Here is a 56097-nt window from a genome sequence, read left to right as displayed (position 1 = left end):
GCATCGGCCCGGCTGCTGTAGAAAAGCGACCGGGACGCGCCCTGGCTGGAATAGCGAAACGCCCAGACCCGCTCCCCGTCGCTCACCGCCACCGTCATCTGGAGCGGTTCCGGCACGCCGTGTTCCTTGCCGAGCCGCTCCACCAGCCCCGCCATCCTGGCCACCGCACCCGGGACGTCCTGGTCGAGGCCGAACGTGACCGCCAGGTAGAACATCACCTCGGAGTCGGTGGAACCCTCGATGGACGAGAAGAGGGACGGGTCGACGGCCATGCACAGGTCCCGCTGCAGTCGCGGGAATTCGGCGATGGCCCCGTTGTGCATCCACAGCCAGCGTCCGTGACGGAAGGGGTGGCAGTTGGTCTCCTGGACGGCCGACCCCGTCGAGGCGCGCACGTGCGCGAAGAACAGCGGCGAGCGGACGTGCGCGGCGAGTTCGCGCAGGTTGCGGTTGTTCCAGGCCGGTGCGATGTCACGGAAGACCGCCGGTGTGCCGTCGCCGCCGTCCGGGCTGTACCAGCCGAGGCCGAAACCGTCACCGTTGGTCGCCTCGACGCCCATGCGGGCATGGAGGCTCTGGTTGATCAGCGAGTGCTCCGGACGGTAGAGCACGGCGTCCAACAGCATGGGCGAACCCGAGTAGGCGAGCCAGCGGCACATGCGCACCATCCCTTTCGCGCGGTGGTGGTTTGCTCCGAGCCTAACCCCGCGGCCGAAGACCTTCCCGCGCGCGACGCATGCGCGGGCCGTGGGCCCCCGTGCCATGCTCAAGGAGTGAAGGGCGATGCCGGGCCCGCGGGAGAGGGCGCCGCACCGGAGGTGCTGGCGCTCGCCAAGGTGGTGGCCAGGCTGCGCGCGGAGATCGTCGACCTGGAGGGCGTCGCCGCGACCACGGCCGTGGTCGAGCGGGCCAAGGGCGTCCTGATGGCCCGGGCGGCGGTCCCCGCCGACACGGCGTACGAGATGCTCCTCGCCCGCGCCGGCGAGCGGGGCCACACCCTGCTGGAGGAGTGCTGGATCACCCTGGGTCGGCTCGCCTCCCGACCCGCCGCCCCGTTCGCCCCGACGCCCACCGCCGCCGACCCCACGGCCACCCACCCCACCGCCGCCGACCCCACGGCCACCCACCCCACCGGCGCACCGCCGAGGCCGGAGGCCGCCTCCGCCCGCCGCCCCGACCGCCCCGACGGCGGGACCGCGTCGCGCGCGCTGCCGGCCCGGCTCGCCGACGGCCTGGCGACGGCGCACGGGGGCGACGACATCGCGGAGCTCCTGCTGAGGGTGCTCGGCGCCGCCACCGGCGTGGACGCGGTGATGATCTACGCCCTGACCCCCGCCGGAAGCCTGGAGCTGATCGGCCGCGCCGGCATCGAAGAGGCGCTGGCCGCGCGGTGGCGCCACGTCCCCCCGCTCAGCGGCATCGCCGCCCACGAGGCGATCGCCGGACGGCGGGCTCTGTGGCTGGAGGATCCCGCGCGGGACGCCCACCGCTACCTGCTGATCGGGGACCCGCCCGAGCGCTGGCCGTCCCGCGCCTGGCTCCCCGTGCCCGCCGACGGCCCCGCGACCGCCGCCATCGGCCTCCTGCGGACCCGGCCGGGTCCGTTCGCGGCCGAGACCCGCGCGCTGCTGCGCCGGGCGGTCCGGCTGTGCGCGGGCCCGCTCGGCCCGCCGGAGCGGCCCCCGGACGCCGGTGCCGCGGTGGCCCGGGAGAGCGCCGACGTGACGGCCGTCCAGCGGGTCCTGGAGGCGGTGGCCGGACCCGCGGCCCTGCTCACGCCCCTGCGTTCGACCGCGGGGGAGCTGGAGGACTACCGCATCGACGCGGCGGCCCCCGAGTCCGTGGACGTGGCGGGGCGGCGCGGCAAGGAACTCGTCGGCCTCCGGATCCTGGAGACGTACCCGACGGTCGCGGGCACCGCGCTGTGGGAGGGCTACCAGGAGACCCTGACCACGGGAACCACGTACGAGGGCGAGCCGTTCACCTACGAGGAGGTGAACGCCGGCGTCCCGCGGCGGTCCGTCTACTCGGTCCGGGCCTCCAGACTCGGCGACCGCCTGGTGGTGTCCTGGACCCGGCACGACACCGGCGAGCGCGAGGCGCGCCGGCTCGCCGACATGCAGCGGCTGGGCAACCTCGGTTGGGCGGGCTGGAACCTGGCGACGGACACGGTGACCTGGTCCGACCAGGTGTACGCCATCTTCGACCGCGATCCCGGCGACGGGCCGGTCACCCTGGAGGAACTCCCCGGGCACCTGATCCCCGACGACGTGCCGAAACTGGCCTCCGCCGTACGGAGACTGCTGAGCGAGGGGCAGGCCGTCGACCGGCAGTTCCGGATCGGCACCGCCCACGGGGTGCGCCACCTGCGGATCGTCGCCGAGGCCCAGACGGACGCCGACGGCACCCCCGTGGAGGTGCACGGCTTCTTCCAGGACCTCAGCGCGCAGCGCGGCGCCGAGTTGGCACTGCGCGAGAGCGAGCGCGCCGTCCTCCTCCAGCGCGGCATGCTCCAGGCCGAACGGGCGCTCGCCGCCACCCTCCAGGACACGCTGCTGCCGATCCCCCAGCAGTCCCTGGAACTGGCCGGCCTCTGCGTCGACGTCGCCTATGTCCCCGCCGACCGGGGGGTCAACGTCGGAGGGGACTGGTACAGCGCCATCGGGCTGCCCGACGACAGCGCCCTGTTCGTGGTCGGGGACGTCGCCGGTCACGGGCTGGCCGCCGTCGGGACCATGGCCCAGCTGCGGTTCACGACGAAGGGGATGACGGTCACCGGCTCTGCGCTGCCCGACGTACTGCGCCGGCTGAACGCCCTCCTGCTGCACACCGCTTCGGACCCGGCCGGCAGCGCCACCGCCACCATGGTCATGGGCCGCTACCAGCCCTGGGACCGGCGCCTGGTCTGGGTACGGGCCGGGCACCTGCCTCCCCTGCTGATCCGCGACGGCCGGGCCGCCTTCCTCGAACAGCCGCGCGGGCCCCTCCTCGGAGCCGCCTTCGAGGCCTCGTACGAGCAGGCCGTCATCGACCTGCTCCCGGGCGACCACCTGTTGCTCTACACCGACGGGCTGGTGGAGGAGCCGGGCGAGGACATCCGGGCCGGACTCGAACGGCTCGCCGCGTCCGCGCTCCGCCTCCTGCGCGAGGGCCGGTACGAGACCCTCGCCCGGACGCTGGCCGCGCAGTGCCCGGGCAACCGCGACGACATCTGCGTCCTGGACATCCACGTACCGGAGGGCCTCCCACCGGACGCCCGCGCACCGGACGACGTCTGATGGGCGCGGATTGGGCGGCAGGGAGCGGGGTAGGCGCGAGGCACCCGAATGTTCCCCGGAACGGAGGAGGGGGTGCGCGAACGATGTCCAAGGCGATCGGAGAACGCTTCGTCGTCGAGGTGGAGGCCCTTCCGGCGGCCACGCTCCTGGTCCTCGCGGGCGAACTCGACCACGACACCGCCGACCCCCTGCGTCAGGCCCTCGACGGCGCGTGGCAGGGTGGCGGGCGCCTGTTGGTGGATGTGAGCCGCCTCGACTTCTGTGACTCCACGGGGCTGAACGTCCTGTTGCGCGGTCGGCTCGCGGCCGGGGAGGGCGGCGGCAGCCTGGAGCTGGTCGGCCTGCGACAGCCCGTCGAACGAATGTTCCACATCACCGGCGCGGACCGGCTCTTCCCGCTCCACGCCGATGTGGAATCCGCGTTGGCAACGCCCCAGCGCGCGTAGCGGAGGAGCGCACATGGACGAGCGCCGGTCATCCGAGCTGACCCGGCGACTGGTGATCGACGGCGTCAAGGACGTGGTCACCCGGTGCCGCGACTTCACCCGCCAGGCACTGGCCGAGTGGCACTGGCCGCCGAGCGCCGACGGCGCCGGGCCGGAGGTCCTCGAAGACGCCCTGCTGCTGGTTTCCGAGGTCGTGGCCAACGCGTGCCTGCACGCGGGCGGCCCCACGTCCCTGGTGCTGCGGCGTTCGGGGGACCGGCTCCGGATCGAGGTGACGGACGGGAGCCCTGCCGCACCGAAGCCCCGGCAGCGGCCGGACCCCTCCAGGCCCGGCGGCCACGGACTGCTCATCGTGGAGCGACTGGGACGGACCTGGGGCTGGGAGGTCGTGGACGGGGGCCCGGGCAAGTGCGTGTGGGTGGAAGTGGAATCCCCCGTCTGACCGCCTTCAGGCTTCGTCCGACAGCCCTCAGGCTTCGCGGACCTCGGCTTCGACCCGGTCGCCCGGGTGGTCTTCGGGGTCCTCGGCGTCGTCCTCGGCCAGCAGCCCGGCCCGTAGCGTGCGCATCATCCGGCTCAGCAGGCGGGATACCTGCATCTGGGAGATGCCCAGCCGCTCGCCGATCGCCACCTGGGTGAGTTCGTCCCCGTACCGCAGGGACAGGATCAGCCGGTCGCGCTCGCCGAGCCCGGCCAGCAGCGGTTTGAGCGTCTCCAGGCACTCGATGCGGTCGTACGCCTCTTCCTCCACGCCCAGCGAGCGGGTCAACGGGGCCGCTTCCTCGCCCTGGCCCGACGGGACGTCGAGCGAACCCGCCGTGTAGCCGCTCGCGGCCCGGCGGCCCTCGGCCAGCTCGGCGTCGGTGATCCCGAGGCACTCGGCGAGTTCCCGCTCGGTGGGCCGACGTCCCAACCGTTGCTCCAGGACGTCCCCGGTCTTCGCGATGTCGAGCCGCAGTTCCTGGAGCCGCCGGGGGACCCGCACGGCCCAGCTGGTGTCACGGAGGAAGCGCTTGATCTCGCCGGTGATGGTGGGCAGCGCGAAGGTGGCGAACTCGACGCCGCGCTCCACGTCGTAACGGTTGATGGCCTTGATCAGGCCCACCGTGCCGACCTGGACGATGTCCTGCTGGGGTTCGCTCCGCCCCCGGAAGCGGCGGGCGGCGTACTTCACCAGGCTGAGGTTGAGCTCGACGAGGGTGTTGCGCACGTACGAGTACTCCGGCGTGCCCTCCCGCAGCCCGTCCAGGCGGCGGAAGAGCGCGCTGGACAGGGTGCGCGCCTCGTCGGTTCCTACGGCGAGCAGGTCCTCGGGAACGTCGAGGCCGTCCACAAGGACCGCGCCGTGGCGGGGGAGTACCGGTTCGCTGCGGGTGGGTGACATGAGTGCCCTCCGACGGGTGAGGGCCGGCCCGGGAGGGCGCGGCGGAGGCCGTCGCGATGTCTCCAGGGGTACATACCCACTGCAAACGGACTTTTACCCACCTATGTGGTCGTGCGGGCGCTCTACCTCAGGTAACCGGCTCCGGAGCCGGTACGGGGCCCGGCAGCGGCCCCGGCTGCGGCTGCGGGCCGGGCCCCGGCGCGGGCGAGGGGCGCGGGTCGGGACCCGGCCGCGGCGGGGTCGGAGGCACGGGATCGGGGCCGCCGGGAGCCGGTACCGGGCCGGGCAGCGGGCCCGGCTGCGGGCCGGGGCCGGGGCCGGGCGCCGGGGTCGGGTTCGGAGGAACGGGATCGTTGGGAGGGGTACCCATGCTTGCTCCCTGTCGTCGGGGCGCCGGTGCGGTCCGGCGCGCACAGGGTCGCGCCTGCCCACCGGAGCCCGCCCGAACCCGGTGGCACGCGGACGTGGCCCGGACGGGCCGGCTCAGGCGCCCGATGACGGCTCCGGGCGGTCGGCATCGGGGGAACCGCGGCGCTCCCGTTTCAGCCCCGCCTCGTGGAGGTGGTCGCGGCCGTCGGCCAGGGAGTCGACGAGGCTCCGTTCCAGGTCGGCGAAGGGTCGGTAGTAGGTGTCGTTGTAGGCCTCGACGATCTGGAAGGTCCAGTGCCCGGGGATGACGTTGCGGCCGACGATCTCGCGCTCCACCCGGGACGCCGCCTCCTCGTGGCCCGCCTCCCGCAGCAGCCTGACGGCGTCGTCGAGCTGGAAGTCGGCCGTGCCGGTCAGCTGGTGGAAGCCGTAGAGGTGGCCGCGGGCCCGCTCGGTCGTCTCCAGGGCCTTCGACAGGGCTCCCAGTGCGGCCACCGTCCGGTCGTCGACACCCTCCGGCACCCGGTGGGACGGGTCTGTTTCCTCGTCGCTCTGCTCCATGCGGATTCTCTACCCCGCCGCGGGCGTCTTCCACGGGACATTCGCGCGGACACGCCTGTTGGGAGGCCCGGGAGGCCTCGTCAGAGCATCTCGCCGGCGCACGAGTCGTGGGGCTCGCACGCGTAGCACGCGTACCGCATGCGTCCGGTGCACGCCCGATGTTCTCCAGCAGGTAGCGGTCCCCACAGCCCTCGCAGGCGACCCGCCCGCGCAGCACGCTCTCCCAGCCGACGCCCCCGCCGAGGGCGTCCTAGGAGGCGGTGACGAACGCGGCTCGGGAGGGGGCGTGCCCCTCGGGCCGGTGCCTGAGGTACCAGCAGTACACGGCGTGGAACGCCGTGCCGGTCACCAGGTGGTCCCGCGCGCGACCGTCCTCGACCCACGCCCGGGCGAGCCGGTCGATCCGCTCTTCGATGGGCCGCCCGCCGTCGAGTACCGCCTCGTTGCTCGTCACCGCCGCCTTGTGCGTGCGCACGCGCCCGCTGTCACCGGCCGCCGGCGCGGCCGCTCGCGAGCGGCCACTCGCGGTGGAGGGTGCCCAGCGGGACGCGGTGTTCGATGGCCGGCGTGCCGAACAGGGAGAGTCCGAGCTGGAGGCGACCGCTCAGGTCGAAGCCGCCGTGCAGCGCCCAGGAGGCGGTCGCCGTCGCCTTGCCGTCGGTGGACGCGGTGGCCCCGGCGCCGGTCTCGCCGCGCAGGTACGGGGCGAAGTCGGCGGTGACGCCCACGGCCCCGTACAGGCCCACGGAGGCCTCGGCGCCGAGCGCGGCCTTGACCCGACCGGCCGCGGTGACCTCGGCCTTCACGGGGGAACTCCGCACCGTCGAAGTGCTGACCGGGGTCCAGCCCCGGCCCGACGCGTAGCCGCCGCCGACACGGAAGTCGCCCTTGACGTCCTGGCGGACGTCGAGGGTGACGCGGCCGTCCGCCTCCACCTGGACGTAGCACGTCAGGTCGAGGGTGACGACGACGGGCACCGGGCCGACCTGGATGACGGGGGAGCTGTGCAGTTTGGCGAACGGGATCCGCCTCGGCGCCCCGGTGCTCGCGGCGGCGCGGCCCTTCAGCTCCCACTGCGAGGACCAGTCGCCGCTCATGCCGAGGAAGCCCGAGTGCGGTCCCGAGGCGCCGCCCCGGCCGCCGTCGTAGGAGAACTCCACCTCGGGGGCGAGCTGTACGAAGCCGGAGACCGAGGCCCCGGCCGAGGCGGGCGCGCCCTCGGCGGTGTCCACCGCGGCGTTCACGTCCAACCGCAGGTTGCCGAGGGGCAACCGCGCGCCGTTCGGGCCGAACCGGACGTCCCCGCTCTTCGCCCAGGAGACGGTGACGCCCTTCATCAGGGGCTCGACCGTGACGGCGGACGGGTCCACCGGGACCTTGCCCTCGGCCCGATCGTCCTTGAGGGCGGAGGCCAGCGTCGTGGGCACGGTCTTGACCTCGGTGCCGCGGTCGGTCCTCCCCACGACCTCGGCGACGCTCGCGAGCAGGCCGTCCGGTGCGCCGGGCGCCGGGGCACTGGCTATCACGTCCCCGACCGCCACCGGCTCGTCCGGCGCGTCGGACGAACCGGGCGCGGGGGAGCGGTCCGGCGGACCGGTCGGCCCGGAGGGGGCCCCGGATATGACGGCCCGTCCGGCGGCCTTGTCGTAGGACGCGAGCCGGAGCCGGGACTTCTCGGGCCCGTCCCGGCCGGTACGGGTGCGGGCGATGGCGCTCGGGGCGGAGGACCCCTGCGGCGCGGGGTCGACGTCCAGGCGTCGCGGGCCGTCGGCCGCCGGGGCCGCCGTGGCGGATCCGTCGGCCCCTCCCGTCCCCGTAGCGGCGGTGTGCCCGGGGGAGGAGCAGCCGGTGGCGGCGAGCGCCAGGGTGGTGAGGCCGGGGAGCAGGAGACGTCTGGCGAGCGTGCGCACGTGGGTGTGACCTTCGGAGGGGAGAACAGGGTTATTACCGACTGGTAACGGGAAGGTCGATCATGCCATGCGGGCGGCCGGCCGCTCGCCACGGGTGGGCGTCAACTCGATTGCGGCGCATGACAGTTGAAGATTCATTCACGTGGGATGCCGCCCCCCGTGCGAGGTCGCCGCGTCCGAATCCGCCGGGACGGCGGGCCCCGGCGCGGGTGAGCCGCGTCTCACCCGGGCGCCGCCGCTTGTTTATGCAACAAGGTGCATAGCAGGATCGGAGCATGGCGCTCGAACACGCGATCCTCGTCTCGCTGCTGGAGAAGCCGGGCTCCGGCTATGAGCTGGCCCGGCGCTTCGAGCGGTCCATCGGCTACTTCTGGACCGCCACCCACCAGCAGATCTACCGCGTGCTCAAGCGCATGGAGGGCGACGGCCTGCTCGTCGTCCGCGAGGTGGCGCAGCAGGGCAGGCCGGACAAGAAGGAGTACTCCGTCGTCGGCCCCGGTCGTGAGGCCCTCGCCGAGTGGCTCCACGAGCCGATCGAACCCGAGAGCCTGCGCCACGACCTCGCGGTGAAGATCCGGGGCGCCGCCTTCGACCGGCCGGCCGCGCTGATCCGCGAGGTCGAGCGGCACCACCGTGTCCACGGCGACCGCCTCGCGCACTACCTCGCCGGGGAACTGCGCGACTTCACCGGGCCCGAAGCGACCGCCACGCCGCTGGACGCCGGCCGGGAACTGCAACACGTCGTGCTGCGCGGCGGCATCGCGTACGAACGGATGACGATCGCCTGGCTCGACGACGTCCTCGCCACCCTCCACCGGATCGGCCCGGATCTCCACCGGATCGGCGCGGACCTCCCGCCCGCCTGAAACCCACCGATCGCACCTGTCACACCAGACCCACCCGTCATACCCGACCCCTCGACCCGCACCCACCCCGGAAGGCGGACCTCCATGGCCGACGCCCTGCTGTTCAACCCGCGCACCTACGACCCGGCGCACTTCGACCCCGAGACCCGCAGGCTGCTGCGCGCCACCGTCGATTGGTTCGAGGACCGCGGCAAGCGCAGGCTCATCGAGGACTACCGCTCCCGCGCCTGGCTGGGCGACTTCCTCGCGTTCGCGGCCAAGGAGGAGCTGTTCGCCACCTTCCTGACGCCCGCCTCCGCCGCCGGCGGCCGGGAGGCCCGGCGCTGGGACACCGCCCGGATCGCCGCGCTCAACGAGGTCTTCGGCTTCTACGGCCTCGACTACTGGTACGCGTGGCAGGTGACCGTCCTCGGCCTCGGGCCGGTCTGGCAGAGCGACAACGCCGCCGCGCGCGACCGCGCCGCCGGGCTCCTCGCCCAGGGCGAGGTCTTCGCCTTCGGCCTGTCCGAGCGCACCCACGGCGCCGACATCTACTCCACCGACATGCTGCTGGAGCCCGACGGCGACGGAGGTTTCCGGGCCACCGGCTCCAAGTACTACATCGGCAACGGCAACGCCGCCGGACTCGTGTCGGTCTTCGGGCGCCGCGGCGACGTCGAGGGTCCGGACGGATACGTGTTCTTCGCGGCCGACAGCCGCCACCCCGCGTACCACCTGGTGCAGAACGTCGTCGACTCCTCCAAGTACGTCAGCGAGTTCCGCCTGGACGGCTACCCGGTGTCCGCCGAGGACGTCCTGCACACCGGCCGCGCCGCCTTCGACGCGGCCCTCAACACCGTCAACGTCGGCAAGTTCAACCTCTGCACCGCCTCGATCGGCATCTGCGAGCACGCGATGTACGAGGCCGTCACCCACGCGCACGGCCGTGTCCTGTACGGCCGTCCCGTGACCGCCTTCCCGCACGTGCGCCGGGAGCTGTCCGACGCGTACGTCCGTCTCGTCGGCATGAAGCTGTTCAGCGACCGCGCCGTCGACTACTTCCGTTCGGCCGGTCCCGACGACCGCCGCTACCTGCTCTTCAACCCGATGACGAAGATGAAGGTGACCACGGAGGGCGAGAAGGTCATCGACCTGATGTGGGACGTCATCGCGGCCAAGGGCTTCGAGAAGGACACCTACTTCGCCCAGGCGGCCGTCGAGATCCGCGGACTGCCCAAGCTGGAGGGCACGGTCCACGTCAACCTCGCGCTGATCCTCAAGTTCATGCGCAACCACCTGCTCGAACCGGTCGAGTACGCCCCCGTACCCACCCGTCACGACGCGACCGACGACTCCTTCCTCTTCAGGCAGGGGCCGGCCCGCGGCCTGGGGTCCGTGCGCTTCCACGACTGGCGCCCCGCCTATGACGGGTACGCCGCCCTGGCGAACGTCGCCCGCTTCCGGGAGCAGGCGGACGCCCTGTGCGAGTTCGTGGCCACCGCGGCCCCGGACGAGGCGCAGAGCCGCGACCTCGACCTCCTCCTCGCCGTCGGGCAGCTGTTCGCGCTCGTCGTGCACGGTCAGCTCATCCTGGAGCAGGCCCGCCTGACCGGCCTCGACGAGGACGTGCTGGACGAGCTGTTCGCCGTCCTGGTGCGCGACTTCTCCGCTCACGCGGTCGAACTGCACGGCAAGGACTCCGCCACCGAGCCGCAGCAGGCCTGGGCCCTCGGCGCGGTCCGGCGTCCGGTCGCCGACGAAGCCCGTTCCGCCCGGGTCTGGGAGCGCGTCGAGGCGCTGGCCGGCGCGTACGAGATGGCGCCGTAGGCACACCGGCCCGCGGGTCGGACCGGCCGGCCGACCGCACGGGCGGCCGGCCGGTCGGTCGGTAGGGCGGCGGTCCGGCGGTCGGTCAGTCGGTCCGGCGCGAGGCGCCGGCCAGCCGGCCGCCGGCCGGGAAGTGCAGGCGGTCCAGTCGGGCCGAGTACGGCCACCCCCGCGCCCGGTGGAAGCACAGGTCGCTCGGGATCGGTACGTCCCGCAGGTCGGCCGCGTACGCGCCGTCCGGGAGCTGCGCCGCCGCCCGCGCCAACAGCGGGTCCCGGGACGCCGCCCACTCGGAGACGGGCGCGGGCCGGGGCCACGGCTCGCCGGTGTTCGGAACCATCCACGGCCCATCGGCGTGGCCGGCGCCAGCGGGGGTGGCGGCGAGAAGCCGTTCGGCCCGGCGCGCGTAGGACAGCAGCAGCGCCGGCAGCGATTCCGCGACCAGGGTCACCTCGGGGTACTTGCGCAGCCCCGCCGGATCGGCCGGCACCGAGACGACGTAGCCCCACTGCCCGGTCGTCGCTTCGATCCGGACCTGCGCGAGCGCGCGGGTGCGGCCGTAGCGGACGAGGGAGAGGGGCCAGTACGTCCCGTCGCCGCCCAGCATCCGGTGCAGCTCGGGGTCGACGGCGAGTTCGGGCGCGCTCGGCAGCAGGCTCAGCCGGGGCAGGCCCGCCACCGCGACCCCGCCGATCTCGCGGAGCACGACCCGGACGTCCTCGGGCACCGGGACGGGCCAGGCGTCCATGTCCCCGTCGGAGCCGCCCCCGTCGAGCCCGACCCGTCCGGGGAACCGCGCGGCCAGCTCCCGCAGTTCGACCACCGCCCGGTGCGGGGCGTCCTCGGGCTGCGCGTGCCGCCGCACCGGCCGGCCCAGGAAGTCGCCGCTCACCACGCTGCGCAGCAGCAGCACCCGGCCGTCGCCGACGAAGCGGAACCGGACCTCGCTGCTGCCGGTGTCGGCGGTGGCGTACGCGGTGGAGAAGTAGGGCTCCCAGCCCACCCCGCAGGGGTAGCCGGGCAGCTCCCGCAGGTCGACCAGGTCGGTGAGCGGGTCACCGCGCCCGATGAGGGCCGCCAGTTCGGCGTCCGGGCCCTCGGCGGCGGCCACGCTCGGCACGGCCGGGACGAACAGCTCCGGCGCCGGCGCCCGCCCGTCCGCCTCCTCGGCCGGGCGCGCCGCGAACCCGGCCAGCCACCCGAGGAACTCCGGCGCCTCGACGGTGACCCGGGGGTCGTCGCCGTACGGGTACACGGCGACGACCGGCCCCCAGTCGCCCCGTCCGGCGGCGACGAGCAGCGAGCCCTCGCCGAACTCCAGCCCGCCCACCGTCCAGCAGCCGTCCTCGAACCCCTGCCGGCCGCGCGGCCCGAAGGAGTACTCCCCCTCCTCGGTCTCCACCCCGCCGACCTCCCGCAGCACCCGTCGCAGTGCTTCCGGCACCTCGACCGGCCAGGCGTCCAGCTCCGCGTCGGTGAACCCGTCGAGCAGGACGACCTCTTCCGGCCGCTCCGCCGCCCGGGCCCGCAACGCGGAGACCACCGCTGCCGGGTCGTTCATCGCCCACACCCCTCGTACCGTCGCCTTCGACCGGACCGCCTCCGGCCGATCACGCACGGTACCTCCCGGGCCGGCGGGGGATGACTCGTGCCCCTTCGGGGAACCGAAGGAGCACCGGGACGCGTTCCAGGTGTGCAGGACGAAAGAGGCGCCAGGCACACTCGTGTGTGTCGCATTCAGGTCACCAGGAGGATGATCCACGCATGATCACGCTTAAGAAGGAAGACGGCCCGGCGGACCTGGGCGGAGTGACGCACCTGTCCATCGGGGTGTCCTGGGACCCCACCGCCGGGAGCAGCGGCGGGGTGATGGGCGTGCTTCGGCGCAAGACCGGCACCGACCTCGATCTGCTCGCCATCGCGATGCAGGGCACGGACCCGGTGCGCCTCGCGGGGCTCGACTCCCTGGACCCGATGGGCAACGGCTCGTTGATCCACAGCGGCGACAACCAGACCGGGCGCGGGGATGGCGACGACGAGACGGTGACGGTCGAGTTCGCGCGGGTACCGCAGCAGATCACGTCGATCGTCTTCGTCGCCGCCGCATACAAGAAGGGCAGTTCCTTCCAGAAGGCCCGCAACATCAGCTTCAAGGTGTACGACGCCACCGGGGGCAGCGCCCAGCAGGTCGCCGACATCTGGCCGAGCCTGCTCAGCACGGACAACGGCTGCGCGGTGGCCAAGGCCATACGCGTCGGCGCCGGTTGGAAGCTGGAAGTGATCAACGAGACGGGGAAGATCAAGCAGGGTGACGAGCTGGCGATCATGCGCTTCGCCATGAGCAAGTAGGTCATCGGCGGCCCCCGGCGGCCCGAGGTGCCTTGGCCGAACCTTCCGACAGGGGGAGGGGGCGTGCACGGTGTGGGACCGGTGCGCGCGTCCGGGCACGGGCGCCCGGACGCACCGCCACCCGCGACGCGGTCGTCGTCGCCGGACTTCCCCGGCAGCGGCGAGAGCGCCCTCGACGTGGGCTTCCGGGAGGTGCTGTCGGCAGCGCCGCCCGCCGACGGGAGACCTCGCGCCGCGCCTTCGCCACGCACCGCGGGGGGCCCGGCGTGCCTCTGCCGCGGACCGCGCCTGCGGGGACCGCTCCCCGAGGGTGCGGTGCACTCCCGGGCCGCTCCCCGCCGCCTCCCGGCGCCCCTCCACACGGCGTCCGCACCCCCTCCGGCCAGGGATTCCTCTTGATCGAGTCGCCGGGTCGCGGCGGCCGCCGCTAGCATCGGAGCGGTTTCAGCCGTGGGGGAATCCGTCGAGACGGGAGTCCAACGTGAGGGCCACACCACGACACATCGCCCGCATGGCCGCCGCCGGCCTGCTGTCCGCCGCACTGCTGACCGCCGGAGGCCTGGCGACCACCGCGTCCGCCGCGGCCACGCCCAGCCCGTCGGCCTCGAAGTCCGCTTCGAAGTCCGCGACCGGCGAAATCACCTTCAAGGCGACCCCGACCGAGGTCAAGGCCGGCGAGAAGGTCACCTTCACGGGCCGCACCAAGGGCCTGCCGATCGGCACCAAGGTCGTCCTGCAGCACAAGAACGGCAGCAAGTGGACGACCCTGCATGCGAACACCCTGATCAAGCAGGGCTCCAGCTACTCCCTCGACAACGCCTTCAAGACCAAGGGCAAGGAAGAACTCCGCGTCACCGCCGGCGAAGCCACCTCGCCCACCGTGACCGTCACCGTGAAGTGATCCCGGATCCCGGATCCTCGCCCGACGTCGGCCGACCGACCGGACCTATCGGTCGGCCGACGAGGTGACCGTGCGGAGCCGGGAGCGGAGCGCCGCCAGCCGGACGCGCAGGAGTTGTGACGGCGTGGGCGGCAGGCTGCGGGAGGCGCCGCGCGCGTAGTACCGCTCGACGTGGTACTGACCGGCGGACAGGACCGTGGTGACCGCGATGTACCAGACGGTGGCGACCAGCAGCAGCGGGATGACCTGGTAGTTCTGGTTGTAGACCAGCTGAACCGAATACAGCAGGTCGTGCACGGCCAGCACGCTGACGATGCTGGTGCCCTTGAGCGTGCCGATCAGCATGTTCCCGGCCGTCGGCACGATCGACCGCATCGCCTGCGGGACGACGATCTTGCGCAGGGTGCGACGCCTGCTCAGGCCGAGCGCCTGCGCCGCCTCCGTTTGCCCGGGGTCCACCGAGAGGATCCCGCCGCGCACCACCTCGGCCGCGTACGCCGTCTCGTGCAGGGTCATGCCGATGACCGCGGTCAGTGTCGGGCCGAGGAGGTTCACCGTCTGGAGGGTGAAGAGTTGCGGGCCGTACGGGATGCCGAGCCCGAGCGTGGGGTACAGGGCGCCGATGTTGAACCAGAACAGCAACTGCACCAGCAGCGGTGTGGACCGGAAGATCCACACGTAGCCCCAACTCAGCGTCCGCAGCACCGGGTTCGAGGACAGTCGCATCACGGCCAGCACGGTGCCGAAGAGGAAACCGAGCACCATCACCACACCGGTCAGCCACAGGGTCAGCAGCAGTCCGTGGAGCACGGCGGAGGTGCTGAAGTACGCGCCCACGACGCCCCATTGGAAGGCGTCGTTGCGGATCACGGACGCCACCACCATCGCGAACAACGCCAGGGCGACGGCGGCGGACATCCGGCGGCCGACGTGCCGGCGCGGGACGATCGGTGGCAGGTCGGGAGCGGGATCAGGGGGTCCGACGCGGGGCGCGGCCGGGGATTCGGCGACCGGTTCGGTCGCTTCGGAGACGTCGGAAGGCGTGGCCATGAGGGGGCTCTCCAGGCAAGGGATCGCGGGCGGGGATGACCGCCCGGCGGCGCACGCGCCGCCGGGTTCGTGGAGCTGTCGTCACGCGCGCCGCGTCCCTCAACGCGACCGGAGGGCTCCGCACGGGGCGGAGCCGGACCTGAGCCGATCGTATGCGCCCACGGCGTCGCCGTGTCAACCGCGAGAGCCCCGAAAGCCGTGAGAACCGGTCCGTGTGAACGCCGTGTCAACGGCGGACGTCGGGTGGTCCGCACGGGTCCGGCATCCGGGCCGATTGCTTGACGAAGACCGGCTCTCCTGGTCAAGTAGGCCCATGAACGCCCATCAGCGCCTGGTCTCGCGCGACTACATCGACTTCGGTCGGGTGTGGTCCGCGGCGTGTTGCGCCTGATGCGGCAGCGGGCTGCCTGATCGGCCCTTCCCTCCCTCGGTGACCCCGTCGCGGGCCGAGATCTCCCTTCGCGCCACCCCTTCCGCACACGGGCCACGACCCGTGTGAGGGCGCGGTGCCGCGCGCGGGACGTGCGCTGCCGCCACCCGATCGTCCCCGACACCCCGCGTCGTCACGCGCCGTGTGGCGATCTGACGATTCCACATATACCGCTGTACGGACGGGGGTTCACCCTGCCCGCACGCGCTCCGCCGTGCTCCCGAAAGGCCATCCACCCATGCCCGTGGAATTCCTCGGCATCGCCGCCACCAACGACGGCTCCGAAACCACCGCCCGCTCCGGCGCCGCCTTCGACAAGGAGTACACGCTCCGCCTCGCCCGGGCGCACGAGGACCACGGCTGGGACCGGGTGCTCTTCGCCTACGGGTCCGGATCCCCGGACCCCGCGCCCGCCGCCGCGTACATCGCGAGCAGGCTGGAACGCCTCCAGATCCTGCTGGCCCACCGGCCCAACGTCTCCTACCCCACCTACGCCGCCAAGACCTTCGCCACCCTCGACCGGATCAGCGAGGGCCGGCTCGCCGTGCACTTCATCACCGGCGGCAACGACCACGAGCAGGGCCGGGAGGGCGACACCCTCACCAAGGACGAGCGCTACGCCCGCACCCGCGAGTACATCCGGATCGTCAAGAAGATCTGGACCAGCCACGAGGCGTTCGACCACGAGGGCGACCACTACCGCTTCCACGACTTCGTCAGCGATGTTTTCCCCGTCCAACAGCCGCGCCCGAACGTCTCCTTCGGCGGCTCCTCGCCCGCCGCGTACGCCGTCGGGGGCGCGGAGGCCGACATCTACTGCCTGTGGGGGGAGCCCCTGGAGCAGACCGCCCAGCAGATCGAGGCCGTGAAGGCCGCCGCCGAGGCCGCCGGCCGCACCGAACCGCCCCGCATCCAGGTCGCGTTCCGCCCGATCATCGCCCCGACCGAGGAACTGGCCTGGGAGAAGGCGCACCGCACGGTGGGCGCCATCCGGCAGCGGCGCGAGACGGGCATCGTTCCCTCGCACCACCGGGGTGGAGTCCCGGAGGCCCCGGCGCCGCAGAACACCGGATCGCAACGGCTGATCGCCATCGCCGAGGCGGGGGAGCGCTACGACCGGGCGCTGTGGACGCCGACCGCCGCCGCCACCGGTGGCGCGGGCAACTCCAACGCCCTCGTCGGCACTCCGGAGACCGTCGCCCGCGCACTGCTGGACTACTACGACCTCGGCGTCGACATCCTCTCGGCCCGGGGCTACGACCTGCTGGGCGACGCCGTCGACTTCGGCCGCTACGTGATCCCGCTCGTGCGCGAGGAGGTCGCCAAGCGCGACGCGGAGCGCGGGGCCAAGCAGGCCGCCGAGCAGGCCGCCGAGCACGAGGCGCGGCACACGGCGGAGCACGGAGCCGGGGACGCCGGTGCCCCCGGCCACGCCACCCTCTCGGCGGTGCGCGGGTGAGCGCCGCGAGACCCCTGCCCCTCCCTCCCCACACGCCCCACGTCCGGCAACGGAAAGGCCGCCCCGCCGTGAACACCCCCGGGAACGGGATCCGCACCCGCCTGCGCACCGCCGCCGCCCTCGCCCTCCTGCCGCTCCTGACCCTGACCGCCTGCGGCTCCGACGGAGGGAACACGGCGGTGGCGGGCGCCCAGGTCTCTCCCGCGCCCTCCGACGACCCCGTCGCCGGCCTGCGCAGGGTGGACGCCATCGCCGCGCTCCTGCCCGCCGACGTCCGCGAGCGGGGCACCGTACGCATCGGCAACTCGGTCGGAGCCCCGCCCTCGGCCTACTACCCGAACGGCCAGGACAAGCCGCCCGCCGGTCTGGACATCGACATCGCCGACGCCGTGGCCAAGGTCCTCGGCATCAAGCCCGAGCACCAGGACGCCTCCTTCGAGACGATCCTGCCCGCCCTCGGGAGCGGCAAGTACGACCTCGGCACCGGCAACTTCGGGGTCACCACCGAACGCCTCAAGACCATCGACTTCGTCACCTACGTCAACGACGGCCAGGGCTTCGCGGTCAAGACGGGCAACACCACCCTGACCACACAGGTCACCGACCTCACCCAGCTCTGCGGTCTGACCATCGGCACCGGTGCGGGCACCACCTTCGAGAAGACCCTGGGAGCCCGGAAGGACGTGTGCGCCGCCGCCGGCAAGAAGCCGTACGAGGTCAAGGTGTTCTCGGACCCCGGCGCCGTCACCACCGCCCTCCAGCAGGGCCGGATCGACGTGGTCATGTCGACGATCAACGGGCTGCGGTACCAGGCGGCCCAACCCGCCGCGCGGACCACCTTCCTCGGCGAGTACCACCGCCTCGACGTCGGCTTCGCCTTCAAGAAGGGCTCCCCGCTCACCCCCGCCTTCCAGGCCGCCGTCAACGAGCTGATCAAGAACGGCACCTACGCCCGGATCCTGGAGAAGTGGGGCACCACGGCCTCCGCGATCGACACCTCGCAGATCAACCCGGCGGAGCACACGTGAGTGAGGTGATGGTCGAGGTCAGGGGCGTCCACAAGAGCTTCGGAGCGTTGGAGGTGCTGCGCGGAGTCGACCTCCAGGTCCGCGTCGGCGAGGTCACGGTGGTCCTCGGGCCCTCCGGCTCGGGGAAGTCCACGCTCCTGCGCACCATCAACCACCTGGAGAAGGTCGACCGGGGCTGGATCGGCGTCGACGGGGAGATCATCGGCTACCGCGAATCGCGAGGAAAACTGTACGAGTTGAAGGAGAAGGAGGTGCTCGGGCAGCGGACCCGGATCGGGTTCGTCTTCCAGAACTTCAACCTCTTCCCGCACCTCACCGTGCTGGACAACCTCGTCGAGGCCCCGGTGTCGGTCCTGCGCCGCCCCCGCCGGGAGGCGCTGGAGAGTGCCCGTCGACTGCTGGAGCGCGTGGGCCTCTCCGACAAGGGCGACGCCTACCCGCGCCAGTTGTCGGGCGGCCAGCAGCAGCGTGTGGCCATCGCCCGCGCGCTCGCCCTCGAACCCAAGGTGCTGCTCTTCGACGAGCCGACCTCGGCGCTCGACCCCGAGCTGGTCGGCGAGGTCCTGGACGTCATCAAGGACCTCGCCCGCGCCGGCAGCACGATGATCGTCGTGACGCACGAGATCGGCTTCGCCCGCGAGGTCGCCGACACCGTCGTGTTCATGGACGGTGGGACCGTCGTCGAACAGGGCCCGCCCGCCGCCGTCCTGGACGACCCGCGCCATCCCCGCACCCGCGCCTTCCTCTCGAAGGTGCTCTGACGCGGCGGCCTACAGGACGACGGGCAACTCCCCGAGACCCCGCATCAGACGCGTACGCCGCCACACGAGGGACTCCTCAGGGACCGCCAGAGCCATCCCGGGGAACCGGGTGAGCAGCGCCCGCAGGGCGATCTCGGCCTCGGCCCGTGCCAAGGGAGCCCCCAGGCAGCGGTGGATCCCGTGGCCGAAGGCCACGTGGCCGCCCGCGTCCCGGTCCAGGTCGAGCCGGTCGGGATCGGCGAACGCGGCCGGGTCGCGGTTCGCGGCCCCCGGAGCGATCAGCACCGGGGCGCCGGCCGGGATGTCCGTACCGCCCAGCCGGAGCGCCTCGGTGCTGAAGCGGAAGGTGGCGGTGCCCACGGGGGAGTCGAAGCGCAACAGTTCGTCGAGCGAGCCGGCGATCAGGTCCGGGTCCCGGCACAGGCGCGCGAGCGACGAAGGGTCGCGCAGGAGTGCGAGGACGGAGTTGGAGAGGAAGGCGGTCGTCGTCTCGTGACCGGCCACCAGCAGGAGCACGGCCAGCGAGACGACCTCGTCCCGATCGAGGGAGCCCTCCTCACCCCGCCGGGTCAACGCGTGCAACAGCCCGTCGCCGGGGGCGCCGCGCACCGTGTCGACGAGCCGGGTCATGTAGTCGCCGAGGGCGTGGGACGCGGCGTCGACGGACTCCGGTTCCCCGGCGGCGAACAGGTCGTTCGACCAGCCGGACACCAGGTCCCGATCGGCGGGCGGCACCCCCAGCAACTCGCAGACGACCGTGACCGGAAGGGGCGCGGCCAGGCCCGCCACCAGATCGACCCGTGCCCCCGGCTCCCACCCGTCCATCAGGGCGTCGACGACCCGGGCGATGTACGGACGCATCCCCGCGACCGGCCCCTTGGTGAAGAACCCGGCCGCCACCGCCCGCAGGCGCGTGTGGTCGGGCGGATCGCTCGCGAGCATGTTCCGGGACACGGCCGGATGCAGATCGCGCCCGGAGGGCCGCCCGGCGAAGAAGCGGGCGGTGTCCTTCGACAGCCGGGGATCCACGAAGGCCTCCCGGGCCTCCGCGTGACCGGTGATCAGGTACGAGTGGCGCCCCTTCGACCCGCTCGGGACCCGCTGGACCGGGGACACGCCGCGCAGACGGGCATAGCCCGGGTACGGGTCGCGTGAGGTCAGGGGGTCGTGCGGAGCGTCGGTCACGGCGCCGCGCCGGTCGGGGTAACCATGCCCCGAACGGTACCGGCGCGGGCCGCGGGAGCCCGCACCGCATGGCCGGGACGCGCCCGCGGCGGGTGGCATCGCGGCCGCGACGTGACGCCGTGTGCCCGGCCGCACACCACGACTCCGGACGTTCGCAATACCGTTCCTTCCCGGCCACGCGCAAGACGTCAGCCGGTAAATCCTCGTTGACGCACTAGACTGGAGGGCTGTTTGGCGCCGGACCGGAACAACCTGGGCAGACCCGGGCTCCGCCGGCGACCCGGACTTCCGGGAACGAGACACGAGGGCCGATGTCAGCCACACCTGAGCGCGGTGAACTCACTCTGCTCGACGACGGGCGGAGCGACGACGGGCGGAGCGATGACGGGTCCGGCAAGTCCGCACGGTTCTCCGCCGGCCCCGCGGCCCCCGCGCGCACCCTCGTTGACGTCTTCGAGGCCTCCGTGCACGCCTGCCCGGACGAACTCGCCCTCGACGACGGCGCCGTCCGTCTGACCTACCGGGCGCTCGCCGTCGAGGTCGAACGCCGCCGGCGCGCCCTGACGGCCGCCGGAGTGGGACTCGGCGACCGGGTCGGCGTACGGGTGCCCTCCGGGACCAACGAGCTGTACGTGGCCATCCTCGCCGTCCTCTCCGCCGGAGCGGCCTACGTGCCGGTCGACGCCGAGGACCCGGACGAGCGGGCCGACCTCGTCTTCGGCGAGGCCGGGGTGCGGGCGGTGCTCAGCGGCGGCGGACGCATCGACACCACCGGCCGAGCGGACACCGCCGCGACGGCGACAGGGACGGCGCCAGGGACGGCGACGGCGACCGCGATCACGCCGTCGACAGCGGCGGCGACAGCGCCCGCGGCACGGCCCGGCCCCGAACACGACGCGTGGATCATCTTCACCTCCGGCTCCACCGGCAAGCCCAAGGGCGTCGCCGTCAGCCACCGCAGCGCCGCCGCCTTCGTGGACGCCGAAGCCGAGCTGTTCCTCACCGAGGAGCCGATCGGACCCGGCGACCGGGTCATGGCCGGGCTGTCCGTCGCCTTCGACGCCTCCTGCGAGGAGATGTGGCTGGCCTGGCGCCACGGCGCCTGCCTCGTGCCCGTGCCCCGCTCCCAGGTCCGCAGCGGCGCCGACCTCGGCCCCTGGTTGGTGGACCAGGAGATCACCGTGGTCTCCACCGTCCCGACCCTGGCCGCGCTCTGGGAGTCCGAGGACCTGGGCGAGGTACGACTGCTCATCTTCGGCGGCGAGGCCTGCCCGCCCGAACTGACCCAGCGCCTGGTCACCGAGGGCCGCGAGGTCTGGAACACCTACGGCCCCACCGAGGCCACCGTCGTCGCCTGCGCCTCGCTGCTGACCGGGGAGGAACCGATCCGGATCGGGCTCCCGCTGAACGGCTGGGAGCTGGCCGTCGTCGACGAGTCCGGCGAGCCCGTACCGATGGGCGGCAGCGGCCAGCTCGTCATCGGCGGCGTCGGCCTGGCCCGCTACCTGGACCCCGCGAAGGACGCCGAGAAGTACGCCCCGCTGGAATCCCTCGGCTGGCGGCGCGCCTACCGCAGCGGCGACCTCGTACGCGCCGAACCCGAAGGACTGGTGTTCCTGGGCCGCGGCGACGAGCAGATCAAGCTCGGCGGACGCCGCATCGAACTCGGCGAGGTCGACTCCGCCCTCCAGGCCCTGCCCGGCGTCGCCGGCGCGGCCGCCGCCGTGCGCACCGCGCGCAGCGGCAACCAACTCCTCGTCGGCTACCTGGTCACCCAGGAGGGCTGGGACCGCGCAGCGGCGGTGGAGCGGCTGCGCGCCGAACTCCCGGCGGCCCTCGTCCCGTTGCTCGCCCCCGTCGACGAACTGCCGACGCGCACCTCGGGCAAGGTCGACCGCGACGCGCTGCCCTGGCCGCTGCCCGAACAGGAGGCCACCGGCCCCACCGAGCAGCTGTACGGAACCGAGGCCTGGCTCGCCGAACAGTGGAGCGAGACCCTCGGCGTGGCCGTCACCGGCGCCGCCGACGACTTCTTCGCCATCGGCGGCAACAGCCTCGCCGCCGCCCAGCTCACCACCCGGCTGCGCGCCCGCTACCCGAGCGCGGCCGTGCTCGACATCTACCAGCAGCCCACACTGCGCAAGCTCGCCAGGCGCCTGGAGAAGTCCGTCCAAGGGGACGGGACGGCCCGCACCATCGCCCCCGTACCGGTGCGCGCCCAGGTCACGCAGTCCCTCCTGCTGCTCCCGCTGTTCACCCTGGTCGGCCTGCGCTGGACCGTGGCGCTCCTCGCCCTCGGCAACGTCCTGCACACCCTCGGCCCCTACCCGTGGGCACCGACCGCCTCCTGGTGGCTCGTCGTCGCCGGTGGGGCCCTCCTCTTCAGCCCGCCGGGCCGTCTCGCCATCGCCGCGGGCGGCGCCCGCCTGCTGCTGCGCGGGGTCAAGGCCGGACGCCACCCGCGCGGCGGGAGCGTGCACCTTCGGCTGTGGACCGCCGAACGGCTCGCCGAATGCGCCGGAGCGACCTCGCTCACCGGGGCCTGGCTGGAACGCTACGCCCGGGCCCTCGGCGCCAAGATCGGCCCCGAGGTGGACCTGCACTCGCTGCCGCCGGTCACCGGCCTGCTCAAGCTCGGCCGCGGCTGCGCCGTGGAGTCCGAGGTGGACCTCTGCGGGTACTGGCTGGACGGCGACCGCCTGGAGATCGGCCCCGTCAAGGTCGGCGCCGGCGCCGTCGTCGGCACGCGCAGCATCCTCTTCCCCGGCGCCCGGGTCGGGAAGCGGGCCGAGGTGGCCCCCGGGTCCGCCGTGGTCGGACAGGTCCCGACCGGCCAGCGCTGGGCCGGAGCGCCCGCCGCCAAACTGGGCAAGGCCAAGCGGAACTGGCCCGCGCAGCGCCCGCCGCGGTCGGTCCACTGGCGCGCCATGTACGGGGCGACGGGCTTCTGCCTCACGGTCCTGCCCCTCCTCTCCATGCTGCCGGCCCTCCTCGTGCTGAGCGGGTTCGTGCCCGCAGACGCCGACTTCGGCGACGCCCTGCGCGGAGCACTCCTCGCCGTCGTGCCCGGAGCGCTCGCCTTCGGGCTCGCGTACGCCCTGCTGCTGCTCGTCTCCGTGCGCCTGCTCAGCCTGGGACTGCGTACGGGCAACCACCCCACGCACAGCCGGATCGCCTGGCAGGCCTGGACGGTCACCCGGCTGATGGACCTGTCCCGCGAAACGCTGTTCCCGCTGTACGCGGGGCTGATCACCCCCGTGTGGCTGCGGCTGCTCGGCATGAAGATCGGCCGGGGCGCCGAGGTGTCCACCGTGCTGGCGCTGCCCAGCCTCACCACCGTCGGCGAGGGCGCCTTCCTGGCCGACGACACGCTGACCGCTCCGTACGAACTGGGAGGCGGCTGGGTGCGCATCGGGCGCTCCGAGATCGGCCGGCGGGCCTTCCTCGGCAACTCCGGCATGACCGCCCCGGGCCGCAACGTCCCCGACGACGGGCTGGTCGGCGTGCTGTCCGCCACCCCGAAGAAGGCCAAGAAGGGCAGCTCGTACCTGGGCCTGCCGCCCGTGCGGCTCCCGCGCGCGGCGGCGGACTCCGACCAGAGCCGCACCTACGACCCGCCCGCCCGACTGTTGTGGGCGCGGGGTCTGGTGGAGCTGTGCCGGCTCGTGCCCGTCTTCTGCTCGGCGGCGCTGGCCGTACTGACCGTCGGCGCGTTCTGCGCCCTCGTCACGAGGACCGCCCTGGGGACCTGGGGCACCGCGCTGCTGTCCGGAGCGGTCCTGCTCGCCGCCGGGGCCGCCGCGTGCCTGGTCTCGGTCGCCGCGAAATGGCTTCTCGTGGGCCGCCACCGGACCGGAGAGCACCCGCTGTGGAGCGGCTTCGTCTGGCGCAACGAACTGGCCGACACCTTCGTGGAGGTCCTGGCCGTGCCGTGGCTGGCCGGATCCGTACCCGGCACCCCCCTGCTGGCCCTGTGGCTGCGCGGCCTCGGCGCCAGGATCGGCCGGGGCGTGTGGTGCGAGAGCTACTGGCTGCCCGAGACGGACCTGGTGGAGCTGGGCGACGCGGTCACCGTGAACCGGGGTTGCGTGCTCCAGACCCACCTCTTCCACGACCGGATCTTGAGGACGGATACTGTGGTCCTCCGCGAGGGCGCCACCCTGGGCCCGGGCGGAATCGTCCTGCCCGGGAGCACGGTCGGGGCGCGCAGCACACTCGGTCCCGCCTCTCTCGTGATGGCCGGGGAAACCGTCCCGGCCGACACCCGCTGGCTGGGCAATCCGATCGAGGCGTGGCGGTCCTGACCGGGCCTACGAGCACAGCGCAGGGAGCGGAAGCGGCAGTGAACGGCCAGAGGACAGCGGCAGCGGACCCGTACTTTCCGGCCAACGGCGACCCCCGTTACCGCGTGCACCGGTACGAACTCGCCTTGGAGTACCGGCCCGGCCCCAACCGGCTGGCCGGGACGGCCCGACTCAGCGCCATCGCCGGGCGGGCCCCGCTCACCGAGTTCGATCTGAACCTCGCCGATTTCCGGGTGGGCCGGATCCTGGTGAACGGACGCGCCCCGCACTACACCCATCGGGCCGGCAGGCTCCGCGTCCGTCCGGCCAAGCCGCTGCCCGCCGGCGCCGCCTTCACGGTGGAGGTCCACTGGGCGGGCAACCCCAAGCCGGTGCGCAGCCCCTGGGGCGGCATCGGCTGGGAGGAACTGACCGACGGGGCGCTGGTGGCCAGCCAGCCCGTCGGCGCCCCCTCCTGGTACCCGTGCAACGACCGCCCGGCCGACAAGGCCTCGTACCAGATCTCCGTCAACACGCCCTCCGCCTACACGGTGGTCATCGGCGGCCGGCTCCTCACCCGCACCACCCGGGCCTCCACGACCACCTGGGTCTACGAGCAGCCCGCCCCGACCTCCAGCTACCTGGTCGGCCTGTCCATCGGCATGTACCAGACGGTGCTGCTCGGCGACCCGGGCCTCGACGGCGTCCCGCAGAGCGCCCACGTACCGGCCCACCTGCTGGCGCGCTTCTCCCGGGACTTCGCCCGCCAGCCCGCCATGATGCGCCTGTTCGAGGAACTCTTCGGCCCCTACCCCTTCGGCGAGTACGCGGTCGTCGTCGCCGACGAGGAACTGGATGTGCCGGTGGAGGCCCAGGGGCTCTCCCTGTTCGGCGTCAACCACGTGGACGGGATGCGCGGCTCGGAACGCCTCGTCGCGCACGAACTCGCCCACCAGTGGTTCGGCAACAGCGTGAGCATCGCCGACTGGCGGCACATCTGGCTGAACGAGGGCTTCGCCAAGTATGCCGAATGGCTCTGGGCGGAACGCTCCGGCGGCCGCCCCGCCCACGAGGCGGCGACCGCCGCGCACCGCCTGCTGGCCGCGCTGCCCCAAGACCTCCTCCTCGCGGACCCGGGCCGCAAGCTCATGTTCGACGACCGCCTCTACCAGCGCGGGGGCCTGGTCGTGCACGCGGTCCGCTGCGCCCTGGGCGACGGGGCCTTCTTCCGGATGCTGCGCGACTGGGCCGCCGTGCACCGCCACGGCGTGGCGACCACCGTCGCCTTCACCACGCACGCGGCCCGCTACGCCGTCGAGCCGCTGGACGAACTGTTCACGGCCTGGCTGTACGAACCCTCCCTGCCGCCGTTGCCCACGCCCGGCGCCCTGACCGCGCTCCCGGCCCGGCCCCTCCACCCGCCCACGAACGGCGGTACGGCGGGCCGCGGCAGCGCCACGGCGTAGCTCCGCCCCCGCTCCCGCAGGCCCCCGCCCCCATTGGCCCAGTCGGGGACGGTTTGGGCGCGGCCGAGGGGATCTCCGCCCGCTCGCAGCGTGCGCGGGACAGGCTCGGACCGACGCGAACCACGGCCCGGCGGAGGTCCTCGTATGCCCGGTGTGCCCCCCGTGCCCCGTGCCGCCCGCGACCGGCCCGCGGGCGGGCCGCTCGCCTACCTCGTCGCCGCTGTGGCGGGCTGCCTCGTGGGCCTGGTCGGCGGGTCCTTCCGCTGGTGCCTCGCGCGGGCCGAGGTACTGCGCGCCTCCCTGCTCGACACCTCCGAAAGGCTCCCCGGCCCCGGATGGCTGCTCCCGGTCGCGCTCACGGCCACCGGAGCCGCCGTCGCCTGCGCGATCGCCCGGTGGGTCCCGCTCGCGGCGGGCAGCGGCATCCAGGACGTGGAGGCCGTGTGGCGCGCCGAACGGGAACCCCAGCCGCTGAGGCTGCTGCCCGCCAAGTTCGTGGGCGGCGTGATCGCCCTGGGATCGGGCCTCGTGCTCGGGCGGGAGGGCCCCACCGTGCACATGGGCGCGGCGATCGGGGCGGAGGCGGGCCGCCGCGTCCGGATGCACGCCGACGACATCAGGCTGCTGCACACCTCGCTCGCCGGCGCCGGCCTCGCCGTCGCGTTCACCGCGCCGCTGGGCGGCGTGCTGTTCGTCTGCGAGGAGGTGACCCGGGCCGTCCGGGCGCGCCTGGTCCTCCTCACGCTCATCGGCGTCGCCACGGCCGTGAGCTGCTCCCGCCTCATCGTCGGCGACCGGCCCGTCTTCGACGTCCCGCACACGGCCGCCCCGCCACTGGTGCTCCTGCCCGTCTTCGTCGTCTTCGGCGCCGCCACCGGGGTCCTCGGCGCGGGGTACAACCACCTCGTCGTCGGCGCCCTGGCCTGGGGCGACCACCTCACGCGGGTCGACCCCGTCGTCCGGGCGGCGCTCATCGGCGCCGTCGTGGGGCTGCTGCTCGCCGTCGACCCCCTGCTGGTCGGCAGCGGGGAGACGTTGAGCGAGCGGCTGCTCGCCGGCGGCGCGCTCACGGCCACCGTCCTGGCGGGCTGCCTCGTGGTGCGGTTCCTGACCGGCCCGCTCAGCTACGCGGCCGGTACGCCCGGCGGGCTCTTCGCCCCGATGCTGACGCTGGGCGCCCTCTGGGGAGCCCTCGTACACGCCGTCGCGCTGCCCCTGCTGCCGGGGTGGGGCTCGGGCCCGGCGCCGGCGTCCGGGTCCGGGACGGCGGCGTTCGCGGTCGTCGGGATGGCCGCGCTGTTCGCCGCCTGCGTCCGGGCGCCCGTCACGGGCATCGTGCTCGCCGTCGAGATGACGGGGGCGACGACCCTGCTCCTGGCCCTGTTCACGGCGTGTTTCGCCGCGACGCTGACGGCGGACTGGATGCGCAGCGAGCCGGTCTACGACAGCCTGCGGGCGCGGATGCTCGGTCGACCCTGATCCCGGGGGATCCGCGCGGGACGCATCCGCGGGGGACGCATCCGCGCGGGGGGTCGGCACCGAAGAGGAGAGGTCAGCCATGTCACTCGTCAGGGGAGCTCCTCGTGGTCGCCGTGCAGCGTTCGTTCACCGTCGCCAGGCCCTCGTCCGTCCTGCGCGACTACCTGAAGGACTTCGCCCGGACGGAGGAGTGGGATCCGGGCACCAAGACGTGCGAGCGCCTCGACGCCGGCCCCGTCCGGGTCGGCTCCTCTTGGAGCAACGTGTCGGTCTTCCGCGGCCGTGAGACCCGCCTCACCTACCGGCTCGTCCGGCTCGACGAGAACCGGCTGACCTTCGTCGGCGAGAACAAGTCCGTCACCACGACCGACGACCTCGTCCTGACGCCGCGGGAGGGTGGCGCCACGCGGCTCACCTACCGCGCCCGCCTCGACTTCAAGGGCCTCCTCAGGCTCGCCGAACCCTTCCTCCGCAAGGACTTCGAGCGCTTGGCCGACGGGGTCGAGGAGGTCATGCCCGGAATCCTGGCCCGACTGTAGAGGCCGCCGCCGCACCCTCGCGGCGCCGCCGGACTCACGAGGCGCGGCCGTAGCGGACGTCGCCGCTCCAGATGCGTTCGAGGCGTACGCGGGTCCCCGGGCGGGGCGCGTGCCAGATCTTGTCGTCGCCCGCGTAGATTCCCACGTGTTCCATCGTCGAGCCGTTGGGGAAGAACACCAGATCACCCAACGCGCGTTTCTCGCGCGGAATGCGTGACGTGTGCTCGTACTGCTGCTCGGCGGTGCGCGGCAGTTGCCTTCCGGCTTTCCGGAAGGAATAGAGCGTCAGCCCGGAGCAGTCGAATTGGCGGGGCCCGGTGGCGCCGCGGACATAAGGGGAGCCTTCCTTGGAGGCCGCCACCATCACGGCCTTGGCGCCGTACGAGTCCGCTGCCTCGGCCGGTGTCACCGGGCCGGTCACGGTGACGGCCGTCAGCAGGGAAAGGATCAAGAAGGCTTGGGGGAGCCGGAATTCGGTGGCGCGGCACATGAACCGGAAGGCCTCGGGGCCTTGGCGGGAGTCGGTCCTGGAAAGGGACATCGTGCTACCTCCGCGGTCGAATGTGGGGCATGGGGCGATCAGATGTCCGGGTCGGTCCTGCTTTCGAAGAGATGCACGGTGTTGACGGCCGACAGTTTTGTCTGATCTCCGGCTCCCGCCCGCTCCCTTGGGGCATCTGATACGTATTGGTTGTGCAAAGAATCCGCGAAGTGATGGGAAAATCGGCGCGCATCGGTGTGCAGTCGGCCCATTCGCGTCCCAGGTGCTCCGCCGGCGTCGTCCCGCGTGATAAGAGGCCGGGACGGCTACCGCCCGCGCGCACGGGCGCCTACGATTTCGCCGCCGACCGCCAACACGAGGGCCGGCTCCCCCTAGCGAAGGAACGAACGTCATGGGCCGTACTCCCGCACTGGGGGACGTCGTGAACGACTTCTCCCTGCCGGGCGGAGTCCTCGTCGAGGACCGCTTCGAACGCGCCGACTACACCCTCGGAGAACAGAGCGGAAAGCCGGTCGTGCTCGCCTTCTATCCCGGCGACAACACCCCGGTCTGCACCAAGCAGCTGTGCTCCTACTCCGACGGCCTCGAAGCACTTCAGGCCTGCGGCGCGACCGTCTGGGGCATCAGCCCGCAGGACCTCGACAGCCACGAGGGCTTCGCCCGCGAACGCGGACTGCGCATCCCCCTGCTCGCGGACCCCGGGCGTACCGTCGCCCGCGCCTTCGGCATCGACGCCCCGCTCATCGGGCTGCGGCGGTCCGTGTTCGTCGTCGCGCCGGACGGCCGCCTCCACTGGAAGCGCGTGGGCGCGTTGGGCGCCACCTTCCCCTCCGCCGCCGTCATCGCCCGGCAGTTGACGGCCCTCACGCCGAACTGAGCGACCGGGGGCGGTCGCGGGGGTCGCACTTGGGTGCTCAGTCCTCCTGGAGGTAGGCGGCGATCATGGCCAGGTCGTTCGCGATGGCCACGATGCCGGCGGGGTCGGTCGTGGGCGTCGAGGCGCCCGTGACCCCGGCGTAGAACACGTCGTGGTGGCCGTCGCCCTTGTCCAGGTACCCGGCGATCGTGATGGCTCCGACGCCGATGCGGTCGTTGAGCGCGTCGTACCCGGCGGCGGCCCCCGTCTTGGCGAACACCTTGCCCCGAGCCGGGCAGTCGCGGCAGTTCTCCGCCAGCAGCCCGTCGACGCCGAGGACGGGGAGCGCCTCCCGGAAGCGCCGCGCCTCGGACGTGCCGAGCCAGTGGGTCAGGATCTGTGCCAGCGCCAGCGGAGTGGAGCGGTCGACGGGGTTGCCGCCCCGGCCGTCGGAGAGCTGGACCTGCTCGCGGTCGACGCCGGCCCGGTCCAGGAAGCCGGCCAGCACCGGGAATCCGGCCATGCAGTCGTGGCTGCCGGCCTTGACCGCCATCAGGCAGATCCCGAGGTTGGCGCCCAGGTTGTGACTCACCTTGAGGATCAGCCGGGCGTACTGCTCGTAGGGCGGCGAGGTGTACACGGCCACGCGCGGCCGGCCCCGGTAGGTACGCGGCAGCTCGCCCGCCGGGCTGGGACCCGCGGCATCCGCGGTGACCCGTACACCGGCCCGACCGAGCGCCTCGATGAGGGCGGTGCGCCCGAAGGCCGCCGGATCGGCGACGGGAGCCACCCGCAGGACCGGAGCGGCGCCCGCGGCGATCGTCCCGGACAGACGGATCCGGGTCCCGTCGGCGGACGGGGTGACCGTGACGGCCGTCGGCCCGCCCGCGGCGACCGTCCTGACCGTGGAGGACACGTCGTACGGGGCGACCTTCGGCCGCCAATCCAGGCGGGCCGGGGCGTCGACGCGGTCCCCCGGGGTCGTCAGCAGGTCGATCAGGTTGTCGTTGATGATCAGCGGATCCGGGGTGGGGTCGAGGATCGGCGCGGCGGAGAAGAGACGGTCGTCGACGAGGACGTCGCCCTCGACACGCGTGATGCCGGAGCCGCGCACCTGTCGCGCGAGCGCGTCGATCCCGGCGAGGGGGTCCTCCGGGGTGAGGGTGGCGCCGGGGATGTCATTGGCGTAGGTGTGATCGAGATCGGTGAACGCCACGGTGCCGTCCGGGCGGGTACGGCCGCCCATCGTGAGGTCTCCCTGAGCGACCAGGGCGAGGTCGCCGGTGAGGGTGGCGCCCCGCCGCTCGCCGACCGCGTAGACGGGGGTCTCGAAGCGGTGCTCCGCGCCGAGGGAGTCCCAGGTGCCGGAGACGCTGAACAGTTTGGCCGTGGACCCGGGGATGAAGAGCTGCCCGGGGTAGAGGCTGTGGATCACGCGCCCGTCGTCCGGGTCGCGTTCGAGCAGGCCCCACTGGGCGTAGCGGTACTCCGGCTTCCGCATGATCGCGGTGATGCGCGGGTCCAGCGGGTCGGAGCCCGCGTCGTCGGACGGCGAAGGGGTCGGCCCGGTCGCCGCGCCCGAGGTCAGCGCCACCAGCAGCAGGGCCCCGCAGCCTGCGCCGAGGCGGCGCCGCAGGGACCGGGAGTCTCTTCCTCGCATCACGGCGGGCCCCGATCGTTTCGGCGGGCCGCCCGGACGGCTTGATCCGGGCCTGCGACCAGCGTGGCACGGCCGGATCCGGTGCGCACGTCACCCGGACGGGGGCCCGCGACGTCGACCGGAGGCCGACCCGGAAGGACTCCGGGCCGGCCTCCGGCGAGGGGTGGCGCGGGAGTGGCGGCGCCGGCTCCCCCTACGAGCCGTACGCCTCCAGTTCCGACAGCTGGCCCGCCGGCCAGCCGGTGTTGCCGGTGAAGGTGAGGCGCAGGTGGCGCACACCGGAGGCGGGGAAGGTGACGGTGACCGTGTTCGCCCCCTCGGTGAAGGTGTGGGCGGCGGAGGCCTTCAGCGTCGCCCAGTTGGCGTTGTCGGTGGACCCGAGCACCGTGATCGTCTGGGTACGGGTCCCCCAGGCGGCGGGGAGCTTCAGCACCAGGCGGCCGACGGTCTGAGTGGCGCCGAGGTCGACGGTGAGGGACTGCGGGAAGACGTTGTTGTCGCTCTCCCAGTAGCTGCCGGCGTTGCCGTCCGTGACGTTGCCGGCCACGTAGCCCTGGGTGTGGGTGGTGTCGGTCGCGCTCCGGCCGCGCGCGAGGTTGGTGCCGGCCGGAGGGGTGGTGGGCGGGGGCGTGGTGGTGGGAGGCGTGGTCGGGGCGCCGTCGGCCGCGTAGACCTCGAATTCGGAGAGCTGGCCGGCCGACCAGCCGGTGTTCGCGGTGACGTTCAGCCGGACGTAGCGGGCGGTGGCCGGATCCAGGGTCAGCGTCGCGGTGTTGCCGGAGGCGGGGTCGAAGGTGACGCCCCCGGCACCGCGGAGCGTGGACCAGGTCGCGTTGTCGGTCGAGCCGAGCACCGAGAGAGTCTCGGTGCGCGCGGACCAGTCCGAGGGCGGCGGCAGCTTGAGGGTGACCTTGCCGATCCGCTTGGCCTCGCCGAGGTCCACCGTCAGCGTCTGGGGGAAGGCGTTGTTGGCGCTCTCCCAGTAGGTGGAGGCGTTGCCGTCGACGGCGTTCGCCGCCGCGTACGACTGGACGGCCGAGGAGGCGGTGGCCGGCCTGCCCTGGGCCAGGTTGCCGTTCGGCGGGGTGGTCGGGGGCGTCGTCGGGGGAGTGGTGGGAGGCGTCGTGGGCGGGGTGGTCGGGGGACTGGTGGGAGGCGTGGTCGGCCCGCTCGGCACGCCCCCGTTGGTCCACACAGGCGCGGGCCACACGCCGGAGCAGGTCTGCCCGGTGTTCCAGCCGGAGTTGCCGCCGCCGTCGGTGATCTGGAGGCCGGCCCCGATGCAGTTGTGGATCGGGGTCGCCGCCTGGGCGATGTTCTTCGCGGTGACGTTGGTGAACTTCATCGCGATGTTCGACTGGGCCTGGATGGCGTAGGTCCCGGCTCCGTCGATGTTGATGTTGCTGAACTCGACTCCGCTGATGGGACCCTCGATCGAGTGGATCGCGGCGTAGGAGGAGTCGAGGATGTCCGTGTCGGAGATCTTGATGCTCGCGCCCTGCACGGCTTCGTTGAGGCCGGAGAACCAGATCGCGCCGACGCCGAAGTTCCAGTTGAAGTCGCTGTTGCCGGTACGGATCAGGGTGTTGCGCGCGGCGGTGATGGTGCCCGCGACGGCCGTGCCCTTGCCGGAGTTCACCCCGGGGTAGCGGTTGGCGATGTGCAGGCCGCCGCCGTTGCTGATGGTGTCGGACATGACGTTGTCCGAGATGGTGAAGTCCTTGCCGCCGTACGTGACGATGTTGTTGGCCAGGATCGGCAGGACGACCGTGTTGTGGTCGAAGCTGATGTCGGTGTTCGGCTTGTCCTGGGGCCAAGAGGCCAGGCCGTCGTCACCGGCGTTGCGCACGAACGTGTTGGTGACCCGGGAATTCGTGACACCGGTGTGGAAGTTCACGCCGTCGGCCGTCATGTCGAGGAAACGGCTGTTCTTGATGGTGAAACGGTCCATCGGGCCGTCCATCCAGGCCGCCACCTTGACGTGCTGGATCCAGAGGTTGTCGACCGTGGAGTTCGACATCGCGCCGCCCAGGGCGTTCACCTGGTCGTCGTCGATCCGGTCGCGGATGTCGCCGATGATCGCGAAGTCCTTGAGGGTGACGTTCTTGCTCGGGCCGTTGGCCTCGTGCGGCCGTACCGGGCCGGTGTAGCCGCCGCCGGGCACGTACTTGCCGTAGAAGCCGGCCGCGCGGTTGCGGTTGACCGGGTCGCGACCGCCGAAGACGGTGTACCAGGGGCCCGCGCCCTGGACGGTGACGCCGTCCACGACGACGTGGTCGTAGAGCGTGTAGTCGCCCGGCGGGACGTAGACCGTCTTGCCCTGGGCCTGGCCCGCGTCCACGGCTGCCTGCATCCGGGCCGTGGAATCGGTGGCCCCGGTCGGGTCCGCCCCGAAGTCGGCGACGGCGTCGAGGGCCCCGGCGGGCTTGCCGGCGGCCGAGCCGACCTGCTCGAAGTCGGCGAGGTCGACGGTGAAGGTGGGCGACTGGGCCGTCGAGGTCACCTGCACGCGGATCTTGGTGCCGGCCGGGTAGGTGGAGCCCAGCAGGGTGCGGGACTCGTCGTAGAAGTGGTGCGGGTTGGTGTCGCCGGGATTGTTGTTGAAGGGGTACCCGCCGTAGTACCAGCTGTACTTGGAGGTGACGGCGAGAGTCTTCACCGACTGCCCGTTCGCCCGCACGTCCAGCGTGGCGTCGCGCCCCTTGCCGTCCCCGGTGTCCGGGAGGCTGTAGCGCAGGGACATCGCGTTGGCGGGCTTGTCGAGGGTGAACTCCACGTACTGGCCGACGGCGTTCAGCGTGACGGCCTGCCGGCCGGACGCCTCCGAGGGGAGCCGGCCGTAGAGGCGGTCGGGGCCTATGAGCGTGCCGTTGGTGGCCGCGTACTCGGCCTCCGACTCGGTGAACGGGACGGTCGCGCCCCGCCCGGGTATGCCGACCGGCGACGGCGCCGGCACCCCGGCCGCGTGCGCGGCGGGGGCGCTGCCGAAGGTCAGGGCGGTGAGGGCCGCGGTGGCGGTCAGTGACATGGCGAGGAAGACGGCGGCGCCCCGCCGTCTGAGGGCGCGGACTTGATCGGGGGTCGGAGGGTGACTCTGCGGCGACTGGGGCACGGGCACGCACGTCCTTGCGGCTCGATCGGCGGGGAGCGGAAGTGGCTCAACGCGGGAGGCTACGACTCCGAATGAAGGAAGTCTATGAACCTATGCAAAAAACAGACTCGACCCCGCAATAAACACTTGCAGAAGAGTCGTATGCCCGATCTTGTCGCCGCTTCGTGTGCCCGCTGCCCGCGCCCCCGTGCGCTGCCGGCCCGGCGGCCGGGCGCCTCAGAAGGGCGCGGGCGAGGACGTGAACCTGTCCGAGACGTCCCCGACGAGGTCGACGCCGTCGGGGCGCAGCGTCATGACGGGGGCGCCGGGCGACAGGTCGAATCGGTCGAGCTCGGCCCACAGGAGGTTCGGGCCGGTGGTGAGTTCGAAGAAGTACCGCCTGCCGGTGAGGTCGCAGACGGTGCGGTACTCGGTGTTGTAGGTCCGGAACCTCCCCTCGCGGTACGGCGCGCCGAAGGGCACCGAGGCGTTGCGGGTGACGGCCAGGATGGTGGCGACCGCCTGCCGGTCGTCGGCCGGCTCGGGCAGTAGCGCGCCGAAGTAGGCGGCGCGCTGGAAGCGGTCGACGGCGTTGACGTTCCCGGGTACGGGAACCTCGCTGCCGGCCTGGTCGTGGCCGAGCGCTCGTACGATCCGCACCTGTTCCCGCAGCAGGCGGAGCTGTTCCTCGTAGGCGGGCTCGTTCGTCATGATCGTGTGGCCGCGGTCGTGGTGCACCCGCCGTCGGCCCCCGATGTACTCGATGATCGCGGAGTCGCCCGAGGCGTCCTCCAGGGCCACGTGCACCGTGGCCCGGAAGCCGTGCATCTCGACCGGAACCAACTGGAAGGTGTCGAGCAGGGCCAGGGCCTCGTCCACGGTGGGGGCGAGGTCCAGCAGGTATTGGATCCACAGGGCGATCTGGAGACCCGGCCTCGCCGGGTCCCGGGGGCCGACGTCGGTGGTGTCCAGGTACAGCATGTGCGCCGCGAGGCCGGCCTCGTTGAGGCCGTCGGCCGTTCCGGCGCCGTAGACGGTCGTCACGATGGAGCCGAGTCGGCTCGTCCAGAGCAGTGGGTTTTCGGCGACGACCGTGGAGTTCCCCAGTGCGCCGCCGTCACGCGCGAGCCCTCGGGGGAAGATGGTCAGGACCGGTTCCGTCGATTCCGGCCAGTCCATCGTCCGACCCGTGAGGACGGCGTGGCGGTTGGTGTTCCACAAGATCCGAGTGCACATGGGCGCATCCCTTTCCGCGTGAGCCGAACGCGTCAGGACTGCCACCGGCGAGGGGGGCCCACTACCCGGCCGGGCCGAAAGAACCTGATCGGCCCTCGGCCCGCGCCTCGACATGACCGTTGCCGTCGAACGCACCGGTCGAGGGCGCCGGTCGAACGCACCGGTCGAGGGGGCCGGTCGAACGGACCGGTCGAACGGAAGGGGGCGATGGCCGAAATATACTGACTCGGTGACTGACAACCCGATGCCCCCTTGCCCCGAATGCTCCGGCACCTTCGCCTACGAGATGGGCGCCCTCCTCGTCTGCCCCGAGTGCGGCCACGAGTGGCCCGCCGCCTCAGACGAGTCCGGTGAAGCCGCCGAGCAACGCGTGGTCAAGGATGCGGTCGGCAACGTGCTGGCCGACGGGGACACCGTGACCGTGGTCAAGGGGCTGAAGGTCAAGGGCAGCCCGAGCGGGATCAAGGCCGGCACCAAGGTGCGCAACATCCGCCTCGTCGACGGCGTCGACGGGCACGACATCGACTGCAAGGTCGAGGGCTTCGGCCCCATGCAGCTCAAGTCCTCGGTGGTCCGCAAGGTCTGACCGGGCCGCCGACGCGGGATCCTGGCGGCGGAGGGGGGCCCGGCGACGGAGGGGCCCGCCGTGGAGGGATCCGCAGTGGAGGGTCAGGCGCTGAGGGATCCGCTGTGGAGGGTCAGGCGCAGAGGGATCCGCCGGCGAGGGATCCGCCGTAGAGGCGTTCCAGGACGGCGGCCACCCCGTCCTCGGCGTTCGAGGTGGTGACCTCGTCCGCGATCGACTTGAGGTCCGGGTGGGCGTTGTCCATGGCCACGCCGTGGGCCGCCCACCGGAACATCGGGATGTCGTTGGGCATGTCCCCGAAGGCGATCGTGTCGGCGGCGGTCAGGCCCATGCGCCGCGCCGCCCAGGCCAGGCCCGAGGCCTTCGTCATGCCCAGGGGTGTCAGCTCGACCATGCCGGGGCCGGTGACGATGACCTCCACCAGATCGCCGGCCGCCTCGACCGCGAGCGCGGCGAGGGTGTCGTCGTCGTGCACCGGGTGCTGGATGGTGACCTTGTTCAGCGGCTCGGCCCACAGCTCGGGGCCCCGGGGCACCGAGGTCATGGGCAGTGTGCCGCCCAGGGTGAACCCGGGTCCGGCCAGCATCTCCCCGTCCAGGCCGTCGCGGTTCACGCTCAACGCCAACTCCCCGGTCCGCGCCTCGACGCGGTCCAGCGCCCGGCGGGCGACATCGCGGTCCATGAGGACCGAGGACAGCAGCCGGTCCTGGCCGACGTGGAAGATCTGACCCCCCTGACCGCACACGGCCAGGCCCTCGTAGTCGAGGTCGCGCAGCACCTCCCGGATCAGCGGGACGGGGCGGCCCGTCACCACCACATGGGTCGCGCCGGCGGGCCCCAGCAGCCCCAGGGCCGCCCGCGAGCGTGTGGACGGCAGGTGGTCGGGGCCCAGGAGCGTGCCGTCCATGTCGGTCGCGACCAGTCGGTAGGACATCCTTGATTCCCTCGGTTGCTCTCGTCCGTCCTCCGGGGACGCGGACGCGCCGGAGGTCGCCGGAGTGCCTTCGCCCCCCCGGCTGCCCTCAGTGTCGGCCAGGTCGACGGAACGCCGAGGCGCCGAAGGTCCCGAGCCGAACCCCCTTTGTGCCCCTCGTGGGCACGCCGGAGGCCTGCTGCCCCGCCCGCGCGGCCCGCCTCAGGCCGTACGGACCAGCGTCCGCACCAGCCGTTCGACCCGGTCCCGGGAAGCCGTTCCGCCTTCCGTCGGGGCCGAGCCCGTCATCAACAGGTGGTGCAGCGTGCCCACGAACGCCAGCGCGACGGTCTCCGCGTCCAGGTCGGCCGCCACCCGCCCGAGGTCCCGCTCCGCGCGCAGGTAGTCGCTCACGGCCCGTTGGACGACGGCGAAGCCGGGGGCTCCCGACTCCCACGCGCTCCGCACCCGTTGCGCCGCCGCCGAGCGGGTCACGGCCAGGCCCACCAGTCCCGGATCCAAGGTCAGCACCGCCGTCGCCACGCCCGCCAGGTGTTCGCCCACCGCGCCCGTGCCCGCCCTCGACGGGAGGTCCTCACAGAGCGCGGCCGCGGACGCGAAGCGGAACAGGACGAGTTCCGCGACGAACTCGTCCAGGCCGGCGAAGTGCGTGTGCAGCACCCCCTTGGCACAGCCGGCCTCCTCGGTGACCGCCCGACTGGTCAGCCCCGCCGCCCCGTCCCGGGCCAGCACCCGGTCCGCCGCCGCGAAGAGCCTCTCGCGCAGATCCTCGATGGCCACTCCGCGTGGTGACATCAACTTCCTCCTGGACTGGGGGGATTGCCAGTATGGGCGTGCGCCCATACTGTTTGGGCATGCGCCCATACTAGGGCGCCTTCCCTCTTCCCGGAGGTCCCATCCGCATGCGGAACATCACCGACACCGCCCAGGCGCGGGCCTGGAACGGCTACGAGGGCACCCATTGGGCCGCCCACCACGACCGCTGGAACGCGGTCAACGCCGGCTTCGACCGGCCCCTCTTCGCCGCCGCGTCGATCCGACCCGGCGAGAACGTCCTCGACATCGGCTGCGGCGCCGGAGCCACCACCCGCCTGGCGGCCCGGGCCGCCGCCCCCGGACGGGCGCTCGGCCTCGACCTCTCCGGCCCCATGCTCGAACGGGCCCGCGCCCTCGCCGCACACGAAGGCCTCGACAACGTCTCCTTCACCCACGGCGACGCCCAGGTCCACCCCCTGCCCCGGGCCGAATTCGACGTCGCGATCAGCCGGTTCGGCATCATGTACTTCTCCGACCCCGCCACCGCGTTCCGTCACATCGCCTCCGCCCTCAGACCGGGCGGCCGCATCGCACTCCTGAGCGCCGCGGAGCCCGAGGGCAACGATTGGCTGACGGCTCTCGGGGCCCTCGGAGACATCCTCCCGATCGGCGACTTCGCGGCCACGGGCGGTCCGGGCATGTTCTCCCTCTCCGACCCCGACACCTCGACCACCCTGTTGCGCGCGGCGGGATTCCGGGACGTCCGCGCCGAACACGTCCGGGCGTCGGGGGTTTGGGGCGCCACCGCCGGCGACGCGGCGGACTTCCTGCTCGACACCGGGCCCGGCCGCCACATCCTGAGCACGGTCGACCCCGCCACGCGGACCCGCGCCCGCGCGCGCCTGACCGCCCGGCTCCAGACCCACGAGAGCGCCGGGGCGGTCCGGCTCCGCAGCACCGGATGGCTCCTGACCGCCACCGCGCACAGCTCCTGACCCGACCCGGGTCGGGTCGGTCCCGTGCCGGGTACCGGGCGGGAGGGGGCAGATCGTTTAGGGTTCAGTGGACCTCGTCCCGACCCCGCCCGAGCACCGTGCACGAGAGGGCCGCACCGCATGGCCGAACCCGCCGGAGGTCCCCGCACCGCCCGTCGACCCGTGGGGGTCGCGGTGGCCGCCGGGGTCGCCGCGGTCGCCGCGCTGCTCTTCGCACTGCTCACGGTCTGGGTGCTCCACGCGCGCGGGGCTCCGCTCCCGGGCGACGAGGCCCTCCACGTCTGGGCCTTGAACCACCGGCCCGCCGCCGCGGCGGCGTGGGCCCGGGCGGTCACCTCCACCGGGACCAAGGTCGTCCCGTACGCGGCCGTGGCCTTGGCGGGCGCCGCCGTGGGCCGCACCCCCCGCCAACGGATCCGCTCCGCCGCGGTGTTCGTACTCTGCCTCGCCGTCGGTCAGACCCTGCGCTTCACGACGATGATCCTGATCACCCGACACAGGCCCCCGCTCGCGGACTGGGCCACCCACGCCACCGGCTGGTCGTTCCCGTCCGGCCACAGCAGTACCGGCCTGATGACCGCCGGGCTGGTGATCGCCGCGCTCCTGCTGTCCGGCCGCCGAGTGCCCCGGGTCGTGCTCGCCCTCATCGCGGTCTGGGGCGTGGCCGTCGGCCTCACCCGGGTGTACCTCGGCGTCCACTGGTTCACCGACGTGATCGGCGGCTGGCTCTTCGCCTGTACCTGGCTGTCCCTGCTCGCCTGCGCGTACCTGAACTTCCCCCGGGTCCGGGCCGCCGTGCACCCTCCCGCTGCCCCCTGATCATCTGCGGCGCGCCCACCGTCACGACGGACCGGTCGTGGCGGTCATGCGGGACGGGGGATCCGGCGCGGTCGCCCGAAGCGGACCGGTACGCCGGGGGAGTACAGGACGCTGGCGGGCGCGCCCAAGGGCCCCGGCAGCCCGGCCGCGGCGACGAGGTCCTCCTCGCAGTCCAGCAGCTCCGCGCGGTGCAGCGGCCAGCGGGGGTGCGCGTTGGGCAGGTGGAGCGTGCCGCCCGGGTAGCCGGTGTGCAGGCACCAGCGGGCGGTGAGGAAATGCTCCAGTTCCGTGGGCTCCCCGATCGGCCCGCCGACCCGTACGCGGATCCGCGAGCGCGCGCCGGAGCGGTCCGAGCCGGATCCGGACCGACGGCGGACGCTCGTGTACGTGAGGACGTCGCCGGAGCGGGCGACGGACATCCGCGCCCAGTGGTAGGGAAGCCGGAAGGCCGCGCGGCCGAACACCACCGGGATCAGCCGCGCGGCCTCCAGGGAGCGGAAGACCACCCCGCGCCGACCCAGCGGGTCGACCGAGTACAGCCGTACGTTCGTCTCGGGGAAACTGCCCAGGTAGGGCACGGCGGGCAGGCGGAACCAACCCACGCCGTCCATCCGGAAGGGGACGAGGCCCACGTACGTCACCCCGTCGAGGGTGTCGGGCACCGTACCGGGCGGCAGCAGCGGAGCGACCCGCTCGGGATCGACGGCCCAGTGCAGGAGGGTCAGGTCGAGCCAGGATTGGGTGAGCAGCGGCTGCGGCGTCGAGGAGGGCGGGTCGGCGCGGATCGGTTCGACGGATGACGGCATGACACCAGTCTCCCGGCCCCGTCGGCCGTGGTACAGAGCCGGACGGTTGGAGGGCCCCGCGCGTCGCCGTGCCCCGGCCCCCGTGCCCCGTGCCCGTGCCTTCGTGCCCCCGCGGATCCGTCCGCCCGGGGTCCGCCCGGACTCGTAGAGTGGCGCGCATGCCCACACTCGCCGTCCGTGTGACCGGCCGCGACCTCCCCGGACGGGTTTTCGGGGAGCTCCGCCACGTCCACGTCGCCGTCCAGCGGGGCCGGGACCCGGATGGGCTGGTCCCGGGTGACGCGGCCGGGGCCGTCTGGGAGTTCGCCGTCACGGTGGTCGCCGCCCCCGACGGCACGCTCGACCACCGCGGGCCCCACGTGCAGGGCCGCCGCGGGGCCAGGTTCTTCTACCTCACCTGGGGGGACCGGCCGCCGGGTGGGGAGTTCGTCATGTTCCGCCGGGCGAAGCTCTACTTCGATGACCTGCCCGCCGGAGCCCCGGAGCGGGGGACCGTCGAAGGGAACCTCGCGCTGAGCGACGCCCGGGGCGCACCCCTGTGCGGCTCGGTGCGCCCACCGACGATCATCTGGACCTGATCGGGACCCGATCCGGGACCGCGCTCCCGAGCGCGAGGGCGATCAGGCGGCGCTCCACCCGCCGTCCATCGGCAGCGACGAGCCCGTGACGTGTGCCGTGGCGGGACCGCACAACCACACGGCGACGGCGGCCACCTCCTCCGGCTCGATCAGGCGCTTGATCGCCGAACCGCGCAACAGGACCTCCGCCACCACCCGTTCCGGCGCGATCCCGTGCGCCCGGGCCTGATCGGCGATCTGACGTTCCACCAGGGGGGTGCGCACATAACCGGGGTTGACGCAGTTGCTGGTCACCCCGTGCGGGGCACCTTCGAGCGCGGTCACCTTGCTGAGGCCCTCCAGCGCGTGTTTGGCGGTGACGTATCCCGACTTGAAGGGGCTGGCCCGCAGTCCGTGCACGCTGGAGACGTTCACCACCCGGCCCCAGCCGACCCGGTACATGTGCGGGAGACAACGGCGGATCAGCAGGAAGGGCGCCGTCACCATCACCCGCTGCATCAGCTCGAACCGCTCGGGCGGGAACTCCTCTATGCCCGCGACGTGTTGGAGTCCCGCGTTGTTGACCAGGACGTCGATCCCGGCGGGCAACGAGGCCACCGCTTCGGCGTCGGCGAGGTCCACCGTGTGGGCCCGTCCGCCGACGAGCCCGGCGACCGACTCCGCCGCCGCCCCGTCCACGTCCGCGACGTGGACGAAGGCCCCCGCGGCGGCCAGCGCCACCGAGCAGGCCCGCCCGATGCCACCGCCGCCACCGGTGACCATGGCCACGCGACCCGTCAGGTCGACGGACGTCGGGGCAGGCGCTGGAGGCAATCCGCTCGTCATGGGCGAAACCCTACGGACGGGAGACCACCCGGCCGACGTGCACCGCCACCACACCGCCGAGGCCCCTCATGGCGGCAGCCACCACAGCCGTTCGCCGCCGCGCCGGTGCTGCGCCACACCCCCGTCCCCCGACCCTCAGCCCGCCCCGACCTCCGCCGGCCTCGCCCGCTGGGCCCGGTACCGCCCCGGCGTGGTGCCGAATTCCCGGCTGAAGGCGTGCGAGAGGGCGTACGGGGTCCCGTACCCCACCCGGCGCGCGACGGCGCCCAGGGAGTCCTCGGTGTCCCGGAGCCGGGCGGCCGCCAGGTGGAGCCGCCACCAGGTCAGGTACGTCATGGGCGGGCGGCCGACGAGGGGCGTGAACCGGCGGGCCAGCGTCGGCCGGGAGACCCCCGCCTCCGCCGCCAGTCGCTCGGTCGTCCAGGGCGCGGCCGGATCCGCGTGCAGGGCCCGCAGGGCGGCCGAGACCACGGGATCGCCCAGGGCGGCGGACCAGGAACCGACGCCGGCGCCGGCCCCGGCCGTCCAGGACCGGATCATGTAGACGAGCAACAGATCGAGCAGACCGGGCACCGCGATCTCCGAACCGGCCCGTCGCCCGTCGAGTTCACGACCCAACAGGCCTATGGCCGCACGGAGTTCGGGAGCGGAGCCGACCCGGTTCGGCAGGTGCACGACCTCGGGCAGCTCGGCCATCAGCGGGTGCGCCCGGCTGCGGTCCAGGCGGTACTTCCCGCACAACAACTCCACTCTGCCCGACCCCGTGGCACCCGCCGCCAAGGCGGCGTCGTCCCGCGCACCTCGCGTGAACTCCTCGAACGACGCCGCCCGCGCCACGGTCCGCGCGTCGGCCGGCCCGTCGGCGAGCACGTGCCCCGCCCCGTGCGGGAGCAGGACCGCGTCCCCCGGGCCGAGGGTGATCGGCTCACCCCCGTCGGGCAGCAGCCAACAACTCCCCGTGAGCACCACGTGGAAGCCCGCGCCCTCGTACGGAGGCAGCCGTACGCACCAACGCCCGTCCACCCGAACCCGGTTGGAGGAGGGTCGGCCCACCCGTACGGCCGCGATGGCATCGCTCACCAGATCCATCCGGCCACCCTAAGCGCGCGGGCGATGAGCGGCTCGCGTATCCCGGTGAGCCCGTCGGGCATTGGGAGACTCGCTCACCCCGTCCTAGAGTCGGGGCCATGGACAACGACAGCGGGCAGAGCATGGTGTTGGGGGACGTCGAGGTCCTCCGGGTCGTCGAGTGGCAGGGGTCGTTCCTCCCCGCGCGGGACCTCGTCCCGGACGCCCCCGAGCGGGTGTGGGAGGAGAACGCGGACTGGCTCGTCCCGGACCACGTGGGGCCGGCGGACGGCATGGCCATGATGGCCCTGCAGAGCTGGGTGCTGCGCAGCGGCGGCCGGACCGTACTGATCGACACCGGAGTAGGCAACGGACGCGAACGGCCGGGCGGCGGTCCCTTCCACCACTGGAACGGGGACTTCCTCGGCGCCCTCGCACGGGCGGGGGTGCGCCCGCAGGACGTGGACGTGGTCGTGAACACGCACGTCCACGCCGACCACGTCGGCTGGAACACCCACGACGCCGGAGACGGGGCGGGGGACTGGCAGCCGACCTTCCCCAACGCCCGGTACCTGATCCCGGCCGCCGACGCGTTCCACTTCGGCCCGGACCACGACTACGGCGGCGGGCTGCGGGAGCTGGACCGGCTGCTCTACGAGGACAGCGTGGCGCCCGTGGTCAAGGCCGGCCAGGCCGTGCTGTGGGACGGGACCCACCGGATCGACGAGCACCTCACCCTGGAGTCGGCCCCGGGCCACACCCCCGGCTCCGCCGTGCTGCGGCTGGACTCCGGCGGCGAGCGGGCGGTCTTCGTCGGCGACCTCCTGCACAGCCCCGTCCAGATCCTCGACCCCGACCACAACAGCTGCTTCTGCATGGACCCCGCCGGGGCGGCGGCGACGCGCCACAGGATCCTCGGCCGGGCCGCCGAGGAGAGGGAGCTGGTCGTGCCGGCGCACTTCGGCGGGCCGGGCGCCGTCGAGGTCCGGCGCGAGGGCCCGGGCTTCGCCCTGTCCCGGTGGGCGCCCTACGCGGACGGCCGCTGAGGCGCGGCACCGTCGCACAGCACCCGTGCGCCTCTGGTACACGCCGCTGACGTGCGCCGATGGCCGTGGGCGTCGCCCCACGGGATTGCGTCGTCGGATCTCGCGACTGTTACCGTCGGCGACATGCCCGAGCTGATCTCCCCCACGCCCCGCCTGTACGCCTCCTGGCTCGCCGCCGGTGAGGAGTGGGGCGCCGACGCCCACATGGCCGGCGCGGCGCTCGACGGTGACGACGACGTGTCCACCCCCGAGGGCTTCGCCGCCTGGACCGAGCGCCTGCGCGCGTACGGGGACCGTACGGTCCCCCTGGAGCACGGACGGGTCCACGCCACCTCCTGGTGGATCGCCGAGGGGGACACCTTCCTGGGCTCGATCGACCTCCGCCACCACCTCAACGCGTTCCTCCTCGACGCCGGCGGCCACATCGGCTACAGCGTGCGGCCCTCCGCGCGCGGTCGCGGTCTGGCGACCTGGGCCCTGTCCGAGGTCCTCCACGAGGCCCGCCTGATGGGCATGGACCGGGTCCTGCTCACCTGCGACCCGGACAACGAGGCCTCGGCCCGCACCATCGAACGCAACGGCGGGGTGCTGGAGGACGTCCGCGAGACCCTCATCGGCCCCAAGCGGCGGTACTGGATCGACCTCTGAGCGGGTCCCGCCGCCGGCCGGAGCCGGGGCGGGACCCGTCGAACGGTCAAACCATCAGCGGGAGTTGCGCTCCGGCAGGTCCACCTCGGCCGGGGCGAGACCGGCTGCCGGGGCGGGACCGGTCGCGGGTGCGCCCGCCGCGAAGCCGCGCGCGGTCGCCTGAGCCGGCTTCTTGCCGCAGAACGCCGCCTCCAGCGTGCCGCCCAGAGCGGTGTTGGCCGCGCCCTGGTTGGAGACATTCGCCATCGCGGTCATGCTGCGCTTCCCGTCGCGGGTGGTGAACGCGTAGGTGTAGAAACCCTGCACGGTGCCCGTGTGGCCGTAGACGGAGGCGCCGCACGACAGGTCGTAGCGGCGCAGGCCCAGCCCGTAGAAGCGGGTGTTCGTGGCGTCCGTCGGGGTCATCGTCAGCATCGCGTCGAGGGACGTCGACGACAGCAGCCTGCCCTTGAGGAGCGCGGACATGAAGGTGCTGAGATCGGCCGGAGTGGAGATCATCGCCCCGGCCGACTGGGCCCAGGACACCGTCTGCTCGGTGGAGTCGACCAAGGGGGCGCCGGCCTCGTCCGGAGTCAGGTAGCCGCTGATGTGCGCACCCTTGATCCGGGTGTCGGGGTGTACGTACGAGGTGTCGCGCAGCCCCAAGGGCTTGATGATCCTGCGCTGGTACTCGTCGGCCGCCTTGTGGTGGGTCAGCTTCTCGATGAGCATGCCGACGACCACGAAGTTGGTGTTGGAGTACTTGTACGAGACCCCCGGCTCGGTGGTCCGCGGCTCGTCCAGCGAGAGCTGCAACAGCTCCTGGTGAGTGAAGACCTTGTTGCGCACCGCCTCGAAGCCCGGAACGGTCTGGTAGAACATCGCGTTCGTGTAGTCCGACAGACCGCTGCGGTGGGTCAGCAGGTGACGGACCGTGATCCGGTCGTCGGGCAGCAGACCCGGCAGGTAGTCGTTGACCGGCCGGTCCAGCTCGATCTTCTTCTCGTCCACCAGCTGGAGCAGGACGACCGAGGAGAACGTCTTGGTGACGCTGCCGATCCGGAAGCGGGCCCGCGTGTCCATCGCCTCGCCGGTGACCCTGTCGCGGACGCCCTCGGTCTTGGTCCGCACGCCCGAGGGATCGGTGATCCTGGCCATCGCGCCCGGCGCTCCGGCGGCCAGGGTGTTGAGCAGCGCCTGGTCCAGCGCGTCGAGATCGGGAGCCGGGAGGGAGCCGCCGGTCGGGGCGGTGCGGGCGGCCGGGGCGGGCGCGGCCTGCGCGGCGGTGGCGGGAGCCACACCGGCCACGACGGCCAACAGGGCGGCGCCGACGGCCAGACGGCGGTGGGTGGGGGGCAGGAGCACGTTGATCCTCGACTCGATCGAATCCGGTACATGGCGTCCGGCCGCCGGATCCGCCGTGGAGTAGACCCGGGAATGGCGGAAACCATGGTCTGGACGAGCCCAGTTGACGGCCGAACGCGCTGGTCACGAGCTTACGGAAGTTGATCGGAGCGTGTGCGCCCCGACACTGTGGGGCCTCTCACCGGCCGTGTGTGGAACGCTCCTGACGGTCCGGCACTCCGGGGTCCGGGTTCAGCCGTCCGACCGCCGGACGTGGAGGTGTCCGTCGAGGGGGAAGTCGGGCGGATGGGGGGCGAGGATCCCCGTGAGGGCGTAGCCGCACTTCAGTGCGACCCGACAGGAGGGTTCGTTGTCCGACTGGTGCCGCAGCTCCAGGCGCTCCAGCCCGGCCGGCCGCAACGTCTCGAACGCCCATGCCGTCACGGCCTCCACGGCGCGGGGCGCCACACCGAGCCCGCGCGCGTGCGGCGCCGTCCAGTACCCGACCTCCGCCGTGGGCTTGCCGACGGCGACGCCCTTGAGCAGTACGTTGCCCAGCGGTCGCGGGCCGTCGGCTCCCGCTTCCGCACCGGTCACGGCGAAGGCGAAGCCGGCTCCCGCCGCCCGTTCGACCTCCCGGTCCCTGATCCAGGCGAGGGCGTCGGCCGTGGTGTCCAGGTGGTGGGTGGAGTAGTGACGCAAAGTCACGTCCCGGTGGGCCTCGCACAGGGCGTCCGCGTCGGACTCCCGCCAGGAACGGAGCACCAGGCGGGGCGAGTTCGCGGTCGCGGCCACTTCGACCCGGGGGGTGACGTACATCGGCCGATCATATGCGGATCCCCCCCACGGAGCGCCTTGGTCGCGGCCGGGCCCTACGCCACGCCCCGCTCCGACCGGCCGCCCGCCACGAGGTCCCGCGGGGCGGGGGCGGGGAGCCGGGCGGGGGTCGGTCGGCGCAACCACAGGAGGGATCCCGCCAAGAGGACCGCGCCGGAGGCGATCCAGGGTGTCGGGCCGGGCGGCAGGGCCGCGACGGCGGGGCCGGTCAGGGCGCCGGCCGCCTGGAGGGCGAGGGACTGCACGGAGAGCGCTGTGGCGCGTCCCGCGCCGGACACGCGTCCGTGCAGGAGGGCGTTCTCGTTGGGGCCCGCCGCGCCCAGGCCCAGGTAGACCACCGCGTAGGCCAGGGCGGCGCAGCCGGTCGCGAGGGGGCCGGAGAACGCGGCGGTGGCCCCGAGGAGCAGCAGGCCGGTAGCGCCCGTGGCGAGGCCGACCAGCACGGCCCGTTCGCCGCCGCCCGCCCATCGGGCGGTGAGCGGTGCGAGGTGGCTGCCGCCCGCCGAGCAGAGGAAGCCGGTGCAGGCCAGTACCGCGAAGAGCATCGCGCCGGACTCGGGTGCGCCGGTCAGGAGCGAGGCCCGCCCCGGGGTGAGCAGCTCGACGGCGGCGAGGGCGCAGCCGGTCGCCGCCGCCCCGAGCAGGACCCGCCGGACCAGCGCGTCCCGCCCGCCCAGGCGCAGCCCCTCGGCGACGGTCGCCGGGATTCCCGCCACCACCGCGCGCGGGGTGGCGCTCGGGCGGACGGCGGGCTCCGGCAGGGCGGTGAGCACGTGGAACATGAACGCCGACAGGGCGACCGCCGCCAGCAACGGCGGTACGGAGAGCGGCAGTACCCGCCCGCCGGTGAACTCGCCCAAGCCGGAGACGAGTCCGGGCGACAGCCCGAGCAACCAGGGCAGACCCCCGCCGAGCAGGGTGCCGGCGGCGAGCGCGATCGCCGTGGCGGTACCACCCCGGGCCAACCCGGTCCGCAACTCGGACTCCGACTCGGAGTAGCGTTGCTCGCCGACCTCGCCGACCTCGCCGACCTCGCCGACCTCGCCGACCTCGCCGACCTCGCCGACCTCGCCGACCTCGCCGACCTCGCCGACCTCGCTGCCCGAGCCCGCGTGGACGGTGTCCACGTACCAGGCCTCGACGGGTCCGCCGGCGAGGGCGCGCCCCGCGCCGAGGAGGCCCATGCCGACGGCGAGCAGCCACGGCGCCGTGCCCAGGCCCAGGACGGTGAAGGCCACCAGGTTCAGGATCCCGGCGGTGGCGAGCACGACGCGCCGGCCGAGCACGTCGGAGAGCCCACCGGTGGGCAGTTCGAGGAGTGCGGCGGTCAGGGAGTGGGCGACGAAACAGCCCGCCACGGTGGTGAGGGCCAGGCCGCGCTGGGTGAAGAGCAGGATGAGCGGGGTGACCGCGAGGCCGATCGGGAACCAGAAGAGGACACAGGTCGCGACGTAGCGGCGGCGCGCCGCCCGTGGGTCGAGGGAGCCGGTCACCGCGCCTCGCCCGCCCCGCCCGCCGCGTCCCGGTCGGTTGCGCCGTCGGCTTCCGTGCGACCGGGGGTCCGGCCCGCGAGGGGCAGTCCGGCCGCGATGAAGACGACCTGCGCGGCGCGCGGATCGGTGGCGTCGCGGGCGGTCAGCTCCGTCAGCTTCCGGTCGATGGCCTCCCACAGTTCGGTCAGGGACTCGGGGGTGAGGCGGGGCGTCAGGTCGCTGATCCCGGACGGCTCCACCCACTCCGGCGCCAGGCGACCGGCCGCCGTGTCCGCCTCGTGGCGGGCGAGCGAGGCCGCCAGGTGTTCCACCTGGCGCCGGCGGCTGAAGGCGAGGAAGGCCCGGCTGGCGGGGGAGGCCTCCATGTCGCCGTTGCTCCAGGTGGTCGCGGCGTGCACCGACCGCCAACGCCGCTCCCGCCCGTCCCGGTGCTCGGCCTCGGCCACGAAGGCGTACTTCGCCAGGACGCGAAGGTGGTAGCTCGTGGAGGCGGAGGACTCGCCGGTCACGGCGGCCAGTTCGCTCGCCGTGGCCGGGCCGTCCTGCCTCAGCAGCCCGAGCAGCCGGATGCGCAAGGGGTGGGTGAGGGCCTTGAGGGCCGCGGTGTCCCGTTCGGGATCGAGGACGCGTTGCTGGTCTTCGCCGGTCATGGGAGGAGGTTAGAGACGGCAAGAGGCTTTCCAAAAGATATTTTGCAGTATTTCTTTGGGAAAGTTCGCACGCTCGTCCCATCCGGGCCCCGCCCGCTCCCCGCCCTGCCCCTACGCTGGCCCCGTGGCGACGCATACGAACACGGACACGAGCACGGACAAGAACGCCGGCACCGACAAGAGCGCGGACACGGGCTCGGGAACGGGCCGGAGCGACCGAAGGGGCGGACGGTTGATCTACGGATGCATGGGGCTGGGCGGCAGTTGGGAACCGGGCCCCCACACGCCGGCCGACATCGACGCCGCGGAGGCCGCGGTCCGGGCCGCGCTCGACATCGGGATCACCGCCTTCGACCATGCCGACATCTACCGGCACGGCAAGGCCGAGGCCGTCTTCGGCGAGGTGCTCGCCCGGACGCCGGGGCTGCGCGAGCGGATCACCCTCCAGACCAAGTGCGGCATCCGCCTCGGCGGCGAGGGCCGCCCGGGCCTGTACGACCTGCGCGGAGAGACCATCGTCCGCCGGGTCGAGGAGAGCCTCACCCGGCTGCGGACCGACGTGATCGACGTCCTCCTCCTGCACCGCCCCGACCCGCTCGCCGACCCGGACTCGATCGCCTCTGCCCTGATGTCCCTGCACGGCCAGGGCCTCGTACGCGCCTTCGGCGTCTCCAACATGGGCGCCCCGCAGATAGCCCGCCTCCAACACCGGCTCGACGTGCCCCTGGTGGCCAACCAGTTGGAGATGAGCCTGCACAGCCGGGACTGGGTCGAGGCCGGGGTGCTCCTCAACACCTCCGGGGCCACCGGGAACGGCTTTCCCTTCGGCACCCTGGAGCACTGCGCCGACCACGGCATCCGCCTCCAGGCCTGGGGAGCCCTGGCCCAAGGCCGGTTCACCGGCCGTCAGGAAACCCCCGCCGAGCACGCCACGGCCGCGCTCTTGGCGGATCTTGCCAAGCGCAAGGACACCACCCCCGAGTCCGTCCTGCTGTGGTGGCTGCGCCGCCACCCCGCCGGCATCGAGCCCGTCATCGGGACGGCCCGTCCGGACCGCATCCGCGCCTGTCGCGACGCGGCGCTCGCCGAGCCCGTCCTCACGCACGAGGAGTGGTACGAACTCTGGACCACCGCCCGCGGAGTCCCCCTGCCCTGACCGCCGGCTGCCCGCCGGAGGCCCGCGCACCGGCCTTCGGCGTAGCCCGCCCTCCCGGCCCCGCCCGCGCGCCGGCACGCCGCGCCAACACCGGTATCGCGGGCCGCGACCGCCGGCCCGAGCGGAGCCGGCCGGGTCGAAATATGATGAACCCGGCCGGCAGGGGCCTTTCACGCGGTGACAGCGGGGACGATCCAATGGACGAGGCGAGAGGGCACGGCGGCGCATCACGCCGCGGCGCGCCCCGGGGCGCGCCGTGAGCCGCCGTTCCCGGCCGGGCAGTGCCGACCTGCTGACCATGCTGGGGGAACTCACGGCCCAGGCGCGCGAGGGCGCGGAGCTCCAGCAGGCCCGGGTGGAACTGGCGGAGGCGCTCCAGCGCGAGATGCTGCCCGCGACCCTCCCAGGCCTCCCCGGCCTGCGGGCAGCCGCCCGGTACGCCCCGGCCCGGACCGGTCTGGAGATCGGCGGGGACTGGTACGACGGCTTCGAGGTGGCCGGCGGCGCCCTCGCCTTCTCGATCGGCGACGTACAGGGGCACGACGTCGCGGCGGCGGCCTTCATGGGGCAGGTCCGCATCTGCCTGCGCGCCGTGGGCGCCGTCGTGGCCGACCCGGGCGAGGTGCTGAGCCGCGCCAACGAGGTCCTCCTCGCCATGGACCGCGAACTCTTCGCGACCTGCACCCTGCTCCGCTTCGACCCGGCCACCGGCATGCTGGAGAGCGCCCGCGCCGGCCACGTTCCCACCGTCTGGGCCACCGAGGACGGCCGCTCCGGTGTCGCGGAGGACGCCGGAGGCCCCCCGCTCGGCACCGTGCCCGGCGTCGTCTACCCCGTGGCCCGCCGCAGGCTGGAAGCCGCCGGCTCGCTCGTCCTCCTCACCGACGGCGTGGTCGAGGGCCCGTCCTTCCCCATAGAGGAGGGCCTCGAACAGGTGGCGGCGATCCTGCGCGCGGACCCCGGCGGCGATCCCGACGGGCTGGCCGCCGAGGTGATGAGGGTCGCCGACTCCACCGGCCACGCCGACGACGCCGCGGTCCTCGTCCTCAGTCACGGGCCCGCGCACGCCCCGTAACCGCGTGTCACGCCGGCGCGGGACTGCCGGCCTGTTGTCTGATGCTCTGATGCGCACCATGGAATGGCGACGTCCGGCCCTGGCGCTGCTGCAGATCCTCGCCGTCGCCGCGGCCTACTACCTGAGCGGTCGGCTCGGGCTGCTCCGCCAGGTGACCGTCCAGGGGGCCATCGTCACCCCCCTGTGGCCACCGACCGGCATCGCCGTCGCCTGCCTCCTCTGGTGGGGTCCGCGGATCTGGCCGGGTCTCGCACTCGGCACCTACCTGGCGGTCGAGCGCCTCAGCAGTTTCAACCCCGAGGACCTCGGCATCGTCGCCGGCAACACCCTCGCGCCGCTGTGCGCGTACGCGCTGCTGCGCCGGGTCGCCTTCCGGCCCGAGCTGGACCGGCTCCGCGACGGGATGGCCCTCGTCTTCCTCGGTGGTCTGGTGCCGATGATGATCAGTGCCACCGCGGGCACCGGGACCCTGGTGCTGACCGGGAACCTGCCGGCGGCCAAGTTCTGGCCGGTGTGGTCGGCCTGGTGGGCCGGGGACACGATGGGCGTCCTGTTGGTGACCCCGCTGCTGCTGGTCCTGCGTCATGCCAGGATGCCGAGGGACCCCTATCGGGTGGCCGAAGCCGTGATCCTCTTCGTCACGGCCGCGGCCATGGCGCTCGTCGCCACCCGCAGCCCGCTCTCGATCCTCTTCCTCGTCTTCCCGCTGCTCATCTGGGCTGCCGCCCGCTTCCAGCTCGCCGGGGCGGCGCCCTGCGCCCTGATGGTCTGCGTGCTGGCGATCTCGGCAGCCACCGACCACGCGGGTCCCTTCGCGCAGCACACCCTCTTCGAGGTGATGGTCACCCTCCAGGCCCTCAACGGGGCGGCGGCCCTGACGGGCCTGCTGCTGGCCGCACTCGTCACCGAGCAGAACAACATCCGCCGGGGGATCGCGGAGGTCTGCGCGGACCTCGCCGAGGTGGTGGCCCACCTCGCCCCGGGCGCACACCCGGCCCCACCGCCACCACCGAGGGACTGAGCACCGGGATCCGCCTCGGCCCCGCCGCTCGGCCCGACCGCTCGATCGCCGTGCGGAGCGGGCCGGTCAGAAGCGGGGCAGGCCGCTCGTCACGCGGGTCCACAGGGAGCGGGTGGCTCCGAAGCCCGTCTCGTGCTGCCAGACGTGGGTGCAGCCGGGGCACTGGAGGTGCAGCAGGCTGCCGTTGTTGGAGAGCAGGTAGCGCCAGTGCGCGGAGCAGGTGCGCCGCTCCTCGCAGGGGGCGCAGCCGCGTACGTCGTCACAGCGCGGACACGCCACCCAGGCCCGGCGTCCGGGATCGGCCTGCGGGTCAAGGGGCAACACGGCCGCCCCCGTCCCCGCGCGCGGGCAGCACACCGGCGGCGACCAGGTCCGTGTAGAGGCGCTGCTGCTCCGCGTCGAGGCCGGAGTACAGGAGGTCGTACGCGGCCTCCTCGCCGAGCAGTACCTCGACGGGGTCCCAGTCGGGGCCGAGAGCGGCCATCACCTGGGCCCGTCGCAGCACCTCCTGCGAGGAGAGATCGACGGAGAAGTCGACCAGCCCGGACGCGTCGGGGCCGGTGGGAGGGGTGGGGTCGTGGGGGGCCATGCCTCGAACTTAGGTAACCCTTCCTTGCGGGGTCAAGGGAGGGTGGGGGTTGTCACAACGCGGGCGTCGCCACGGCCGGCAACCGGGGCCGGGCTCCACCGCGTCCCCTTCCGGGGGTGGTGGACATGGACCGGACGGTACGGGGCACGACCGCGGCGGCGCTGCCCGTGGCGGCGGCCGCCGCCGTGTACGGGTGGTCGCACTGGTGCTTCGCGGGCGCGACCGCGCCGTCCACGGCCGTCGCCGTCCCGATCGGCGCCGTGCTGATCGCCGGTGCGACGACGGCCTGCTTCCGGCTGGTCGGAGGCAACGCGGGCTTCTTCGGGGCCCTCCTGCTCGCGCTGGGGCTGCTGACGACGGTGGCCGTCGCCGACCGGGTCGCCGTGCGCGGGGAGGTCGCCGACTGCGCCGTCGTCGAGGTCCACGGCAAGCCCCAGGCCTCCTTCGGCGAAGGAGGACCTCCGACCAGGACGGTCTACCGCCACGTCCTGCGCTGCCCGGGCGGCTACCCGAGCGAACTCAAGGACGACCACCGTCTGGCTGCCCCGGGCGGTCGACTCCGGGTCGCCTACGACCCCGACCGGCGGGTCTCCTCGGAAGTGGAAGGCGCCCGGTCGCCGTGGGCCCCGTTGCTCCTCGCCCTCGCCCTCCTCGGCGCCGCCACGGCTCTGGCCGCCCGCCGCCCGCCGCCGGAACCCGGGCCGCCGTCCCGCTGAGGGAGCCGTCGGGGGAGGATGCCGACGTGGACACGACGGAGCTGGAAGAGCGGGCCCGGGCCCTGGCGGCCCGGGGCGGACGGCGGATCCTCGGCATCGCCGGGCCGCCGGGCGCCGGGAAGTCGACGCTGGCGGCCCGGCTGGCCGCGACCCTCGGGCCGGAAGTGGCGGTGGTGGTTCCGATGGACGGTTTCCACCTCGCCCGGGTCGAACTGGAACGGCTGGGCAGGACGGACCGCAAGGGCGCCCCGGACACCTTTGACGCGGCAGGCTACGCGGCCCTGCTGCGGCGCCTGCGCGCGAGCCCCGGCGACGGTGGGGACACGGGCACCGTCTACGCCCCCGCCTTCGACCGCACCCTGGAGGAGCCGGTGGCCGGGAGCGTTCCGGTGGATCCCGCCGTCCCCCTGGTGATCACCGAGGGGAACTACCTGCTGCACGACGCGGGGGAGTGGCGTCGGATCCGGCCCCTCCTGGACGAGGCCTGGTTCCTCGCCCCGGACGACACCCTGCGGGTCCGTCGGCTCGTCGACCGCCATGTGCGCCACGGCAAGGACCCCGCCCGCGCCCGCGCCTGGGTGGCCCGCTCGGACGAGGCCAACGCCCGCCTGATCGCCCCCGGACGCGACCGGGCCGACCTCGTCGTACCCGTCGACTGACAGCCCCGCCGCGCGGGGGCCGGCCCCCGCGCCGCGCCCGCAGCGGCCCGGCCCGTCGCCGCCGCCGCGCAGGCGTGGCGGGTTAACGTCAGCGGATGGACGGTGATCACCGAGGATGGCGCCCGTGCCTGCTCGCCGGCGCGGTGTTCGCCGTGTGCATGGCCGGCACCACGCTGCCGACCCCGCTCTACAGCCTCTACCAGCAGGAATTCGGATTCTCCGAGCTGACGGTGACCGTCGTCTACGCCGTCTACGCCTTCGTCGTGATCGGCGTCCTGCTGCTCGCCGGCAACGCCTCCGACATGGTAGGTCGGCGGCCCGTGCTCCTGGCGGGCCTCGGCTTCGCGGCGGCGAGCGCCATCTGCTTCCTGCTGGCCACGGGCACGCCGTGGCTCTACGCGGGTCGGCTGTTTTCCGGTGTGTCCGCCGGCCTGTTCACCGGCGCCGCCACCGTGTACGTGATGGACCTCGCGCCCTCCGGCGGACGCGCCCGGGCCACCTTCGTGGCCACCGCAGCGAACATGGGTGGTCTGGGGTGCGGGCCGTTGCTGGCCGGGATCCTCGCGCAGTACGCCCCGTGGCCGCTGAGCCTCCCGTTCGTCGTCCACCTCGCTCTGGTGGTCTGTTCCTGCGCCGTGCTGCTGCGACTGCCCGAGACCGTGCGGGAACGCCGGCCGCTCGCCGCCGTACGCCCCCAGAAGCCCGGCCTGCCCCCACAGGTGCGGGCGGCTTTCTGGCCCGCGGCGCTCGCCTCGTTCGTCGGATTCGCGCTGTTCGGCGTGTTCACGGCGGTCAGTCCGGCCTTCCTCGCCGAGTCCCTCGACGTGCACAACCGGGCCGTCAGCGGTCTGGTGGTCGCCCTGGCCTTCTTCGCCTCGATCGGCGGCCAGCTGGCCGCCGGCCGGACCGGCCCGGACGTCTCCCTCCCCCTGGGCTGCGCGATCCTCTTCGTCGGCCTGGGCCTCCTCGCGGCGGCCCTCCACTGGGACCTCCTCCTCCTGGTGGCCCTGAGCGCCCTGGTCGGCGGCGTCGGCCAGGGGCTCGCCTTCCGCGGCGCGCTGGGCGCCGTCGCCGGAGCCTCCCCGGCGGAGAGCCGCGCGGCGGTGATCTCCACGCTGTTCGTGGTGGCGTACACCGGCATCTCGCTCCCGGTGATCGGCGTGGGCGTGCTCTCCGGGCCGATGGGCCTGGAGGGAGCCGGGCTGGTGTTCATCGCCTGCATGGCGGTCCTGGTCTGCGCCGCCGCTGCCTACCTCGTCCTGCGCGCCCGTACCCCGGCCCCGGACCCGGTCGGCCCCGGGGACTGACCGCCCCCCGGACCGACCCGACCGGACCTGACCTGACCGGACGCCCCTCCGCTCCGCCTCCTCACGAGGCCGCCCACCCCGCCCCTTCGGGCCGGCCCTCCCCGCCCGGCGCCCCGGGGTGAGAAGATCGTGAAGCGAGGTCGCGGGGGGAGCGGCCGGGGAGCAGAGGCGAGGGGGGAGACCGGTGTTCGGGCAACGAGGGATCCGGCGGTCGATCGGCGCCTTGGTGGACGCCGTCGCCCATGTGGAGGCGCCCGCACGGGGCGAGACCATCTGTCAGGCCCTCTGCGAGGCCATGGGCGAACGCCGGGGCCGCACCATCGGCTTCCGTACGACCTCGTTCCCGCCGGGCACCGCCAGCGGGCTCGCCCTGGACCTCGGGGCCCAGGACCTCGTCGTCGTCGAGCGGCGCACCGTCCCCGAGCACCAGATCATCATCGCCGGACACGAACTGCGCCACCTCGAACTGGGCCACTGCCACCAGCACATGGCCGAGGGCTCCGCCGCCGGCCGGCTCCTCCACCACGACACCGACCTGAGCCGGGTCGTCGCCTCCGTCCTCGCCGTCGCCGGACGACAGAGCCCCGCCTTGCTCGAACCCGACGGATCGGCCGCCCGGCGCCAGGAGCGCGAGGAGGAGGCCGCCGAACGCTACGGCCTCGAACTGGCCCACGCCCTGCGCCACCTGCTCCGGCCGGGCCCCTCCGCCACACCCGACCGGACGACGACATCGGGCCGCATCGGGGCGGCCCTCGGCCACCTCGGCCCGCGGGGCTGACGGTGTCGGACACGGGCTTCTACGTCGCCGTACTGTTCGGAGCGCCCGCCGGTCTGCTCCGTCTACCCGGCCTGCTCCGCAACCCGCACGACCCCCTGCTGAGGTCGGTGACGGCCCTGTTGGTGACGACCGTCGCCGTGTTCTTCTTCGCGGCGACCCCCACCATCGCCCGGGTCAACGAACTGACCGGCGTCGCGAACTTCTCCGCCCCCCTCGTCTACTCGCTGCTGATGGCCTGCTCCGGCTCGGGGATCCTGCTGCTCATCAACTGGCGCGGCGGATCCCCGCAGCGCATCCGACGGGCCACCCGCTGGTGCGTCGGCTGGTACGCGGCGGTGATCGTCGCGCTGTTCGCCCTGTTCCACCTCGGCGACGCGCCCGACGAACGACTGCGCGACTTCGACACCCACTACGCCCACACGCCGTACGTACGGGAGATGATCGCCCTCTACCTCCTGGCCCACACCGCGTCCACCCTGATCATGACCTCCCTTTTGATATGCTGTCTGGGAGTGGTATCTGGTTTTCTGTTTGTTT

50 protein-coding genes and 3 pseudogenes (1 of these 53 only partly in view) are annotated in these 56097 nt (G+C 73.2%); 29 read left to right on the top strand and 24 right to left on the bottom strand.

Translation table 11 applies throughout. The annotated features are described in order from the left end of the window. A protein-coding gene (locus ACIOD1_RS10280; RefSeq protein ID WP_365612712.1) for a class II glutamine amidotransferase crosses the window boundary here: on the bottom strand, nucleotides 1-659 show its 5' portion. Its footprint begins 184 nt before the window's first position; 659 of the gene's 843 nt are visible here — the first part of the coding sequence; it begins with the start codon at nucleotides 657-659; its stop codon lies off the left edge, out of view. 114 nt (nucleotides 660-773) lie between these two features. On the opposite strand from ACIOD1_RS10280, the gene ACIOD1_RS10275 reads away from it, so the two are divergent. The 3 genes from ACIOD1_RS10275 to ACIOD1_RS10265 all read left to right on the top strand — a co-directional run bounded on the left by ACIOD1_RS10275 (nucleotide 774) and on the right by ACIOD1_RS10265 (nucleotide 4166). Continuing rightward, the gene (locus ACIOD1_RS10275) at nucleotides 774-3278 is read left to right on the top strand and encodes a SpoIIE family protein phosphatase (RefSeq protein ID WP_401901453.1); all 2505 of its coding nucleotides are present in this window, start codon (nucleotides 774-776) and stop codon (nucleotides 3276-3278) included. Nucleotides 3279-3361: 83 nt separating this feature from the next. Then, nucleotides 3362-3724: an STAS domain-containing protein gene (locus tag ACIOD1_RS10270; protein WP_365612718.1), complete on the top strand. Its 363-nt coding sequence runs from the start codon at nucleotides 3362-3364 to the stop codon at nucleotides 3722-3724. A 13-nt stretch (nucleotides 3725-3737) separates the two neighbouring features. After that, on the top strand, nucleotides 3738-4166 hold the full coding sequence (locus ACIOD1_RS10265; RefSeq protein WP_365612720.1) for an ATP-binding protein: 429 nt from the start codon (nucleotides 3738-3740) through the stop codon (nucleotides 4164-4166). 27 nt (nucleotides 4167-4193) lie between these two features. On the opposite strand, the gene ACIOD1_RS10260 is transcribed toward ACIOD1_RS10265, so the two are convergent. The 4 genes from ACIOD1_RS10260 to ACIOD1_RS10245 all read right to left on the bottom strand — a co-directional run bounded on the left by ACIOD1_RS10260 (nucleotide 4194) and on the right by ACIOD1_RS10245 (nucleotide 7948). Next, nucleotides 4194-5108 carry a SigB/SigF/SigG family RNA polymerase sigma factor gene (locus ACIOD1_RS10260; RefSeq protein WP_365612722.1) on the bottom strand — a complete coding sequence of 305 codons (915 nt, stop codon included), beginning with the start codon at nucleotides 5106-5108 and terminating at the stop codon, nucleotides 4194-4196. 483 nt (nucleotides 5109-5591) lie between these two features. Next, entirely contained in the window at nucleotides 5592-6038 is a 447-nt protein-coding gene (locus ACIOD1_RS10255) for a hypothetical protein (RefSeq protein ID WP_365612724.1), read from the bottom strand. A gap of 250 nt (nucleotides 6039-6288) precedes the next feature. After that, nucleotides 6289-6513: a hypothetical protein gene (locus ACIOD1_RS10250; protein ID WP_401901452.1), complete on the bottom strand. Its 225-nt coding sequence runs from the start codon at nucleotides 6511-6513 to the stop codon at nucleotides 6289-6291. A gap of 10 nt (nucleotides 6514-6523) precedes the next feature. After that, a complete protein-coding gene (locus tag ACIOD1_RS10245; protein WP_365612733.1) occupies nucleotides 6524-7948 on the bottom strand; it encodes a hypothetical protein in 1425 nt (474 codons plus the stop codon). A 275-nt stretch (nucleotides 7949-8223) separates the two neighbouring features. Here ACIOD1_RS10245 and ACIOD1_RS10240 point away from each other — a divergent pair, with 275 nt between their 5' ends. Together ACIOD1_RS10240 and ACIOD1_RS10235 are read left to right on the top strand one after the other, a co-directional pair. Continuing rightward, nucleotides 8224-8814 (top strand): PadR family transcriptional regulator, encoded by a 591-nt coding sequence (locus tag ACIOD1_RS10240; RefSeq protein WP_365612735.1) that lies wholly within the window; start codon nucleotides 8224-8226, stop codon nucleotides 8812-8814. Between the two features lie 84 nt (nucleotides 8815-8898). Further along, nucleotides 8899-10620, top strand: a complete 1722-nt coding sequence (locus tag ACIOD1_RS10235) for an acyl-CoA dehydrogenase family protein (RefSeq protein WP_365612738.1) — start codon at nucleotides 8899-8901, stop codon at nucleotides 10618-10620. Nucleotides 10621-10705: 85 nt separating this feature from the next. On the opposite strand, the gene ACIOD1_RS10230 is transcribed toward ACIOD1_RS10235, so the two are convergent. After that, nucleotides 10706-12181, bottom strand: a complete 1476-nt coding sequence (locus ACIOD1_RS10230) for a hypothetical protein (RefSeq protein ID WP_365612741.1) — start codon at nucleotides 12179-12181, stop codon at nucleotides 10706-10708. A 203-nt stretch (nucleotides 12182-12384) separates the two neighbouring features. On the opposite strand from ACIOD1_RS10230, the gene ACIOD1_RS10225 reads away from it, so the two are divergent. Then, entirely contained in the window at nucleotides 12385-12969 is a 585-nt protein-coding gene (locus ACIOD1_RS10225) for a TerD family protein (protein WP_365612744.1), read from the top strand. Between the two features lie 481 nt (nucleotides 12970-13450). After that, nucleotides 13451-13870, top strand: coding sequence for a hypothetical protein (locus ACIOD1_RS10220; protein WP_365612746.1), 420 nt, complete (start codon nucleotides 13451-13453; stop codon nucleotides 13868-13870). Nucleotides 13871-13915: 45 nt separating this feature from the next. Here the strand turns inward: ACIOD1_RS10220 and ACIOD1_RS10215 are convergent, their stop codons facing one another. Further along, entirely contained in the window at nucleotides 13916-14920 is a 1005-nt protein-coding gene (locus tag ACIOD1_RS10215) for an amino acid ABC transporter permease (RefSeq protein ID WP_365612749.1), read from the bottom strand. A 668-nt stretch (nucleotides 14921-15588) separates the two neighbouring features. Between ACIOD1_RS10215 and ACIOD1_RS10210 the strand changes: the two genes are divergently transcribed. From ACIOD1_RS10210 to ACIOD1_RS10200, 3 genes are all read left to right on the top strand, one after another. Continuing rightward, the gene (locus tag ACIOD1_RS10210; protein ID WP_401901449.1) at nucleotides 15589-16809 is read left to right on the top strand and encodes an LLM class flavin-dependent oxidoreductase; all 1221 of its coding nucleotides are present in this window, start codon (nucleotides 15589-15591) and stop codon (nucleotides 16807-16809) included. 68 nt (nucleotides 16810-16877) lie between these two features. Beyond that, nucleotides 16878-17837, top strand: a complete 960-nt coding sequence (locus ACIOD1_RS10205) for an ABC transporter substrate-binding protein (RefSeq protein WP_365612755.1) — start codon at nucleotides 16878-16880, stop codon at nucleotides 17835-17837. A gap of 8 nt (nucleotides 17838-17845) precedes the next feature. After that, nucleotides 17846-18598, top strand: coding sequence for an amino acid ABC transporter ATP-binding protein (locus tag ACIOD1_RS10200; RefSeq protein ID WP_401902315.1), 753 nt, complete (start codon nucleotides 17846-17848; stop codon nucleotides 18596-18598). A 9-nt stretch (nucleotides 18599-18607) separates the two neighbouring features. Here ACIOD1_RS10200 and ACIOD1_RS10195 read toward each other — a convergent pair whose 3' ends face one another. Further along, complete coding sequence (locus tag ACIOD1_RS10195; protein WP_365612758.1) at nucleotides 18608-19783, bottom strand: cytochrome P450; 1176 nt, start codon at nucleotides 19781-19783, stop codon at nucleotides 18608-18610. Nucleotides 19784-20094: 311 nt separating this feature from the next. Here ACIOD1_RS10195 and ACIOD1_RS10190 point away from each other — a divergent pair, with 311 nt between their 5' ends. The 4 genes from ACIOD1_RS10190 (at nucleotide 20095) to ACIOD1_RS10175 (ending at nucleotide 27550) form a co-directional block, all read left to right on the top strand. Continuing rightward, nucleotides 20095-24087, top strand: a complete 3993-nt coding sequence (locus ACIOD1_RS10190) for a Pls/PosA family non-ribosomal peptide synthetase (protein WP_401901447.1) — start codon at nucleotides 20095-20097, stop codon at nucleotides 24085-24087. Between the two features lie 38 nt (nucleotides 24088-24125). Further along, nucleotides 24126-25532, top strand: a complete 1407-nt coding sequence (locus tag ACIOD1_RS10185; RefSeq protein ID WP_365612764.1) for a M1 family metallopeptidase — start codon at nucleotides 24126-24128, stop codon at nucleotides 25530-25532. A gap of 144 nt (nucleotides 25533-25676) precedes the next feature. Continuing rightward, nucleotides 25677-27011: a ClC family H(+)/Cl(-) exchange transporter gene (locus tag ACIOD1_RS10180; protein WP_401901446.1), complete on the top strand. Its 1335-nt coding sequence runs from the start codon at nucleotides 25677-25679 to the stop codon at nucleotides 27009-27011. A 104-nt stretch (nucleotides 27012-27115) separates the two neighbouring features. Next, nucleotides 27116-27550 carry an SRPBCC family protein gene (locus tag ACIOD1_RS10175; RefSeq protein ID WP_365612769.1) on the top strand — a complete coding sequence of 145 codons (435 nt, stop codon included), beginning with the start codon at nucleotides 27116-27118 and terminating at the stop codon, nucleotides 27548-27550. Between the two features lie 34 nt (nucleotides 27551-27584). On the opposite strand, the gene ACIOD1_RS10170 is transcribed toward ACIOD1_RS10175, so the two are convergent. Next, entirely contained in the window at nucleotides 27585-28040 is a 456-nt protein-coding gene (locus ACIOD1_RS10170) for a C40 family peptidase (protein WP_365613402.1), read from the bottom strand. A 403-nt stretch (nucleotides 28041-28443) separates the two neighbouring features. On the opposite strand from ACIOD1_RS10170, the gene ACIOD1_RS10165 reads away from it, so the two are divergent. Continuing rightward, nucleotides 28444-28929, top strand: coding sequence for a peroxiredoxin (locus ACIOD1_RS10165; protein ID WP_365612772.1), 486 nt, complete (start codon nucleotides 28444-28446; stop codon nucleotides 28927-28929). A 37-nt stretch (nucleotides 28930-28966) separates the two neighbouring features. Here ACIOD1_RS10165 and ACIOD1_RS10160 read toward each other — a convergent pair whose 3' ends face one another. From ACIOD1_RS10160 to ACIOD1_RS10145, 4 genes and pseudogenes are all read right to left on the bottom strand, one after another. Continuing rightward, complete coding sequence (locus tag ACIOD1_RS10160) at nucleotides 28967-30568, bottom strand: D-alanyl-D-alanine carboxypeptidase (RefSeq protein ID WP_365612776.1); 1602 nt, start codon at nucleotides 30566-30568, stop codon at nucleotides 28967-28969. Nucleotides 30569-30761: 193 nt separating this feature from the next. Beyond that, a pseudogene (locus ACIOD1_RS10155) lies at nucleotides 30762-31133 on the bottom strand (discoidin domain-containing protein); the annotation flags it as partial. 96 nt (nucleotides 31134-31229) lie between these two features. Then, a pseudogene (locus tag ACIOD1_RS10150) lies at nucleotides 31230-33596 on the bottom strand (discoidin domain-containing protein); the annotation flags it as partial. A 300-nt stretch (nucleotides 33597-33896) separates the two neighbouring features. Further along, on the bottom strand, nucleotides 33897-34895 hold the full coding sequence (locus ACIOD1_RS10145) for a linear amide C-N hydrolase (protein ID WP_401901443.1): 999 nt from the start codon (nucleotides 34893-34895) through the stop codon (nucleotides 33897-33899). A gap of 229 nt (nucleotides 34896-35124) precedes the next feature. Here ACIOD1_RS10145 and ACIOD1_RS10140 point away from each other — a divergent pair, with 229 nt between their 5' ends. Continuing rightward, nucleotides 35125-35481, top strand: coding sequence for a zinc ribbon domain-containing protein YjdM (locus ACIOD1_RS10140; protein WP_401901441.1), 357 nt, complete (start codon nucleotides 35125-35127; stop codon nucleotides 35479-35481). A 112-nt stretch (nucleotides 35482-35593) separates the two neighbouring features. Here the strand turns inward: ACIOD1_RS10140 and ACIOD1_RS10135 are convergent, their stop codons facing one another. Both ACIOD1_RS10135 and ACIOD1_RS10130 read right to left on the bottom strand, forming a co-directional pair. After that, nucleotides 35594-36415: an HAD family hydrolase gene (locus ACIOD1_RS10135; RefSeq protein ID WP_401901438.1), complete on the bottom strand. Its 822-nt coding sequence runs from the start codon at nucleotides 36413-36415 to the stop codon at nucleotides 35594-35596. 201 nt (nucleotides 36416-36616) lie between these two features. After that, nucleotides 36617-37210: a TetR/AcrR family transcriptional regulator gene (locus ACIOD1_RS10130; RefSeq protein ID WP_365612791.1), complete on the bottom strand. Its 594-nt coding sequence runs from the start codon at nucleotides 37208-37210 to the stop codon at nucleotides 36617-36619. Nucleotides 37211-37317: 107 nt separating this feature from the next. Between ACIOD1_RS10130 and ACIOD1_RS10125 the strand changes: the two genes are divergently transcribed. After that, nucleotides 37318-38166: a class I SAM-dependent methyltransferase gene (locus ACIOD1_RS10125; RefSeq protein WP_401901437.1), complete on the top strand. Its 849-nt coding sequence runs from the start codon at nucleotides 37318-37320 to the stop codon at nucleotides 38164-38166. A 120-nt stretch (nucleotides 38167-38286) separates the two neighbouring features. After that, entirely contained in the window at nucleotides 38287-38985 is a 699-nt protein-coding gene (locus ACIOD1_RS10120) for a phosphatase PAP2 family protein (protein WP_401901436.1), read from the top strand. Between the two features lie 44 nt (nucleotides 38986-39029). Here the strand turns inward: ACIOD1_RS10120 and ACIOD1_RS10115 are convergent, their stop codons facing one another. After that, nucleotides 39030-39791 (bottom strand): YqjF family protein, encoded by a 762-nt coding sequence (locus ACIOD1_RS10115; RefSeq protein WP_401901434.1) that lies wholly within the window; start codon nucleotides 39789-39791, stop codon nucleotides 39030-39032. 158 nt (nucleotides 39792-39949) lie between these two features. On the opposite strand from ACIOD1_RS10115, the gene ACIOD1_RS10110 reads away from it, so the two are divergent. Next, nucleotides 39950-40369 carry a DUF5990 family protein gene (locus ACIOD1_RS10110; RefSeq protein WP_401901432.1) on the top strand — a complete coding sequence of 140 codons (420 nt, stop codon included), beginning with the start codon at nucleotides 39950-39952 and terminating at the stop codon, nucleotides 40367-40369. Nucleotides 40370-40411: 42 nt separating this feature from the next. Here ACIOD1_RS10110 and ACIOD1_RS10105 read toward each other — a convergent pair whose 3' ends face one another. Both ACIOD1_RS10105 and ACIOD1_RS10100 read right to left on the bottom strand, forming a co-directional pair. Further along, nucleotides 40412-41194 carry a 3-hydroxybutyrate dehydrogenase gene (locus tag ACIOD1_RS10105; protein ID WP_401901430.1) on the bottom strand — a complete coding sequence of 261 codons (783 nt, stop codon included), beginning with the start codon at nucleotides 41192-41194 and terminating at the stop codon, nucleotides 40412-40414. 135 nt (nucleotides 41195-41329) lie between these two features. Continuing rightward, nucleotides 41330-42283 carry an AraC family transcriptional regulator gene (locus ACIOD1_RS10100; RefSeq protein ID WP_401901429.1) on the bottom strand — a complete coding sequence of 318 codons (954 nt, stop codon included), beginning with the start codon at nucleotides 42281-42283 and terminating at the stop codon, nucleotides 41330-41332. Nucleotides 42284-42381: 98 nt separating this feature from the next. Here ACIOD1_RS10100 and ACIOD1_RS10095 point away from each other — a divergent pair, with 98 nt between their 5' ends. Together ACIOD1_RS10095 and ACIOD1_RS10090 are read left to right on the top strand one after the other, a co-directional pair. After that, a complete protein-coding gene (locus ACIOD1_RS10095; protein WP_401901427.1) occupies nucleotides 42382-43308 on the top strand; it encodes an MBL fold metallo-hydrolase in 927 nt (308 codons plus the stop codon). Between the two features lie 123 nt (nucleotides 43309-43431). Beyond that, on the top strand, nucleotides 43432-43956 hold the full coding sequence (locus ACIOD1_RS10090) for a GNAT family N-acetyltransferase (RefSeq protein WP_365612815.1): 525 nt from the start codon (nucleotides 43432-43434) through the stop codon (nucleotides 43954-43956). A gap of 54 nt (nucleotides 43957-44010) precedes the next feature. Here ACIOD1_RS10090 and ACIOD1_RS10085 read toward each other — a convergent pair whose 3' ends face one another. From ACIOD1_RS10085 to ACIOD1_RS10070, 4 genes are all read right to left on the bottom strand, one after another. After that, the gene (locus ACIOD1_RS10085; RefSeq protein WP_401901425.1) at nucleotides 44011-45300 is read right to left on the bottom strand and encodes a serine hydrolase domain-containing protein; all 1290 of its coding nucleotides are present in this window, start codon (nucleotides 45298-45300) and stop codon (nucleotides 44011-44013) included. A gap of 231 nt (nucleotides 45301-45531) precedes the next feature. After that, on the bottom strand, nucleotides 45532-46098 hold the full coding sequence (locus tag ACIOD1_RS10080; RefSeq protein ID WP_365612818.1) for a GNAT family N-acetyltransferase: 567 nt from the start codon (nucleotides 46096-46098) through the stop codon (nucleotides 45532-45534). A gap of 53 nt (nucleotides 46099-46151) precedes the next feature. Further along, entirely contained in the window at nucleotides 46152-47609 is a 1458-nt protein-coding gene (locus tag ACIOD1_RS10075; RefSeq protein WP_401901423.1) for an MFS transporter, read from the bottom strand. Continuing rightward, nucleotides 47606-48259: an ArsR/SmtB family transcription factor gene (locus ACIOD1_RS10070; protein ID WP_401901422.1), complete on the bottom strand. Its 654-nt coding sequence runs from the start codon at nucleotides 48257-48259 to the stop codon at nucleotides 47606-47608. Before ACIOD1_RS10070 ends, ACIOD1_RS10075 begins: the two co-directional genes overlap by 4 nt. Nucleotides 48260-48383: 124 nt before the next feature. Here ACIOD1_RS10070 and ACIOD1_RS10065 point away from each other — a divergent pair, with 124 nt between their 5' ends. The 3 genes from ACIOD1_RS10065 to ACIOD1_RS10055 all read left to right on the top strand — a co-directional run bounded on the left by ACIOD1_RS10065 (nucleotide 48384) and on the right by ACIOD1_RS10055 (nucleotide 51511). Beyond that, nucleotides 48384-49415, top strand: a complete 1032-nt coding sequence (locus ACIOD1_RS10065; RefSeq protein WP_365612827.1) for an aldo/keto reductase — start codon at nucleotides 48384-48386, stop codon at nucleotides 49413-49415. Between the two features lie 256 nt (nucleotides 49416-49671). Beyond that, the gene (locus tag ACIOD1_RS10060) at nucleotides 49672-50490 is read left to right on the top strand and encodes a PP2C family protein-serine/threonine phosphatase (RefSeq protein WP_401901421.1); all 819 of its coding nucleotides are present in this window, start codon (nucleotides 49672-49674) and stop codon (nucleotides 50488-50490) included. A gap of 46 nt (nucleotides 50491-50536) precedes the next feature. Continuing rightward, nucleotides 50537-51511: an MASE1 domain-containing protein gene (locus ACIOD1_RS10055; RefSeq protein WP_401902313.1), complete on the top strand. Its 975-nt coding sequence runs from the start codon at nucleotides 50537-50539 to the stop codon at nucleotides 51509-51511. 66 nt (nucleotides 51512-51577) lie between these two features. Here the strand turns inward: ACIOD1_RS10055 and ACIOD1_RS10050 are convergent, their stop codons facing one another. Beyond that, nucleotides 51578-51835 (bottom strand): hypothetical protein, encoded by a 258-nt coding sequence (locus ACIOD1_RS10050; RefSeq protein ID WP_365612833.1) that lies wholly within the window; start codon nucleotides 51833-51835, stop codon nucleotides 51578-51580. Further along, nucleotides 51822-52100, bottom strand: coding sequence for a DUF6400 family protein (locus ACIOD1_RS10045; protein WP_365612836.1), 279 nt, complete (start codon nucleotides 52098-52100; stop codon nucleotides 51822-51824). Before ACIOD1_RS10045 ends, ACIOD1_RS10050 begins: the two co-directional genes overlap by 14 nt. Nucleotides 52101-52225: 125 nt before the next feature. On the opposite strand from ACIOD1_RS10045, the gene ACIOD1_RS10040 reads away from it, so the two are divergent. From ACIOD1_RS10040 to ACIOD1_RS10020, 5 genes and pseudogenes are all read left to right on the top strand, one after another. Beyond that, on the top strand, nucleotides 52226-52816 hold the full coding sequence (locus tag ACIOD1_RS10040; protein ID WP_401901418.1) for a hypothetical protein: 591 nt from the start codon (nucleotides 52226-52228) through the stop codon (nucleotides 52814-52816). A gap of 26 nt (nucleotides 52817-52842) precedes the next feature. Further along, nucleotides 52843-53475: a nucleoside/nucleotide kinase family protein gene (locus ACIOD1_RS10035; RefSeq protein ID WP_401901416.1), complete on the top strand. Its 633-nt coding sequence runs from the start codon at nucleotides 52843-52845 to the stop codon at nucleotides 53473-53475. A 95-nt stretch (nucleotides 53476-53570) separates the two neighbouring features. Next, nucleotides 53571-54782, top strand: coding sequence for an MFS transporter (locus ACIOD1_RS10030; RefSeq protein ID WP_365612845.1), 1212 nt, complete (start codon nucleotides 53571-53573; stop codon nucleotides 54780-54782). Between the two features lie 184 nt (nucleotides 54783-54966). Continuing rightward, entirely contained in the window at nucleotides 54967-55560 is a 594-nt protein-coding gene (locus ACIOD1_RS10025) for a toxin-antitoxin system, toxin component (protein WP_365612847.1), read from the top strand. 2 nt (nucleotides 55561-55562) lie between these two features. Further along, nucleotides 55563-56097: pseudogene (locus ACIOD1_RS10020) on the top strand (hypothetical protein); the annotation flags it as partial.

The sequence above is a fragment of the Streptomyces sp. NPDC088097 genome, assembly GCF_044741845.1.
Classification (GTDB): Bacteria; Actinomycetota; Actinomycetes; order Streptomycetales; family Streptomycetaceae; genus Streptomyces.
Note: the sequence above shows the minus strand (reverse complement) of the source record. Positions and strands in the feature narration are given on the sequence as shown.

What these genes read in the sequence shown, in the direction of transcription:
- ACIOD1_RS10045 (WP_365612836.1), bottom strand. Translation starts at nt 52,100, where the DNA reads ATGGCCCCCCACGACCCCACCCCTCCCACCGGCCCCGACGCGTCCGGG.
- ACIOD1_RS10100 (WP_401901429.1), bottom strand. Translation starts at nt 42,283, where the DNA reads ATGGATCTGGTGAGCGATGCCATCGCGGCCGTACGGGTGGGCCGACCC.
- ACIOD1_RS10230 (WP_365612741.1), bottom strand. Translation starts at nt 12,181, where the DNA reads ATGAACGACCCGGCAGCGGTGGTCTCCGCGTTGCGGGCCCGGGCGGCG.
- ACIOD1_RS10215 (WP_365612749.1), bottom strand. Translation starts at nt 14,920, where the DNA reads ATGGCCACGCCTTCCGACGTCTCCGAAGCGACCGAACCGGTCGCCGAA.
- ACIOD1_RS10255 (WP_365612724.1), bottom strand. Translation starts at nt 6,038, where the DNA reads ATGGAGCAGAGCGACGAGGAAACAGACCCGTCCCACCGGGTGCCGGAG.
- ACIOD1_RS10090 (WP_365612815.1), top strand. Translation starts at nt 43,432, where the DNA reads ATGCCCGAGCTGATCTCCCCCACGCCCCGCCTGTACGCCTCCTGGCTC.
- ACIOD1_RS10130 (WP_365612791.1), bottom strand. Translation starts at nt 37,210, where the DNA reads ATGTCACCACGCGGAGTGGCCATCGAGGATCTGCGCGAGAGGCTCTTC.
- ACIOD1_RS10165 (WP_365612772.1), top strand. Translation starts at nt 28,444, where the DNA reads ATGGGCCGTACTCCCGCACTGGGGGACGTCGTGAACGACTTCTCCCTG.
- ACIOD1_RS10160 (WP_365612776.1), bottom strand. Translation starts at nt 30,568, where the DNA reads ATGCGAGGAAGAGACTCCCGGTCCCTGCGGCGCCGCCTCGGCGCAGGC.
- ACIOD1_RS10180 (WP_401901446.1), top strand. Translation starts at nt 25,677, where the DNA reads ATGCCCGGTGTGCCCCCCGTGCCCCGTGCCGCCCGCGACCGGCCCGCG.
- ACIOD1_RS10040 (WP_401901418.1), top strand. Translation starts at nt 52,226, where the DNA reads ATGGACCGGACGGTACGGGGCACGACCGCGGCGGCGCTGCCCGTGGCG.
- ACIOD1_RS10170 (WP_365613402.1), bottom strand. Translation starts at nt 28,040, where the DNA reads ATGTGCCGCGCCACCGAATTCCGGCTCCCCCAAGCCTTCTTGATCCTT.
- ACIOD1_RS10190 (WP_401901447.1), top strand. Translation starts at nt 20,095, where the DNA reads ATGTCAGCCACACCTGAGCGCGGTGAACTCACTCTGCTCGACGACGGG.
- ACIOD1_RS10145 (WP_401901443.1), bottom strand. Translation starts at nt 34,895, where the DNA reads ATGTGCACTCGGATCTTGTGGAACACCAACCGCCACGCCGTCCTCACG.
- ACIOD1_RS10260 (WP_365612722.1), bottom strand. Translation starts at nt 5,108, where the DNA reads ATGTCACCCACCCGCAGCGAACCGGTACTCCCCCGCCACGGCGCGGTC.
- ACIOD1_RS10110 (WP_401901432.1), top strand. Translation starts at nt 39,950, where the DNA reads ATGCCCACACTCGCCGTCCGTGTGACCGGCCGCGACCTCCCCGGACGG.
- ACIOD1_RS10225 (WP_365612744.1), top strand. Translation starts at nt 12,385, where the DNA reads ATGATCACGCTTAAGAAGGAAGACGGCCCGGCGGACCTGGGCGGAGTG.
- ACIOD1_RS10200 (WP_401902315.1), top strand. Translation starts at nt 17,846, where the DNA reads ATGGTCGAGGTCAGGGGCGTCCACAAGAGCTTCGGAGCGTTGGAGGTG.
- ACIOD1_RS10210 (WP_401901449.1), top strand. Translation starts at nt 15,589, where the DNA reads ATGCCCGTGGAATTCCTCGGCATCGCCGCCACCAACGACGGCTCCGAA.
- ACIOD1_RS10120 (WP_401901436.1), top strand. Translation starts at nt 38,287, where the DNA reads ATGGCCGAACCCGCCGGAGGTCCCCGCACCGCCCGTCGACCCGTGGGG.
- ACIOD1_RS10105 (WP_401901430.1), bottom strand. Translation starts at nt 41,194, where the DNA reads ATGACGAGCGGATTGCCTCCAGCGCCTGCCCCGACGTCCGTCGACCTG.
- ACIOD1_RS10070 (WP_401901422.1), bottom strand. Translation starts at nt 48,259, where the DNA reads ATGACCGGCGAAGACCAGCAACGCGTCCTCGATCCCGAACGGGACACC.
- ACIOD1_RS10095 (WP_401901427.1), top strand. Translation starts at nt 42,382, where the DNA reads ATGGACAACGACAGCGGGCAGAGCATGGTGTTGGGGGACGTCGAGGTC.
- ACIOD1_RS10265 (WP_365612720.1), top strand. Translation starts at nt 3,738, where the DNA reads ATGGACGAGCGCCGGTCATCCGAGCTGACCCGGCGACTGGTGATCGAC.
- ACIOD1_RS10125 (WP_401901437.1), top strand. Translation starts at nt 37,318, where the DNA reads ATGCGGAACATCACCGACACCGCCCAGGCGCGGGCCTGGAACGGCTAC.
- ACIOD1_RS10135 (WP_401901438.1), bottom strand. Translation starts at nt 36,415, where the DNA reads ATGTCCTACCGACTGGTCGCGACCGACATGGACGGCACGCTCCTGGGC.
- ACIOD1_RS10115 (WP_401901434.1), bottom strand. Translation starts at nt 39,791, where the DNA reads ATGCCGTCATCCGTCGAACCGATCCGCGCCGACCCGCCCTCCTCGACG.
- ACIOD1_RS10030 (WP_365612845.1), top strand. Translation starts at nt 53,571, where the DNA reads ATGGACGGTGATCACCGAGGATGGCGCCCGTGCCTGCTCGCCGGCGCG.
- ACIOD1_RS10240 (WP_365612735.1), top strand. Translation starts at nt 8,224, where the DNA reads ATGGCGCTCGAACACGCGATCCTCGTCTCGCTGCTGGAGAAGCCGGGC.
- ACIOD1_RS10270 (WP_365612718.1), top strand. Translation starts at nt 3,362, where the DNA reads ATGTCCAAGGCGATCGGAGAACGCTTCGTCGTCGAGGTGGAGGCCCTT.
- ACIOD1_RS10235 (WP_365612738.1), top strand. Translation starts at nt 8,899, where the DNA reads ATGGCCGACGCCCTGCTGTTCAACCCGCGCACCTACGACCCGGCGCAC.
- ACIOD1_RS10080 (WP_365612818.1), bottom strand. Translation starts at nt 46,098, where the DNA reads ATGTACGTCACCCCCCGGGTCGAAGTGGCCGCGACCGCGAACTCGCCC.